Origin of the sequence: Paenibacillus sp. LjRoot56 (genome assembly GCF_964253335.1) — a bacterium.
GTDB lineage: Bacteria > Bacillota > Bacilli > Paenibacillales > NBRC-103111 > Paenibacillus_E > Paenibacillus_E allorhizoplanae.
On sequence record NZ_CAXURV020000001.1, the window covers coordinates 2,110,347 to 2,168,017 of the forward strand.

Genomic DNA, 57,671 nt, shown 5'->3' on the forward strand with positions numbered 1-57,671 from the left:
GAATTTAGCTGCTGGGCAATCGCTTATGCTAGGTACTGTCCTATCTGTTCTTATTGTTTCGATTGGCGTCACCTTTGCGGAGAGTCTGCTTCAACTGATGGGCGCTAGTGATGAGGTCGTTCAGGTTGGACTAACCTATGCGAAAATCATGTTTTTCTCAATCGGTTTTTCCTCGATTTCATCTGCTTTATCTGCTATTCTGCGAGGCTCGGGCGACACCCGAACACCGATGATAATCAATGTGCTGGCAGGCTGCATGAATGTGACCCTCGGGTTCTTGTTGATTTATGGTCATCTGGATTTTCCGCAAATGGGCATTACGGGTGCGGCAATTGCTACGTTGGTGGTTCAGTTCGGAGCGATGATTTGCTTTATCGTTGTCATGTTCAGCGGGAGGTTTACAGTTCGTATCGGATGGTCAGAAATCAGCCGTTTGGATCGAGTCATGATCAGCCGAATGTTGAGGATTGGCATACCAAGTAGTCTAGAGCAGTTGATCATGCGATTAGGGATTATGACTTTTGTGAAAATTTGTGCGGGATTGGGGACTGTTGCCATCGCGGCATCGCAAATTGTAACGAGCATCATTGGCATCTCGTTTATGCCAGGTGCTGCATTCGCGATAGCAGCTTCAACGTTAGTTGGGCAAACCCTAGGAGTAAGCAAACCTGATCTTGCCGAACGATACGTGTGGCAGGTCCGAAAGTACGGCATGATGGTGGCTGGCTTTATGGGGGCGCTTTTTATTTTGTTCGCACCGCATATCCTTAGGCTGTATACAAATGACGAGACGATTATTCGTGAAGGGGCCTGGGCTCTTCGAATCGTAGGTTTTATTCAAGTATCACAAATATCGCAATTTGTTCTTGGCGGCGCGCTGCGAGGGGCGGGCGATACCCGTTATCCGTTATATTCGACGTTCATTGGTGTGTGGGGAATTAGGGTGGTACTGAGCTACTTGTTCGTGTACGTCTTCCATTGGGGCATGATCGGATTATGGACAGCGGTGGCAAGTGATCAATTTCTTAGATCTAATCTAATTTATATGAGGTTCAAACGCGGGGCTTGGAAGCATCTCAAGATTTAATACGCACAAAGGGGACGCGTCAAAATGGGGATTGTGTACGATTCGAATTCGCAAACCTTCCATCTTCAAGGGAAGTCATCGAGCTATATCATGCAGCTGATCAACTCCACCTATGTAGCCCATGTTCATTGGGGGCGCCAAGTGAGGGGAAGCAATCTGGGAGGATTGCTCGCTAGGAGACGACGCTGCTCTTTCTCTCCATCCACAGATCCGGCTGATCTGACACTGTCGTTGGACACATTGCCGCAGGAATATCCGGGATATGGGGGAAGTGATTATCGAGTTCCGGCCTATCAGGTTCAAATGGAAGACGGCACGACAGTCAGTGAACTGATCTATGAGTCCCACCAGATTTACGCAGGAAAAACACCGTTAGAGGGACTTCCATCGACCTATACGGAGGATGAGAGTGAAGCGGAGAGTATCGATATCGTAATGAGTGATAAGTTGATCGGATTAAAGGTGATACTCACTTATACGGTATTTCGTGATTTGGATGCCATTACCCGGTCTGTTCGATTCGTGAATGAGAGTAAACAGTCCATCAAACTGCTGCGCGCACTGAGCATCGGTATCGATATTTCCCACAGCGATTTCGATATGCTCCATTTATCTGGCACATGGGCGCGCGAGCGTCATATCGAAAGACGTCCTCTTGCCACAGGTGGTTCTGTGATTGAAAGCCGACGCGGGGCTAGCAGTCACTCGCTGAACCCCTTCATGGCGCTGCTCTCAAAGCAAGCGGATGAAGATCACGGAGAAGTTTACGGATTCAGCCTCGTTTACAGCGGGAACTTTGTTGCTCAAGCCGAAGTAGACCCTTATGGTACGACTCGTGTCGTGATGGGCATCAACTCATTTGATTTCTCGTGGCTCTTGGAGCCTGGGGAAGCCTTCCAAACGCCCGAAGCGGTTCTCGTTTATTCTGCCGAAGGTCTCGGCGAGATGTCGCGCACCTATCATAAGCTGTACCGCACACGGTTATGCCGTGGACAATTCCGAGATCGTCACAGGCCGATTCTGATCAACAACTGGGAAGCCACGTATTTTAATTTCAACGCGAATAAAATTGAAGAGCTTGCACGAGTGGGCAAGGAGCTCGGTTTGGAGCTTCTTGTACTGGACGATGGTTGGTTCGGCAAGCGTGACAATGATAAAAGCTCACTCGGCGATTGGTTCGTTGATCGAAACAAGCTCCCACAAGGCATGCCGGAATTGGTGAACCGTGTGAAACAGCAAGGGCTAGAGTTCGGTCTATGGTTTGAGCCAGAAATGGTTTCCCCAGACAGTGAGCTGTATCGGGCTCATCCCGACTGGTGTCTGCATGTGCCAGGCCGGCGAAGGACAGAAGCACGGCAACAGTTGATTCTGAACTATTCGCGTCAAGATGTCAGAGAGTATATCGTGAAAGTCATCACCGATATACTTGCGAGCAGTCCCATCACGTACGTGAAATGGGATATGAACCGCAATATGACGGAAATCGGATCGGCCCAACTCCCGCCAGAGCGGCAGCGGGAAACGGCACACCGTTATATGCTTGGACTTTACGAAGTGATGGAGCGGATAACCTCGGCATTTCCGAATGTATTGTTCGAAAGCTGTTCCGGCGGTGGCGGGCGGTTCGATCCAGGCATGCTCTACTATATGCCACAGACATGGACGAGCGATAATACGGATGCCGTTGAACGGCTGAAAATTCAATATGGCACGAGTATCGTGTATCCAATCAGTTCGATGGGCGCTCATGTATCTGCTGTCCCTAACCATCAAGTGCATCGGACGACGCCGCTTGATATGCGTGGGCATGTGGCGATGTCGGGTAACTTCGGTTACGAGCTTGATTTGACCACTTTCACAGAAGCGGACAAGGAAGCCGTGAAGGGGCAAATCGAGCTATACAAACAATTACGGCCACTGATCCAGTTTGGCGAATTTTATAGACTAATTAACCCTTTTGAACAAGCTAGTGCGGCATGGATGTTCGTTTCCGAGGATAAGAAGGAAGCCTTGGTTGCTTTTTTTCAAGTGCTGTCAGAGCCCAATGCACCTCTCAGGAAATTGCGATTGAAGGGTCTTGCACCAGAAAATAATTATTTGCTAAATGAAGCGGGAGATCTAGATGAGTCTGTGGAAATATTTGGTGGAGATGAACTCATGCACGTAGGTCTTAATTTGCCGATCTGGAAGGGCGATTATCGAAGCCGCCTTTACCGCTTGAAAATGGAGGAATAACAAGATGAAAAAGCTGCGTTTCAGTGATTTGCAGGATAAGAGGAACGGTCACATTTTGCAGGATGTATTACCAGGTGCTTATTTGTCTACAGGCGGTTTGTCTTTCGCGAAACGGGGCGAACGCAGCCATACGAATGATGGTCCTGAAGGAAGAGACTACCATGTTCACGGAGATTGTGAAGCTTTCCTTATTTTGCAGGGAACGGGAACGATGGAGATGAATGGGGAGCATATTCCAGTTACAACGGGAGATATCGTGATTATTGAGCCAGGTGAGGATCATCATCTTAATTCCAGCGAAGACGATCCAATTGTCACTGTGTGGTGTCATGCAGGTCCGAATCGGCATAAGAATCAACACCAGGAGGATGTCGTGTGAACAAAATCATAAGCACGGATATCCATTCCTTCAATTTATCTAGTGAGGATCATGGGTTTACCGTCACGTTGCAAACAACTAAGCTGCAGGATGGCGTCAATCTTATTACACTGCGATTGGAATCAGAGGAGGCGGCAACGCCTCCCGTCTTCACCCTTCGTTGGTCGCATCCCGCCTGTGATATTCAAGGCAGCTGGCATCCGGCCCAGGATCGGAATAAGAGCTTTAAGGCCGACTGGATGCGCACTTTGCGCTCCAATGCTGCTGCGTCGGCTCCTGTTTATGCTTTATTTAATAGCAGGGGTCGCAATAGGATGACATTTGCCTATTCAGATGCCCTGAACACGGTACATTACTCTGGAGGCATCAGTGAGGAAACAGCCGATTTCCATTGCTGTGTTCAGTTGTTTACAGAGACGACGGCACCTTTCCGATCGTATGAAGCGAAGCTCCTCGTAGATACGAGAGATGTTCCTTACTATGAAAGCCTTGATGGCGTTCAAGCGTGGTGGAGCGAGATGCCGGAATATCGTCCGGCGTTCGTTCCTGAGGCTGCTAAGGAACCAATGTATTCGACTTGGTATAGCATGCACCAGAATGTCACGGACACCCATATCGAAGAACAGTGCCGTATCGCCAAAAAGCTGGGGATGGAAGCTGTCATCGTAGATGATGGCTGGCAGACCGCAGATAACCGCAGAGGGTACGCCTATTGCGGAGATTGGGAGACTTATGAGGGCAAATTCCCCGACATGCAGCGGCATGTGGATGCGGTTCATGCATTAGGCATGAAGTTTATCCTCTGGTACTCGGTACCTTTTATTGGCAAATACAGTCAGGCATGGCATCGATTCAAGGATAAAATCCTTCGATTTAATGAAGGACACGGAGCCGCTGTGCTGGATCCGAGATATCCAGATGTCCGGGAATATATCATCAATACGTATGAAAAAGCGGTCAAGGAATGGGGCTTGGACGGCTTTAAGCTTGATTTCATTGATACGTTCTATTCGCCTGAGTTGCAGCTGCCTTCCACAGTGGAAGGTAAGGATTATGAGTCGATACCAGCTGCTGTTGACCGTTTACTGACGGACTCGATTGGTAGATTGAGAGAATTGAACCCTGCTATCATGATCGAGTTCCGTCAAATGTACATTGGTCCTGCGATGCGCAAATACGGCAACATGTTCCGCGCTTCTGATTGTCCGAACGACAGCATCCAGAATCGCGTGCGAACACTGGATCTTAGGCTGATTTGTGGAAATACGGCAGCCCATGCCGATATGATCATGTGGCATCCGGAAGAGCCCGTGGAGAGCGCTGCCTTGCAGTTAATAAACTGTTTGTTCTCGGTGCCGCAGGTATCTGTCCTTTTGGATAAACTGCCTTCTGATCATTTGAAAATGCTAACCTACTGGCTCGCCTTCTGGAAAGAGAATCGCACGCTGTTGCTGGACGGTACTATTGCGCCGATGAATCCGGAATTGTTATATCCGTTAGTCCGTGCGGTTCATGAGGATCGAGGGATTGTCGTCGCTTATCATGAGCAAATTGTGCCTATCGATGCAGCCGTGCCGGTGTCTCAGTGGATCGTTGTGAACGGCAGAAGACAGGACGGACTCTATCTAGAGGTTTCAGGTGAAATCGGGATAGCGCAGGTGACCATTCGCAACTGCTGTGGTGAAATCACGGAGGAACAGTCTGTTGAATTGCGATCAGGTATGCATAAGCTTGCAATTCCGGCGTCAGGTCTTGCAACCATCTCGATTAGATAAGATTAGAAACACGGAAGTATTAATATAGGGGGTCAACGATGCGATGAACTATGCAGCACATGAAGGCAGATATGCGGACATGCCGTACAATCGAAGCGGGAAGAGCGGATTAAAGCTGCCGCCGATTTCGTTTGGATTATGGCACAATTTCGGTGGCGTCGATCATTTCGAGAACAGCAGAGCGCTAGCGCGTCATGCTTTTGATCTGGGGATTACGCATTTCGATCTTGCGAATAATTATGGTCCACCGACGGGCTCAGCAGAAGAAGTGTTTGGGCAAATATTGAAAAAGGATTTGTTGCCGTATCGTGACGAGCTAATTATCGCTACGAAAGCAGGGTACCGCATGTGGGATGGTCCCTATGGGGAACGTGGTTCCCGTAAAAGCATGCTCGCGAGCATTGATCAAAGCTTGAAACGACTAGGCATGGATTATGTGGATATTTATTATTCGCACCGTTTCGATGCAGAGACGCCTCTAGAAGAAACGATGAGCGCTTTGGATCAGGCTGTACGTCAGGGCAAAGCACTGTATGTCGGCGTGTCCAACTATAATGCGGAGCAAACGGAGCAAGCTGCAGCTATTTTGAAAGGTCTTGGCACTCCGTTCATCATCCATCAAGTACACTATTCGATGTTCGAAAGACGGTTGGAGCAGGGACTACAGGATGTTTTGGCAAGTGAAGGTGTAGGGTCCATCGCCTACAGTCCGCTCGCCAGGGGGCTTCTGACGGATCGTTATTTGGAAAACATTCCGTCCGATTCCCGTGCTGCGGGGGGCAGTGTGTTCCTAAGACCTGAGGATATTACGGAGGCCAAGATTGCAAAGTCTCGTCTTTTGAATGCATTAGCTCAGGAGCGGGGGCAAAGTCTTGCCCAGATGGCTTTGGCATGGGTTCTTCGCAAAGGGCTAGTGACTTCTGCTTTAATTGGTGCAAGTAAAGTGAGTCAGCTGGATGATAATGTGGCAGCGTTGAAGCAGCCTCATTTCACGCAGGAAGAATTGGATCTGATCGATCACATATTAAGTAAATGAGCTAAGAGCATCGGGTGGACGTTGTCGTCCATTCGGTGTTTTTTCATTTATCAAACGTTAATGAAAGCAAAAGAGCGAGGTTAGTCGATAAAATCGACTAACTCGGGTGCAAAAGAGGCAATACGTGTGGAGTTAGTCGAAAAAATCGACTAACTCGGGTGCAAATGAGGCAATACGTGTGGAGGAGTCGAAAAAATCGACTAACTCGGGTGCAAAAGAGGCAATACGTGTGGAGTTAGTCGAAAAAATCGACTAACTCGGGTGCAAATGAGGCAATACGCGTGGAGTTAGTCGAAAAAATCGACTATCTCGGGTGCAAGAGAGGTAATATGTGTGGAGTTAGTCGAAAAAATCGACTAACTCGGGTGCAAAAGAGGCAATACGTGTGGAGTTAGTCGAAAAAATCGACTAACTCGGGTGCAGGAGGGGCAATACGTGTGGAGCTAGTCGATAAAATCGACTAACTAGCGTGCAAGAGAGGCAAACCGAGTGGAGTTAGTCGATAAAATCGACTAACTCGGGTGCAGGAGGGGCAATACGTGTGGAGTTAGTCGATAAAATCGACTAACTCGGGTGCAGGAGGGGCAATATGTGTGGAGTTAGTCGAAAAAATCGACTAACTCGGGTGCAAAAGAGGCAATACGTGTGGAGTTAGTCGAAAAAATCGACTAACTCGGGTGCAAATGAGGCAATACGTTTGCAGCCCTTTGCCAAGTATGGCGACGGTGTTTTTTCATTTTCAACGATCATAAAAAATCACAACCCTGTGGAAGTTATCCCATGTAACAGAATGGGCAATCCATGTACCATCAGGACATACGGCATGTAGAAGGAGGAAGAGAAATGAATAAGCAGATGAAGCAGGGGAAGGAAGATTTTGAGGCGCAGATTATGCAGCTGCCCGTTGTGGATACGCACACCCACCTAGTGGGGAATCGACTCTGTGCGAGCGACTTCTGGGAGATTGCCCACTATTTCTGGTTGTTTCGTGAACTGCAGGCTGCTGGTTACCCAGCGAATGCCATGGAGCTACCTGAGGACGAACGGATCGCTGCTTTCTTGGAAGCTTACCATGGATCGAGAAATACGATGATGAATATGGCGATGACACACATTTTTCGAGATTTATACGGCATTGTCATCCGTGACGCGGCCTCGGTAAAGGAAGCTGACGCAGCCGTTAAACAGAGTGCTGGGCGTGTTACGTGGGCGCAAGAGGTGGCAGATCGATTGAACGTGAGTAGATTCGTTGTGAATATTCCCGAACATGCAGATTTCCAAGGCATGCGTGAGAACGCCATCCTGATCCCGCGCATTGATGGTAAATTAGGGGGCTGGGTCAAGGAAATCGAGTCATCGCCTAATCCAGCTGGGGTATTCGCACAAGTGCGTGAGAAACTGACTCAGCTATTAGATACCTATAAAGAAGCGGGTTATCCAGGAGTTATGACCACATTGCCGAGTTATGAAGCCAGCGCAAACCGCAAGGTTGTGGTCGGGCAAGGCAATACCAAGGATGAGATATTATTGATGCTTCTGCACGAATTAGGGGCTGCTGCTGAGCAAAGGGGACTTCTCATACAGTTGTTTCTCGGCGTGGAACGTTCCTGGTGTGGAACAGCTACTCCGGTCAATGACCCCACTCGTATCCTGAAGCTTTCTGCCTTGTTTGAAGCGTATGCCTGCACGTTTGAGCTCGTAGTGGCATCAGAGCTTAACAATTTGGATATTGTGCAAGCGGCATGGAATTTTCCGAATGTTCATGTAGGTGGGCATTGGTGGTTTAACTTCCGAGCGAGTACCTATCGCGATAGTATGCAGTACCGATTAGAGGCGCTGCCGGCGATCAAAAGCTCACTCATTGTATCCGATTCCAGATGTATGGAGTGGAGCTACGGCAAGATTCTGCTTGTAAAACGGATTGTGAGCGATTTCCTATGGGGTCAGATCGAGGCAGGCTGGATTGATTATGACACGGCGATCTATGTGGCTGAGAATTGGCTTTACCACAGTGCAGCGAAACGCTACGGGGTTGCACATTGATCCTGTTGTAATCGTTGCCACCGCTCCTACCCCTATAGTAGTTCTAATCATAAAAAAACACAGTGCGCTATAAGTTTCACCATGTTTACCTTGCAACAACCCTAGTAAGATGAAGAAGTCAAATCGATGCAGCATGCAAGAAGGGGAGGAAAACATGGCCAGCAAAATACAGCCATCCGATCAAACAATATATAATTTCTCATCGCAGAGTCAGAAATGGGCTTTTATGCGAAAACATTGGCCGATTTATGTGATCTCATTACCGGGAATTATTTATTTCTTACTTTTTAAATATATCCCATTATTCGGTTCGGTCATCGCGTTTCAAAACTACAACATTTTCAAAGGGATAAAAGGAAGCGACTGGGTAGGATTAGAGCATTTCCAACGCATGTTTGCTTACACCGATTTCCTGCAAATTTTAAAAAATACGATATTAATCGGTATTTATGATATGTGTTTCGCTTTTCCGATTCCAATCGTCTTGGCTCTTCTCATTAATGAAGTACGCATCATGGCTTATAAACGGATTGTACAAACGGTGGTGTATATGCCGCACTTCCTGTCGTGGGTCATCGTCGGAGGCATAGTTGTTGGGGTTTTGTCCCCTTCCACGGGAATCGTCAATCATTTACTCTCCTTGTTCGGCGTTGAGCCTATCTATTTCTTGGGGGAAAATAGCTACATTCGAACCATTCTCATTAGTTCTGGCGTTTGGAAAGATAGCGGTTGGGGAACGATCATCTATTTGGCAGCGATTGCAGGCATTAATCCTGATCTATATGAAGCCTCACAAATCGATGGAGCCAGTCGCATTCGTCAAGTGTTCTCCATCACGATTCCTAGTATTTTACCAACCATCGTTATTTTATTTTTGCTTCAAATTGGTAATTTCCTCGATTTCGGTTTCGAACGCGTCTTCGTATTTCTTAACCCGCTTAACAACGAGAATGGGGAGATTATTGATACGTTTGTGTATCGAGCAGGGCTTGTTGATCGCCAATACAGCTACACGACGGCTATCGGGTTGTTCAAGTCGGTTGTGGGTCTTCTGTTGATAATGATCAGTAATATGTTTAGTAAAAAAATGACGGGCGAAGGCTTGTACTGATACGGAAGGAGACCGGAGGTGAATCACTATGATTATGACAAGAGGCCATAAAATTTTTAATATATTCAATCTTATATTGTTAGGTGTTCTAGGATTGAGCATGGTACTGCCCCTTATTCACATTATTGCCCAGTCCTTAAGCAATAACACGGCCATTAATGCAGGAGATGTCTCCTTTTGGCCTGTGGGCTTCACATTAGGCAGCTATAAACTTATTTTAGAGGATCCGACCATCTGGATCGGGTTCCGGAATAGTGTCATTATTACGGTATTTGGTACTTTTATTAATTTATTTATGACAACAACGCTTGCGTATCCATTGTCCAGACCTGAATATTTGTATCGTAAATCGATTCTGTTGTTGGTGCTGTTTACTTTAATTTTCAGTGCACCGTTAATACCCAACTATTTGTTGATTAAGCAATTAGGGATGTTGAATACCCTCTGGGCTTTAATGCTTCCGATGGCGATTAGCGCTTTTAATTTATTCGTGATGCGCTCATTCTTCCTGAACCTGCCATCGGAGCTGCTGGATTCAGCGCGAATGGACGGCTGCGGAGAATTCCGGATACTCTGGAATATTGTCTTGCCACTATCTAAGCCTGCGATGGCTACTATGGGCATTATGTATGCAGTCGGTCACTGGAACCGTTATGCGGAGGCCGTCTTCTATATTGATCATCGTCAATGGATACCGCTGCAAGTACGGCTGAGGGAAATTGTATTTACCGATCAGATGGGGCAATCCGACGTATCTTCGGAACTCCTGCAGCTCCTATCTCCAGAAGGAATTAAGATGGCAGTCATTGTCGTCGCAACGATTCCAATCCTGTGTGTATACCCGTTCCTACAAAAGCATTTTATCCAAGGTATGATGGTGGGTTCGGTGAAATCTTAATAAAACTAGTGTGAAATTGGCCGCCCCGTAAGTGTAAATGGGGTGGTTTTTTTTGACCTAACGGATTGCAGCTCATATCGTAAATAAAACAACCCCAATCGTAAATTTTTCCATCTATGGAAATAAGAATGTGATTTACACTTATGCAAGCAGAGGAGGGAGGAGATGATCTTACCATTTATAATGGAAGCGATTGCAATATGAATGAGAACCCCTTGTTTCAAGTAGGTGTAACTGACTCTAAGGAGGCTTTAGAATGTTCAGTAAGAGATTAAAGCAACAAGTACTTAAAAGGGCAGTAAGCATAGTGCTTTCATTGGCACTTGTTCTTACGTTGATTAACATGAATCCAATAGAAACGGTTTATGCAGCTCCGGAAGACAACTTGGGCATTTTGGACATACACGTGAATAAGCCAGTCAGCGCAGAAGTTAATCTTAATAATGCAACAATTGATATATCCTTGCCCTATGGCACTATTTATCAAATGTTAAATGTAACCACAAATGGTGCAAACGCAGTTCTGTACAGAAGTGACGAAACAACGGTGATCCCTTTTGCTACCAGCGGTATTAACAAAGGCGATGCGAAAATGGACCAATTTTCAACTAGTGGAACCACGACGTACTATCTGGTAGTAACCGATATCAATAACAGCAGTAATAGCAAAAAATATACCATAACGGTTTCGGTAGATACGGCAGTGCCCTCTTTAAGTGGCCCAATGGGGCCAAATGATAAATATTTGCCGCTGAATATTCAGGCAGGCGAGTCCGCTTGGGATGTGATGGGTGCCTCCAAAATTGGCAATGGCAGCGGTACGGGTTCCATCGAAGGACCAACCAGTCCCTCCTCCTACAGCGGGAAACCATGGACGGAGTCGGTATATGACCGTTCAGGGGACTACCCTGTGGCTTCAACTGTGAATGAGTCATGGTTGGGAGACAATATGTATTTGCAAACGATCGGACGAAACGATTTGAATGCGCTTACGAAATATGGCATTGCAGGCATACCAGGTACGTCTAAGCTCAACTCGGACATTTTGCGGTTTCACGAATTTAAACCTTTTGTGACGCCTGAAGGTGTAAGTCGGGACGATGGTGATCGTGGAGCTGTAGGCAGTGATCGGCAGAGATTGGAGATTAAGAGCAATACCAGCGCAGCCAACATCGATGCGAATAGCGTAGGCGGCGATATTATGACCCATCACTGGAGGCTCATGCTCCCGTCGGAAACGTTAAGGTTTCAACAAGATGTTGGTGATAAAAAAGCTGGTGACTTTATTGATCCACACCGGTTTTGGCACATCTTCCAACTGAAAGAAGTAGCGGGCAACGCTGCCGGCCAACCGGTGACTACGCTGACTTTAGTTTCCAGCGAAGGCAAAGGGCAGCTTGAATTCAGAAACAATCCAGATGGCAGCTATGCGGATCGCATTAAGCCATTGTTCACGATTCCTTTTGAAAAGGTTGCAGATCGCTGGCTGGATTTTGAAGTAACGATCTTAACAGCAGATAAAGGTTATGTATACGGTAAGCTTGTCGATCTGGAGTCGGGTGATGTGCTGTTCGAAGGTGGGATGACAGCCGAAACCTCAAGACGACCTGAAGTGAGCAATCCGACGACAGGCAGACTTGAAAGAACGGATTTACCCGTTGAAGCGGGTCAACAAAACCGTTCCAAATGGGGGCTTTACCGGGGGTTGTATAACAGTCCGGCTGATGCAGCCTATGCCGATGAATGGCAAGCAGCAACCATGTATCTGTCAGATGTTCACTTAATCAAAAGGGATAAAGACAGTTACATTTTTCCTGACGGCTGGAACCCCAGTGTACAAGCGAAAGATGTTGTTGCATGGGCAAGGCCAGCAGCGATTTCAGCTTCCCAAGGTACGGCATTTGGCAGTTTAACTTTACCCTCGAAGCTTGATGTCACTCTGAGTACGGGGAAAACTGAGCAGGTGAATGTAACATGGAGCTCGTCTGGCTATAACCCTGATCATACGGGGATTAATACGATCTATGGTGAGTTTAATGGCTCAGGTATTACGAACTCAACCGATATTAAACCATTTATTGAAGTTAATCTTTCTAGTTATAAAAACTGGGCGGTTACTCCCGGAGCTACACTTAAGGTTGTGTCTAGCAGCAGCAACAGTAAAAACAACTTTATTGATGATAATGCTACGACGGCTTGGCAGGCCAATAGCTCACTTACCAAAACAGATGGCTACCAATACTGGGCGGCCGTACAACTGGAAAAGAAAATAGATGTCAGTAACATTCAAATTGAGTGGACGAGTAATAGCAAGTTTTTGAAAAATTATCAGGTTTACTACGCGAATGACGCAGCAGCTTTTAATGAACTCAAAGAGGGAAATGCCCTATCAGCGACTTCAGATGCAACGCGTAAACCGCTTGAGACGGCCAATGGTGCCCTATGGCAGCCAATAGTAGGCGTGGGAAAAACGACACAACTAGAAAATAACGAAAAAGCTAATCATACGTTAGCTGTACCGATTGCAGCGCAATATATATTGCTTGTATCCGATGTTACACTCGATAATAGTGCTGGCGGAATCAAAGCGAATGTATTCAATGTTTTCGGTGAACCTTCAGCAATAGATATTCCGGTTATACCGACAGGTTCAGTTAACCTGCTAGATCCATCTCGTTTTACACCGCAGGCTGGCGTCAATCTTAAGGTAAGCTCGGAAGCCAATGATCATCCGGGCGTAGATGCTTTGCGGTCAGGCGGCAGCGGGTATTGGCGGAATGCAAGCCCTGATATCTATAAAGGGGATTATTCGCCATCCTCACTCGCATTAAGTCTTGACTTAGGCGCGCCTAAAACGATTGATAAACTTTATCTTGAAATCCCTAACACCATCGCCAATATTCAAAGTAATGCTACAAGATTTGAGGTCTATTACACCAATGATCCTGCATCATGGTCAAGTGCACCTACGACTTCAAATGGGGCACAGCAGTATGACTGGAAAGCTAACGGCTGGACGCTAGCTGGTGGTACGGAGACCGAAGGTTTGTGGTCCTATGTGACGTATAACGGTCAACAATGGGGCTATGATACGAAGACGTTTCTGTATCCGTTTACAGCGCGTTATGTCATGATAAACACCGTGTTGGTTGGTCCTAGCGATAAGCGTGCGAATGATACCAATTCCATGATGGGTCTATCCGCCTTAGCGATCTATGGCAAAAATCCATATGCGAATACAACAGCATTAGTGCCAGCTAAGGACACCTACAGTACATGGGATCAGGTTGCACCTGTATCGACAACGATTAACCTGGGTGGGAAAGTGCTTACAAGCATTAAGAAGGGTGACAGTACGCTTCTATTAAATACGGATTACACATTCGCTGGCAATAAGGTTACATTCACACCTCCATACCTTGCCAAGTTGCCACTAGGCACGAATGAATTTACGTTTCACTTCAACAGCGGTGCACCTTCGCTATTTGCATTGGATGTCATAGCCCGTGGTTATGGCGCAAATGACAAGACGATCAAAATGAACGCAATCGAAGGCGTATCTCCTTACAATGTGTTAGGCGGGGCTATGGGCACCGACGAACCTGTAGAAGGTGTCACGAAAAGAATAAGAGACGCTTATCACGCATTCTACGGTAATCAGCCTCGGGCGACAGCCGCGGATGATCATATCACGAGTGTTTGGGATAGCACATTGCAAAAAAATGTATTCAAGATCTTTGAATACGGCAGAGGCTTGAATAATGAGTTCTTGGATAAAACTCGTGATGGCGAGTACGGTCACAAAGGTGTATTTGACCCGAGTGTAGGCTATATCGTTGGCGGCGCAGCTACAACGGATCGGCAAAGAGTTGAGATTCGCCCAAGCGAAGATTCGAATAACGATTTTGTCGCGTACGAAGGCGATTTGGTTTCCTATGAGTGGATGTGGAATATTCCAGACGGCATCCAGTGGAACCAATCAAACTTCAGGCATATCTTCCAGTTGAAGGCTACGAATCGCCAAGCCCCTGATACTTTACCAGGCGGCAACAATGGCGGTGAGAACGGCGCCTATATTCTTGCAATGTCCATTTCTGGAACAACGAACCGAGATTTAGTTGTCAATCATAACCGTTATGACGGTGATAAGACACTGATGCGAATTCCATTAAAAGAAATTGATGGACACTGGATTAAAGTTGAGCTCAAAGCTCACATTTCGGACAGCGGCTGGCTTACTATTAAGATTACGGATCAGGTGACGGGTAAGGTCTATACCTTTGACAGTCCCGATGTCTATCAAGTATTCGGTAATCAAGGGACAGGCGACGGGGTCAAGGACCTATGGCGAAGACCCGAGAGAGCAGGCGGCTTTGAGACCGAGTATCCAGCTGCGTTTGATCAATATTTGCGTCCAAAGTGGGGAATTTACCGCAGCTCTGCTAACGGCACCAACTCTGCGTATGACGCTGAGCTCGGACTATCTGACATTACGATAAGCAAGGTTGCATCAGGGTTGTCCTCTGTCAACCTGGCGCTTAATAAGAAGGCGTACAATGTTGGGCCGACAAGTGGTGCTAATCCGATTCAAATGCAATCTGCTACGGCGAATGTATACGGAAATGCTAACAAATTGACCAACGGTGTATTGCAGGACCCAACCAAATGGACGGTAACGAACGTTACCAATTTGGACCAAATCGGCAATTATTCATGGCTGGGTACAGACGGAGAGCGCAAAGGCAGCTTTGTCATCGACCTTGGCCAGGCGATGGATTTTAGCCAGATTAGACTGTTTGCCAAATCCACGAGGTTAAAGGGCGCAACCGTGTTTGTATCCAATGAGATCGGAGATCATTCATCGGCTGCTGAGTTTAACAATATGACCTTTCAACAAGTGGAAAAGCAAACAGCCTTAGGTTATACGTATGAGACAGGCACTAGTAATGGTGGTAGCGATTCAGCAGATAGTTCGCACCCCATTAACCTGGGCAAGACTTACCACGCCAGATATCTTAAAGTAACGGTGGAGAACGCTTCTGGTGGGAATGCAGGCGCAGATCTGACGGGACCTCCACGCTTGACGCAAGTACAAGTGTTCAATGCGCCACTTCCTCCGCAGCATTTGACGATTGAAGCTAGCGGTTCAGGTAACATGCTGAAGTGGGATGCGAATGTTTTAAGCGAAGGTTATACGGTGTACAATGAGACAACAGTACTGGCTGATTTACCAGCAGGTGTAACTACTTATCTGTTACCGAGTAACCTGACGGATTTCTCCAAAGTGACCGTAAGGTCCAAAGGAACAGATCCGTATTCACGCAAGTTTATGATTTCGGCACCGACCTTACTGAACATGTCAACGGACATCGTAGGGATTGCACCAATAAGCATCACAACGAACGTGGGCGTGGCCCCTTTGTTACCGACGGTGGTCACAGCGGTTTACAGTGACAACACAACGGGACAGCGAGCCGTAATCTGGGACGCTATTGACGCATCCCAATATGCTGTAGCAGGTAGCTTTAGCGTGCAAGGAACCGTCACAGGCGTGACGTATAAAGCTTTGGCCAATATTACAGTTACAGCTGTGGATATTCCACTACCTGTTATTGTTAGTTATTCGCCAATCAACATTACGACAACTGCGGGTACAGCACCCGTATTGCCAACGGTTGTCACAGCGGTTTACAACGACAACACGACTAAGCAGCTAAGCGTCGTCTGGAACAATATTGAGGCTTCGCAATACGCCTCGGCAGGTACCTTTAAAGTACTGGGAACTGTTGGAGGAACCTCCTTGAAGGCAGAAGCAACGATCACAGTCACACAGCGTTCGACGGATCCGGGACCAAGTACAGGGACAGGTAGTGGAACTGGCACTAGTTCAAGTTCAAGTTCTAATTCAGGAACTACAGGGATCATCGATCTGGATAAAGATGCCAAAGTGACGAAAGAAACAACGGCGGATGGAAAGACGGTTACGAAAGTTACCGTAGATAAGGATAAACTGGAGAAAGCATCAGCGATTCCAGTTGTCGTGATTGAAGTGAAGGACAGTGCATCCACCGTAAATGTGGAACTGCCAGGCAATGCGTTCCTGAACGCAATCAGTAAGCAAAGCAACTCGGTGATTCAGATTAAAGCGAATGGTGCCACGTATGACCTGCCAGTCCAATTGTTTAAAAATATAGCTAAGGATTCCACCGTAAGCATTGTGATTTCTAAAGTATCCGGCAAAGTCGGAGACGATGTCTATGCAGCGGTGAACAAGTTGAACGCGAAGCAAATCGTTGCGAACCCGATTGATTTTACAATCACAGTCAATGGGAAAGAAATGAATGATTTTGGCGGCGAGTATGTGAACCGCACACTAAGCTTGGGGACATGGACAGGTGACCCTGGTAAGGTAACTGCGGTCTGGATCGATGCAAACAATGGGGTCCATTTCGTACCAGCCCTTATTTCGACGAAGAATGGATCATCTGAAGTTACGATTCGCTCGCCGCACAACAGTACGTACACGGTCATCCAATCCAATCAATCATTTGCAGATTTAGCTGGGCATTGGGCCAAGTCGGATGTTGAGCTGCTAGCCAATAAATGGATTGTTAACGGAATCACGGATAAGCAGTTTGCACCAGAGGCGCAAGTTACGCGCGCTGAGTTTGCGGCGATGTTAGTTCGATCGCTTGGACTCGTAGAGAAGAAAGCGGATGTATTCGGCGATGTAAAGTCGAGCGACTGGTTCGCTGGAGCCGTTAGCACGGCGCATCTAGCCGGGTTGATTAACGGTTATGAGGATGGTACCTTCAAGCCAAATGCCAACATCACTCGCGAACAGATGGTGGCGATGTTGATGCGTGCGATGAAAGTTGGAGGGAAGGAAATCCAAGCCAGTACCACGGCGATTGATCGCTTCTCCGACCGTTCGACGATCGGCGAATGGTCGAAGGCAGCCGTCGCACAGGCACTGACCGCAGGTCTTGTTCAAGGCTTGTCGGACAATATCTTCGCACCGACAGAGCTTGCAACACGCGCACAAGCAGCCACGATTCTGAAGCGCATGCTGCAATCTCTACAATTTATTAACTGATTCACACCCAGACCGCCAAAGTTGTTTGGCGGTCTGGGTTTCACCTTGGGTTTGCGCCATATGGTAACCTTCAACATGCGGTGACTTCCCGAGCTAATTCTAGCTGTCACCCAGTCATCTAAATGGATTTACTCCATCTATTTGTGCCAAATTCCCCGAATATGAGGTATTAGCTGTATTTTCTACAGTTAATTTTCAAGTAGGAGCTCGATAGTTCAAAATACAGATATATTACCTGTAGTTTTTCCAGCTATTCGCGAAAACACAGGAAACTAGTGAATGTTAGCTGTAGTTTCTCCATCTAAATACGGAGAGCTTATTACGTTGGAGACAAACGTGATCGTGATGGCACTTTGGAATCGAAATTCAGGTCTTTCTTCAATCGTATAAAATCACATAGCGTCTTAAATTTATACATTCAGAAATCGGATCGTAATCGTTATGATAATCACAGATCGATGGAATCGCTTACAGTAAATGAAGAAAGAAGGGGCTTTCAATGAAAAAAACAATCAGTCTAAGTCTAGCCGTCATGATGGCAGCTACCGCACTAACCGCGTGTTCCTCAGACGGGAAAGTGGCAGGCACGGCTTCACCACAGCCATCAGGCAACGTAAAAGCAGCACCGGTCAAATTCTCATTACTTTTTCCAACGACAGTCAGCACAGGCTATCACACTCGAATTCCCGATTTAAACAAGGACAAGTGGGTCTTGAAGCTGGAAGAATTAACGAATACGGATTTGGATGTTAGGGTTGTCGAAGATGCCAAGTTCGGGGTGATGTTCGCAAGTAATGATATTCCTGATGTTGTTGGCAGTATCGGTGGTCCTGGCAGTAAGTCGATGTCAGGTTCGGTTGAGAATGGTGTGTTCATGCCGCTGGACGATCTGTTGAAGCAGTATGGACCGAATTTGTTGAAAATGGTACCCAAAGCAGCGTGGGAGAGTGTTTCGTATAACGGAAAGATTTATGGCATTCCCGAATATTTGAGCAATCCTTCCCGTCGTGCCACTTACATTCGTACCGATTTGCTAGCTAAAACGGGACTTCAAGCTCCCAAAACGGTAGATGAGTTTCTGAATGTCCTAAGGGCTTTCAAGAAGCTTGGCGTCGAGAGTCCGTATCAAATGAGAGAAAACTTCAAGTATGCGGACGTTCTTCTAGGAGCTTACGACGTACTGCCGTATAAAGATCAATTTGAACTCGTGGATGGTCAAGTGGTTCCTAAATTTTTCGATTCGGAAAATGTACAGAAAGCACTAACCGCCTATAAAACAATGTACGATGAAGGCTTGATTCCGAAGGAATTCGCTACCATTTCCGCTACGGATTACAACAAAAGCCTAGATGCAGGGAAAGCTGGAATTTGGTCGCAGAATGCTTCCGGCTTACCGGGGTCCAAAACCAAGCTAAGAGCGCTCAACCCGGACTTTAAAGCGGATATCATTGATTCTCCTAAGGGACCAGAAGGTAAAGGTGGTTACTTCCTCTATTCGCCTGTCGTTCGAACGTTCTATATTAATAAAAATGTGAAGCAAGACACAGCTGCCGGAATTATCAAAATGTTCGAGTGGATGATGACTTCCAAGGATGCAGAAACATTCTTTACCTTTGGGATTGAAGGCGATACCTATACGAAGGACAGCAGTGGTGCGATTAACTATAAATTCCCAGTAACGAAGGAAGATATTGATGAAGAAGGGTTCCGCAGTGGAACACTTTGGGCGGTACATGACTCTACCTACAATAAACCAAGAATGCAGCTAAATGATGATGGAAAAACGACCTTGAAAGCATTTGACGATATTCTTTCGAAGGAAGGTTTACCTGGCATTGGATTCTATCCTGATTTGAGCAGCTTCGCTAAATTCCCAGATCTTGCAGCGCCTCAGCCAGACGTAGGTCCGAAAATTATCGTCGATCACATGATCAAAATGATTTATGGCAAAGAGCCGATTTCCGATTGGCCGAAAGTGATCGAAGAGTATAAAGCCAAAGGCGGTACCGAAATTATTAAAGAAGCGACAGATCGTTGGAACAAGAAGCAAGGCGCGATTATGATTGACACGAAATAACGAGCTATGAATAGAGGCATCCCTTTCGCAGTATAATTCGCGGAGGGATGTCTTTATTTATGCGGAAATCGTAAAAAAACACATACTGCCGTAAGTTTATACGTTTTTCTTGGACGGTCAATCTCCTATAATGAAGGCAACTAAAATCTATGGAACTTAGGGGGTAATTCATACATGAAAGCGATATTGGTTGGTTTAGGTTCAGCCGGGTTCAGTTGGTATAAACGTCTAAGAGATCAAGGATTATTAGCAGCTGTTGTTGAGGTTGATCTAGCAATGAAAGAGAAGATGCTGGATGATCCGTTCCCTTTTTACACCTCATTAGAAGAGGCTTTGCAGAACGAACAGGCTGATTTTCTAGTCAATGTAACTTCACCTATGCGGCACACAGCAGTGAACCATGCGGCATTTGACCATAAGTTGGCTGTATTGTGCGAGAAACCGATTTCCTTTGATTATGAGGAATCCATCGAGATCGTAGCTCGAGCTGCCAAGGAGAAGATCCCATTTATGATTGCAGAGAATTACCGCAGGATGCCTTATATTCGTAAAATGAAACAGCTCTTGAACGAAGGGGTCATCGGCCGTATTTCGTCTATGGATATACAGTTCTACAGATACCACCATGTTCAGCGGAGATATACCGTTAGTATTCTGGATGACATCGGGGTGCATCACTTAGATATGATCCGCTATTTCACGGGTAGAGAAGGAAAGTCAGTGCAATCGAAGCTGTACAATCCAATTGGTGCTTGGAAAGAAGAAGGAGCGCTTATTAATGCGTATGCTTTATTTGAATTAGAGGATGGCATTACAGCGACCTACAACGCATCCATCTCGGCCAGAGGAACGGAGACGCCATGGAGCGGCAATTGGCGAATCGAAGGAACGGAGGGCGCTATGGAAGTCGTCGATAAAGAAATTCGTCTCATTCGGGATGGCAAAGTTGAAGTGATTGATGACATGAGTGGTGTCGATGAAACAGATACACTGGCTGAATTTCTGACATCACTCCGTGAAGGACGCGAAGCGGAAACGAGCGGCAGGGATTATTTGAAAACCCAAGCACTCGTTCATTACACGAAGTTGGCTAATGCGTCCGGCAGAACGATGTCCATTGAAGTTCCAACAATATAAAGGATTGGGGAAATGAGTATGCTAGCATCAAATTGGCAACAATCAGCACCAGGGGTATGGCGCCTTATGATTGGAAATCCGCAGGGCATAACACCGCTCTCTTTGATGGAGGTGTTACCGAAAACAGAGGCGCTGCAGCAGCTTCCGCAAGTGAATCCTCCTTTTACAAGAGAAGACATTGAAATCGAGGATCTTGGTGATTATCTTATGTTATCTATACCGCTTAATCGTACGGAGAAGCTGTATGGGACAGGCCTTCAATTATTACGAATGAATCAACGCGGAAGAAACCGTTATTTGCGGGTAAACAGTGATCCTAAACAAGATACAGGGGAGACGCATGCGCCAGTACCCTTCTACATAAGTGATCTCGGGTATGGCGTGTTGGTGGATACTTCGCGAATCGTTACGATGTATTGCGGTTCAACGATGAGACAAGAGGAAACGCTAAGCGAGGATATACGTGATCGCAATACCGATAAGGGATGGAAAGCGACACTAGTGGCATCGCGAGTGGAGATCAAACTACCTAGGGAAGGTGCAAACGTTTATTTGTTTGGCGGACCAACCCTTTCTGATGTCGTAGCAAGATATAATTTGTTTTGCGGTGGAGGCACGCTGCCTCCGAAGTGGGGACTTGGCTTCTGGCATCGGGTTCCGACGCTGTATACGGACGGACAAGTGCTCGAAGAAGCAGAGCAGTTCCGTCAGCATGATATGCCCTGTGATGTCATTGGACTCGAACCTGGTTGGCACAGCCTAAGCTACCCAGTCAGCTATGAATGGGAGAAAAGCCGATTCCCTGAACCTGAACAATTCGTAAAGGAACTGGATCGTAAAGGCTTCCGTGTGAACTTATGGGAGCATCCCTTTGTATCACCGAAGAGTGAGTTGTATGAAGAATTGAAGCCGCTGTCGGGAAGTCACTCGGTATGGGGAGGGCTTGCGCCGGATTATTCGCTGCCTGAAGCTGTGTCGCTTTATAAGAAGCAGCATGAAGAACAACATGTCAATATCGGGGTAGCTGGTTACAAGCTGGATGAATGTGACGGCAGTGATTTGACCAATAACTCCTGGATGTTTCCAGGACACGCTCAGTTTCCATCGGGTCTTGATGGCGAGCAGATGAGACAAATGTACGGGTTAATGTTCCAAAAGATGACGACAGAGCTATTCCGCAGTAAAAACCGGCGAACCTACGGGCTAGTAAGGGCCTCGAATACCGCGGCTTCCTCCATGCCTTATGTCTTGTATTCTGATCTTTACGATCACAAGCAATTCATTCGTGGTGTATGTAACGCCTCTTTCAGCGGGTTGCTGTGGACGCCGGAAGTGCGAAGAGCTAGGAATGCCGAAGACTGGGTCAGACGGATGCAAACGGTCATCTTCTCGCCACTTGCGATGCTCAACGCTTGGGGGGATGGCACGAAACCGTGGTCTTTCCCAGAGGTTGAGGACACGGTTCGCCACTATATCAAGCTGCGGATGAGACTGCTGCCTTATTTGTATACGGCTTTCGCAGCATATCGAGAGAAGGGGATTCCACCTTTCCGTGCTATGCCGTTTGTGATGTCACCAGCAGAAATCGCAGAAGCTGAGGCGATCGAAGCTAAAGCAGCTGAGCAAACCTTGAACACGACAGATGGCGCTTATGGCAAGAAGAAAGTGAGAGAATGGGACGACCAATACATGGTTGGAGATGCCCTATTAGTTGCTCCACTTGTCGAAGGAGAGACTGAGCGAGAAGTTCTGCTCCCCTCGGGAATCTGGTATGGATTAGAGACTGGGGAACGATACGAAGGTGGTTGTATCATTCGGATTCAATGCGGTCTAGAACGAATTCCAGTATTTGTTAGAAATGGATCTGTCATTCCGATGATGCCTGCGCTGTCGCATGTCCCACCGCTAGGAACGCAAGTTCCACTTGAGCTGATTCATTTCGGTGATGCTGTCGGTGAAGGGAATTTATATGACGATGACGGGGAATCGTTTGACTATGAGACAGGTGTATGTGGCTTGTGGAAAGCAACAGTCACCCAAGAGGCAGATGGTTCCTATGAAGGGCGACTTACTGGACCGACGGAAATACCGCAAGCATACAGCACTGTCACGTGGCGCTTCGCACAAATTCGTTTGTAGCACCTTCCGTTGAAGAAGCGATCACGGTGAGTTATCATAATTGGGTATTGATTCTGAGCGATGCTAGGGAGGTCTGGACATGCATGTATTGATCGTAGATGATGAACCTGTCATACGCAGAGGAATCGTGAAGATGGCGGAAATGTACCAACCTGCTTTCTCGCGAATTCAGACAGCTGAGAATGGCGTGGAAGCGTTGGAGCGAATTCGAGCCTGCGAGCCTGATCTTGTGCTAGTAGACGTTCGTATGCCGAAAATGGACGGATTAGAGCTCTGCAGAATCATTCATGAAGATTTCCCGCAAATCAAAACAGTTGTGATATCCGGGTATAGTGATTTTGAATATGCGCAAAAAAGTATGAATTATGGTGTACGTCATTATATGTTGAAACCAGTTACGACAGCGGATGTCCATGACATGTTGAATCAGTTAATTAAAGAGCCTTCACGCGGCTACATGCCGCCTTCCCGTTATATTGAGTGGATTGATCAGATGGAGCAGCAAATATGGGCTTTGCAAATGGAGGAGCTTGGCAGCCTAATCGACCGTTGGCGTGACTATTGTCTCTCTGTGCAACTATCATTGGCTGGACTTAAAGAACTATTGGATGATTGTCATACCTTGTTAGTCAAGCGCTTCCAAGCCCGTAACTACTCACCTTCCATCGCGCAAGCCTATTTGCAGGCAGATAGTGTGAAGGAAGCTGTAGACACATTTAATAAAGGTTTAATTCAAATGGCCAAGGGCTTGCAAGCCGTTCGAAGTGGAAGCTTTAAAGATCCGATGGAAGAGGCCAAAAGCTATATTGACAGCAGGCTATCGGAGGACATCACGTTGGATCAAGTTGCGGCCATGGTCGGATTGACACCGACGTATTTCAGCTCGCTTTTTAAAAAAGTCACACATGAGACCTTTGTTCAGTACCGGATTAATAAAAGAATGATGAAAGCGAAGGAAATGTTGGCCATTCCCTATGTCCGAATCGTGGATGTAGCCACAGATGTTGGGTACGACGATTACCCGCATTTTACAAAAACCTTCAAGAAAATTGTCGGTGTATCGCCTTCTGAATATCGTGCAGGATTGGGTATCAAATGAAAATTAGAGGGTTAACGAAGAAAATATTCGTTTATTTCTTGATTGTTATCATTCTTTCGCTTAGCAGTGTCGGCTTCTTCTCCTACATGACTTCTTCCGGCGAATTAGCGGAGATGGTGGAGAACCAAATGAACCAAATCGTCGGAAATGCGGTTCATCACACGGATTTGTATTTGAAGGATTATGAGCGGTCGATTGTCTCCCTTTTGACAAACAGACAGGTTATGGAGTTTGTAGATTTGAAGGCAGATCGGGAGGAATATGACTATTATATTGCTCGGAAAACGATACGTGAACTGAGTGTTGATCCGTTATTCATCCGTAATCCGAAGTTGTCATCCGTATATGTGCTTAGCGATAAACTGAATGCCATCTATTACTATAACGGTGTAGGTGAGCAATCTTTTAATGCCGAGGATAAGCGGAAACAGCGCGAATATTTTCTCGCCAATACAACGGCTGACGGTAAGTTAAGTATTTTGAACCATACCATCATTGAAGGTCAAGAGAATCAAATGCTTACGTTAGTTCGTCGTTTTCGAGGATTTACCTCGCCTGAACTGAGTGGCATACTCGCTATTGAGATGCGATCGGCTGATCTGTCAGCTCTATGGAAAGGGATTGATTTAGGTAAATATGGGTACTTATTTATCATTGATAATAAAGGCCGATATATCTATCATCCAGATGGGGAAAAAGTCGGGTCCGATGTCCCAAAAGCGTTTGTAGAAAAGATGGAAAAGGCAGGCACGTCTTCCTTCATTGACAGCAGTGAGGGGGATGAACGCATGTATGTGAGCCGGAAGTCCGATTATTCGGATTGGCAGCTTGTCGTCTCCATGCCGCTGCGTGAACTGCGTAAGCCATTAACGAACATTCGTTCAACAACTTTGATTGTCGGATTATTTACATTGGTGTTGGCGATTTTACTTGCGTACAGATTCGGTAAATCAATTACGAAGCCGATTCAAGTACTGAAAAGCGGGATGAGAGAGACGGAGAAAGGAAACTGGGCTACGATTCCACTCCCCCCTCACAAGGATGAGATTGTTGAGTTGATGGTGCGCTACAATTTGATGGTTAAGCGGCTATCCGAAGCCGTTGACCGCGTGGTTCAGGTTGAAATCAGCAACTCTGAGATTCGGATGGAACGCCAGAAAGCGGAGTATCAATCTCTGCAGCTGCAGATCAATCCTCATTTTATGTACAACACACTTGAGACCATTGTTTGCTATGCCACGATTCAAGAATCAGAAGAAATATCTGAAATCGTGAAGGCATTGGCGTACATGCTGCGTTACTCGGTTCAAACTAATCTCGAGGAGATTACCGTTGCTAACGAATTGAAGCATGTCTTGTATTATATTGTCGTTCTGAAGCACAGAATCGGCCGCGATTTCGAGATTGATGTTGCCATAAAACCGGAGTATCTGCTTCATGTCATGGTTCGTTTGACCCTCCAGCCTTTAGTCGAAAATGTGTTCCAGCATGCCTTTCCTGACGGGTTGGAAGATTACCACTTCGTTCGCATTGACGGAGGCGTTGTTGACGGGATTTTCTGGATCAGTGTTGAGGATAATGGTTCAGGGATGACGGAGGCCAAATTAACGCAGCTCCAAGCGAAATTGAATGCAAATCGGTTGGCGGATACGGAAACAGATGAAGCAGGCAAAAAGGGTGGCATAGGTGTGCTGAACGTCCATCGCCGTATTCAAATGGTCTATGGGGAGAGCTATGGACTCAGGATTGAAAGCGTGGCAGAGCAGGGGACCAAAATGATCATGGTGATGCCTGCATCGCCTAAACAGAGTGATAAGCCAAATGTTGGATAGGGGGCGTATTCTTGAACAATCGTGAGAAACTGTGGTATTTGCAGCCTGCTAAGTTGTGGGTGGAGGCGCTTCCGATCGGAAACGGTCGGTTAGGCGGGATGATCTTCGGTCACGTACAGGAGGAACGCATTCAGTTAAATGAAGATTCCATCTGGTACGGAGGTCCTAAGGATGGGATTAACCCCGATGGTTCCCGTCACTTGGAGGGAATTCGGGAGATGCTTTTTGAAGGGAAGGTGGAGGAGGCCACGCGATTAACGCGAATGGCTCTTTTCTCCACGCCAAAATATTATAATCCGTATCAACCTTTGGGTGACCTGAGGCTTTATTTTCATGGTCAAAAGGGTGAAGTTGAAGGGTATCGCAGAGAATTGGATATCAAAAATGCCGTTGCTCGTACGAGCTATAAGGTGGGCGGAGTTACCTACCATCGAACGATGTATGCCAGTTATCCCGATCAAGTGATTGTCATCCAACTGGCATGTGATCAACCTGGGCAGCTGAACTTCTCGGCGAATCTGAATCGCAGACCCTACGAGGGAGAATCAGGCAGGATATCAGCTGACAGCATCTGGATGAGCGGCGAATGTGGGAAGCACGGTGTCGAGTATGCCTGTGTACTGAAGGCAAAAGCTGAGGGAGGCTCTGTCTCTGTCATTGGTGATTTCTTGTCTGTGGAAGGGGCTAGTTCCGTGACGTTGCTGCTTGCTGCAGCGAGTACCTTTCGAGAGTCGGATCCATTAGCTGCCTGTCAGCTGCATATCGCGGCTGCAGAGCTGTTTAATACGGAAGAACTAGAGCGCCGGCATATTCAGGATTATCAGACGTTGTTCAATCGGGTGAATCTGCGACTGACGGAGCATGATCCGTTAGATGACTTGGCAACGGATGAGCGATTGAAGCTGCTGCAAGAGTCACATTCGCATACGGACGTTGGATTGATGGAGCTTTACTTTCACTATGGACGGTATTTGCTGATCGCCAGCTCCCGGCCGGGATGCTTACCTGCCAATCTTCAGGGCATATGGAATGACAGCTTCACACCGCCTTGGGAGTCCAAATACACGATTAATATCAATACGCAAATGAACTATTGGCCAGCTGAGGTATGCGGACTATCCGAATGTCATGAGCCTTTGTTTGATCATATTGAACGCATGCAAGTAAGCGGTCGGCAAACCGCTAGGGAGCTGTATGGATGCTCAGGCTTTGTCGCTCACCACAACACGAACCTTTGGGGAGAAACAAGGCCAGAAGGCTTGTTTCCAACTTGTGTGATTTGGCCAATGGGAGCGGCATGGTTGAGCTTGCATCTGTGGGAGCAATTTCTATTTACGGCAGATAAGGATTTTTTACGGGGGAGAGCCTATCCGATCTTGAAGGAAGCCGCGGCTTTCTTCGTAGATTATTTGGTGGAAGCACCGAATGGGCAGCTTGTGACGGGTCCATCTGTCTCACCCGAAAACGTGTACGTATTGGAAGATGGAACCAGAGGGGCATTGACCATGGGACCCGCTATGGATTCGCAGATCATTCATGCGTTGTTCACGGCATGTATTCAGAGCAGTGATCAGCTGCAAGTGGATGGGGAACTGCGGGAACAGCTCACGGAGCTGCTAGCGCGGCTGCCTAAGCCACAGATTGGCAGACACGGTCAAATCATGGAATGGTTGGAGGACTACGCGGAGGAGGATCCTGGTCATCGTCATATTTCACAATTGTTTGCCTTGCATCCTGGAACGCAAATAAGCCCGCACCGAACGCCAGAATTAGCTGAGGCTGCAGCAGCAACCCTTCAGCGCAGATTAGCAAACGGAGGCGGGCATACGGGCTGGAGCAGCGCGTGGATCGTTAATATGTTTGCGAGACTCGAGGATGGCGAACAGTCGCATGCGCATTTGAGCCACATGTTGCGGAAATCAACGTATCCCAACCTGTTTGATGCGCATCCTCCTTTCCAGATTGACGGCAATTTTGGGGCTACTGCTGGTATCGTTGAGATGCTCCTGCAGTCACATGCGGATGAGTTATCCTTGCTGCCGGCTCTGCCTTCTGCGTGGCCTCAGGGGGCTGTGAGCGGCTTGCGAGGGCGCAATGGATATGTGATTGATCTTACATGGTCCGATGGCAAATTATCAGAAGCGGTTATCCATGCAACGGTCTCTGGTCTATGCAGAGTGCGCACAAGTGAAGCTGTTCTGGTGCGTTGTGGAGGAGAAGACATGCAAGTCGACAGGGATCATATGGTTATCGAATTTCGAGTTGACGCGGGTTGTAAGTATGAGATTTTCAGAAAATAGGGAAGATGGTCTTGGATTCCTAGTCATTTCCATTTTCATAAATCGGGAAGAGAGAAATCCGTTACATTTTAAAATTTCGGGCAAGTTATCCTTCTTGGGTGCATAGGATTGTAGTACACAATTCACCATCACGAGCTGACCTATTGCCATTAAAGGCAGCAGTGAAAGGAGGTACCCATGGACATATTCAAAAGAATTTCAGAGCATCGTACGGAGAAGGATTCATTGAGCTGGACCGGTACGTTCGCGGAGTACATAGAATTGCTTCGCAGTAATCCTGGACTCGCGAGAACTGCGCATTCTAGGGTCTATGACATGATTGCTTCGCAAGGTATCAACGATCAAGTTGGCCACAAATCCTACAAATTTTTCAATCAAGAGATTTTCGGTCTGGATCGTGCCGTTGAGAAGCTAGTGGAAGAATATTTCCACTCCGCTGCCCGTCGATTAGATGTTCGCAAACGTATTTTGTTGCTAATGGGTCCTGTAAGCGGTGGGAAATCCACAATTGTGACCATGCTGAAACGCGGATTAGAGCAGTTCGCCAAAACGGATTTAGGGGCAGTCTATGCGATCAAAGGGTGTCCGATGCACGAAGAGCCGCTTCATTTGATTCCGATGGAGCTGCGACCAGAGATTGAGCGCGAGTTGAATGTGAAAATCGAAGGCAGCTTATGCCCATCGTGCCAAATGCGTTTGAAAACGGAATACAACGGTTGTATTGAAGATGTGCATGTGGAGCGGGTTTTTGTCTCCGAAGAAGGCCGGGTAGGGATTGGTACTTTCAGTCCTTCAGATCCCAAATCGCAGGATATCGCCGACTTAACGGGAAGCATTGACTTTTCAACGATTACAGAGTTTGGTTCTGAGTCGGATCCACGGGCGTATCGTTTCGATGGCGAGCTGAATAAGGCAAACAGGGGAATCATGGAGTTCCAGGAAATGCTGAAATGTGATGAGAAATTCCTCTGGAATCTACTCTCACTGACGCAAGAGGGGAATTTCAAAGCAGGTCGCTTTGCCTTGATCAGTGCAGATGAGTTGATCATTGCGCACACGAATGAAACGGAGTATAAGTCTTTTATCGCGAATAAGAAAAATGAGGCCTTGCAGTCTCGTATGATTGTTATGCCGATCCCTTATAATTTGCGTGTATCAGATGAAGAAAAAATCTACTACAAGCTCATCGGACAGAGTGATATGTCACACATCCATATTGCACCGCACGCGCTTCGTGTGGCCGCGATCTTCTCGATTCTTACGCGTTTGAAGGAAACGAAGAAGCAAGGGATGGATTTGATCAAGAAAATGCGTATGTACGACGGTGAAGTTGTCGAGGGTTACAAAGAGGCTGATCTGAAGGAAATGCAAAATGAATATCAAGAAGAAGGCATGAGCGGAATTGATCCACGGTATGTTATTAACCGAATTTCCAGTGCCTTGATCCGCCAGGATCTACAATGTATTAACGCCTTAGATGTGCTGCGAGCTCTGAAAGACGGTCTGGATCAACATCCATCGATTACCAAGGATGAGCGGGAGCGCTTCCTGAATTTCATCTCTGTAGCTCGTAAGGAATACGACGATATTGCCAAGAAAGAAGTGCAGAAAGCGTTCGTGTACTCCTTCGAGGAGTCGGCTAGAACTATTTTCGACAACTACTTGGATAATATTGAGGCCTATTGCAACTGGGGCAAGATTAAGGATCCGTTGACCGGCGAAGAGATGGATCCAGATGAGCGCCTCATGCGTTCCATTGAAGAGCAAATTGGTATTTCGGAAAATGCGAAAAAAGCCTTCCGCGAAGAAATATTAATCCGCATCTCCTCGTACTCACGCAAAGGCAGAAGGTTCGACTATAGCAGTCACGAGCGACTGCGTGAGGCGATTGAGAAGAAGCTATTCGCAGATCTGAAGGACATCGTGAAGATTACGACCTCAACGAAAACGCCGGATGAGAAGCAGTTGAAGAAAATTAATGATGTGACGAAGCAGCTCATCGACGAGCATGGATATTGCCCGGTATGTGCCAATGAATTGCTGCGCTATGTAGGAAGCTTATTGAATAGATAGGCTGACGTGCTTGAAGCGAAAGACCTGAGCGGGTGACGACCCCTTAGGTCTTTTTCACTGTGCAGAGGATGCCGATTGTTGCCTAACACGAAATCTATTAATCTCTCATATACTACTTTAGCTTCATATAAGGGAGGTGTAAAAGATTATGGCAGGGAACTCAATGAAAATAACAGGCGCTTATATTTTAATCGCAGTATGCTTTCTAGCTATCATCTTGACCTGGGAGCCATCGCTATTGTCACCGTTGGGGGGGATTTTCATTGCAGGTGTAAGCTTCATAGGGGCCATTCTAATGTGGCAGGATGCCGTCGAGTCATTGCAGGGAGTTGGCAAGGAGAATGTCAACCGAGCCAAAACCGATCGCTGATAAACAAGAGGATAAAGACAATACCCCCCAGAAGTCGAAGTCTGAATCCGGGAAGTGGAACGATTTATTTGGATTCGGCAAAATGATGGACAAACTCCCACTTCATAAACTCTCAGCAAGGATGGCTTATTGCATGTTTTTCGATTTGCTTTTATTGTTTTTTGTTCTTATTCTCCGTGCGACAGATACCAAAATGAATGAGTTTCCGAATGCTTGGGATTTCAGACTAATCGTATTCACAACCATCGTTGTATTCTTCGTAGGGCTGTGTGATTTGATGAAATTTAAGAAATAATCAGGATGAAATCCATGTTAAACGCCTCTTTTGTAAAAAAAATGGGAAGAGGCTTATTTTTTATCAGGATCATCTCGCGAAAATGTAAACTATAGTTTACAGAAAATTCAACCTTTTAATCTATGAAGAATAATGTCGAATAATAAAGGTAGTTTGTAGAACTTTGTCGAATCAAATGGGAAAATAGGATATTTTAGTCTTTTCTAGCAGTTCGTAAGAGAATCCGCATAAATTGCACATAAAATTCGGAACTATTACAAAGGTGAAAATTTGATTAATATTCCATAAAATTCACGAGTTTGCTACTTGTTTCCTAGTCCTTAAGGTAGGCAACACATCGTATATATGTTACACTTTCAGTAAGAGATTTAGGAGAAAAATGGTTTAAATCCTGATTTTTTGTCGAAATTATATCGTTTGTTTACGTGATTGGGGTCTCCTATGATTGATATACATAGTCATATACTACCAGGTTTAGATGACGGGGCATCTGATCTGGAGCAAGCTGTTCACATGGCAAGGGCAGCCGTGGAACAAGGAATACATACAGTAATTGCAACCCCCCATCATGAAAATGGTAGATTCACGAACGATACAACTTTAGTTGTAGAGCAAGTGAAATTGTTTCAAGAGGAGCTTAATAACAGGAATATTCCTCTTCATATCCATACGGGTCAAGAGATTCGCGTATATCGGGGATTAATTGACGATCTTGAAGCTGGGCGAACTGCTACGTTAGATGGCTCACGCTACTTGCTTATGGAATTCCCATCAGATCGAATACCTGCGGGAATAGATGAAGTCATGCACGAGCTTGCGCTACTGGATATCGTGCCAATTATCGCACATCCAGAGCGTAATCGTGAGATTGCCCAGGATCCTACGAAGCTTCTTGAATTAGTGCAGCTAGGTGCTTTGAGTCAAGTAACGGCTCATTCCCTGCTCGGTCACTTCGGTAAGTCCATTGAATCACTGTCATTTGATTTATGCAGGAATCACTTAGCACATTTTATTTCGTCAGACGCACACAACACGGCACATCGTGGGTTTGCACTGGCCGAAGGCTATGAAGCTTTGCGTTCAGAACTAGGGCAAGGAATTGTGAGTTCTTTTCAAAACAATGCCAACAGGATCATACATAACCTTTCTATTGAGACACAATCGCCTGTTTGGTCGAAGCCGAAATGGTTTCAGTTTTGGAAATCCAAATAAATGCAAGACAACTAATTTAAAGAGGTGAATTTTAGCATGACGATGAAAAAGAAATTAACGGTTACAACTTTGGCAGCAAGCATCATGTTTGCATCCATTGCTGGACTTCCACTAAGTGAGCAAGGTCTGGCTAATAAACTGGGTATTACGGCGGGGGTTGCTTCTGCTGATACGCTTTCCTTACAAGATAAACTGGAAGGTTTGCGTCTTGAGCTAGCTAAAGATGATGATGGACTTACAGCAGTAAAGGCGACGAGAGTTCTTGTTGCTGGTGCAGTTGCTAATAATGAAATAACAACGGATGATATGAAAGTTTTACTTGGAAATGTCTGGTCAAAATTTAGCGATGTAGATGTAGATGTAGATGTTAAAGCAATATTTGCGCTTATTAATGGCTTGGATTTATTCTACGATGAGTCTGGCGAAGCAATCAATACATTGCTGAACGATTCGCATGTTAAACCAGCAATTGACGCTATTTTTACGAAGGTACCTGGTGGGAAGACTTTAACTAAAGCTGATGTGATAGCTTTCCAAGATGCTGCACTTCAAGCGATGGCTTCGGAAGAAAACCAAAACGAGCTACTTGAAAGTGTAGGGAAAGTTTTCTTGCTAGGTGGTTCCTCACAAGATATCAAAGACACGTTGAGTACAATTGTTGACAACGACATTTTGACACAAGATTTACTAATTAGTAACTTTCTGAAATATTACGAAATTTCACTTGGCGATCTTAATGCAGTTCAGAACCGAGTTGCGAATAAGTTTGGCCCAACAGCCATTGCAGCAAGAACAGCAATCGAATCTGCTGGTATCCGATACCTATTGGCACCGGATTTCAAACTTACTGATTTGGATTCGAGTTCTGAAGTATACGAACCAAATCTTACAGTATTTGACTTGGTATCATTAAATCCTTATTTAAATTGGGAATTGGTAAGCGGGAGTGGCGTGAAATTTGAAGGTGGCAAACTTCTACTTGACGGTGCTGAAACAGGAAAAGGTGTTTTCCAAGCACATGATAAAAAATTTGGTCTTCTGCTGTATATTTCACCTGAGAAAACATTAAATAAAACTGACGACGGAGATGGCGATGGTGGAAACACCGGAGGTAATACTGGTGGTAACACTGGAGGTGTTCTTCCAGTTAATCCTGATCCATCAGTAGAATTGGGCAATCTTTCCAAAGAACTTGTAGGTGCATCTGAAGAAAAGAAACAAGAAATTTTCCAAAAAGCACAAGAAGCAGTCGCTAATGCCATTCGTGAACTAGCGACATTAGATCTTAGTGCACTGATTAAAGTTGAAGGCGACACAGCTAAACCGACTCTTAATGTAACTGAGCTTGCAGGCAAGATGAAAGAAATTGCTGCGAAAGCGAAAACACTTAACGATCAATTGAAACAATTGAATCCAAATGCAATTGCAGAGAAGATTCAACTTAAGCTTGATTTCGGTTCCATCACTGCCAAAACAACAGAAATTCCTTTAGATAAATCTTTGCTGGATGCAGCAATTGCGAATGGTGTAGATACAGTAGCCATTTCCATGAATGGCCTTACATTAGGCGTGAGTCCAACTGAATTTAGAGCAGATACGACGCTTAAAGTGACGAATCAAGATACCAAAGTAGCAACAAGTGCAACACAATTGCCTGTAGCAGCTGGGGTATACGAATTTGAATTTACATCTGGTGGAACGAATATCAGTAACTTCAATACACCAGTTGAGGTGACGATTCCAGTTCCAAACGGCAGCAAGTTCGATACAGAGTTATTATCCCTAGCCAAAATCGTAGATGGCAAATTAGAATTCTACGGCGGTAGCTATGAGAATGGCGTTCTGAATGCACTGCGTACTGGATTCTCTACGTATACAGTTGTTGAGAATAAAGTTGAATTCGGCGACACAGCTTCAGTTAAAGCGTGGGCTGGCAGACAAATTCAAGTTGCTGCTTCCAAAGGCATCCTAGAAGGTCGCGCTGATCAATCTTTCGTACCGAACGGTCTAGTAACACGTGCAGAATTTGCGAAAATGATCGTAAAAACATTCTCCTTGGAAAGTGCAACAGCAACGGAAAACTTTACCGATGTGAATGATTCGGACTGGTTCAAAGTCTACGTGGCTTCCGCTGTTAAGAATGGCATTGTCAACGGTAAAGAAGCAGGGAAGTTTGATCCGAATGGTAATATTACACGCGCTGAAATGGCAGTCATGTCATCCAGAGCGCTCGCACTTAAAGGGATTTCTTTGAGCCCAGCTAAGGTAGACGATGCACTCAAAGGATTCACAGATGTGACTGCGATTAACACATCTCTGAAATCGGGTGTTGCACTTGCAGCAAGTGAAGGTATTGTTATTGGCGAGGAAGGCAATGTGTTTAATCCCAATGCTAACTCTACTCGTGCTCAAGCCGCGGTTGTAATCTATCGTTTGTTGAATAAATAGAAACCGTATATTTTAGGAGGAATCCTCAACTCTACCAGATAGAGGGGGATTCCTTATCTTTTCTAATAAAAATAAGATGAGACCAACGACCAAGGCGAGACATGACATCATGTAGACGGAGGGAATGGCATGGAACTGGATTTAAAAGATTACTTGAAGATTATTAAGAAAAGGGTGTGGATGATACTTTCAATTGTTGTGCTGGCCACAGTAGCAACGGGGATTATCAGCTATTTCTTTATGCAACCCATTTATCAGGCTTCAACTAAATTAATTGTAAATAAATCAAGCGATCAAGTAGGTTTATCTCAAGTTGACATCAATACAGTTAATTTAAATATCAGACTCATTGACACGTATAAAGAAATTATTCGTACACCAAGAATCATGGATAAAGTCGTTGCCGAATACCCACATTTGAAAATGACTGCTGAGCAGCTCGTAAATACGGTCAAAGTGAGCTCAGTTAACAATACACAAGTTATGACGCTAATTGTACAAGATCCTTCGTACGCTCGTGCAGCAAGCATTGCCAATGCCGTATCGATCGTATTCCAAGATGAAATTCCTAAGATTATGAAAGTCGATAATATTTCGTTACTGAATGAAGCCAAAGATATTGAGAATCCGGTGCCAGTGAAGCCAAATAAGAAGTTAAACGTAGCTATCGCTTTCGTAGTGTCATTAATGATTGCGCTAGGAGTTGCCTTCCTATTGGAATACTTGAACGATCAACTAACGACTGAAGAAGAAGTTGAACAATATTTAGGGCTGCCAACCCTAGCCATGATAACCAAGATGAGACCAGAAGATTTACAGAACAATCATAGCAAACAGTCGAGTGAACAAAGAGTGGGAGGACGTTCGGATGTCAAACTCAACCAATAAAAGACCGATTATCACACATCAGAATCCCAAATCTCCCATTTCGGAAGCGTACAGAGCCCTTCGTACTAACATCCAATTCTCATCTATCGATGAGGAGTTAAGGGTTATTATGGTAACTTCTGCTGGTCCCGGTGAAGGGAAATCAACAACTTTAATCAATCTAGCTGTAGCCTACGCACAAACAGATAAGAAAGTATTAATCATTGATGGTGATCTCAGAAAACCAACCATGCACCATACCTTGCGTGTATCGAATCGTTGGGGACTCACGAACCTGTTAACAAATCAACTAACCATCCGGGAAGTACTTCAAGATACATTTATACCTAACTTGCAGATTATTACTTCGGGACCTATCCCGCCTAACCCATCTGAGATCCTCGCTTCTAAGAAGATGATAAGCACGATTGATGAGTTGAAACAGTCTTTTGATGTTATTCTGATTGATGCTCCACCTGCGATCGCAGTAACCGATTCACAGATCATTGCTTCTCGTACGGATGGTGTAATCTTGGTAGTTAATTCGGATCGAACGAAGAGAGAAGCTGTACTCAAAGCAAAGCAAAACTTAGATAATGTGCGAGCAAGAATTCTTGGCGTTGTGCTGAACAATGTGGATCGCAAAAATAAAGATGCTTACTATTACTATTACTATGGTGAAAGTCAATAAGATCATTTACGAGTGAGGGATTTCCGTGAAGTTTGGCAGCAAAAAGACAATACTCGTTTTGCTCGATATGGTTCTGATTTGGATAAGCGTTTTGATTGCCTATTTGTTAAGGTTTGAATTGCATATTCCTGAAGCCTATATGAGACAGTGGATTGAATATTCAGCGATATCCATGATTGTTGGATCTGCTTGTTTAATCTACTTCAAGATGTATAGACGCGTATGGGAGTATGCGAGTATAGGCGAAGTCATATCGATCTTCAAAGCAGTCGTAGCTACCTGTACACTGTCTTATTTCATTATGATTTTGTTACATGAGCCCAGGGTTCCCTTCGCTGTCTACGTTAGAGTTATGGAGAATATGATCCTCATTATTGGGGCAAGTCGATTTATTTGGAGAGTAGTTAGAGATAAGTATAATAAGAAGCAATCTAACCAACGAAAAGCGTTGATCATTGGGGCTGGAGACTGTGGGATCTTAATTGCGAAAGAATTGAAATATAATTCGAATTCTCCTGTATACCCTGTTGCCTTTGTTGATGATGATCCTTCTAAGTATAAGCACTTCATTATGGGAGTCCCTGTTCTAGGCGACCGCAATGAGATTATTCGAATCGTGGAAACCAATGATATTGACGAAATTATTATTGCAATGCCATCTGTTTCCAAGCTAGAAGTATCCGAAATTATTACGATCTGTAAACATACCAAAGCCAAAATGAAAATCATTCCTAGAATTAATGATTTGATTGAAGGTAAAGTCACGATAAATGCGATTCGCGATGTGCAAGTAGAAGATCTGCTTGGCCGTGATCCTATTAACATTGATCTAGATGGCATTGCCAATTATGTACAAGGTAAAGTCGTACTAATTACAGGTGCCGGCGGCTCCATTGGTTCCGAATTGTGCAGACAAATTGCACCTTTTCATCCCAAAAAGTTAATTCTGTTGGGCCATGGCGAGAACAGTATTTACATCATTGAGAAAGAAATACATAGACTTTTTCCAACTTTAAACATAGAACCAGTAATCGCAGACGTTCAGGATTTGGAACGGATCAAGGATGTTTTTCAAACTTTTCAGCCAAAGGTTATTTTTCATGCAGCTGCTCATAAACACGTTCCCCTCATGGAACGCAATCCAGCAGAAGCTATTAAGAATAACGTTTTCGGGACTAGAAATGTTGCAGAATGTGCCCATCAATTTAACGCGGAGAGATTTGTTCTTATCTCTACAGATAAAGCCGTTAATCCGACAAGTATCATGGGAGCTACCAAACGAATAGCTGAACAAATTATTCAAAGCATGGACCTTGTAAGTCAAACCAAATTCGTAGCCGTGCGCTTTGGCAATGTACTCGGTAGTCGCGGTAGTGTGATCCCGCATTTCAAAGAACAGATCGCCTTAGGCGGACCTGTGACTGTTACGCATCCTGAGATGGTGCGCTATTTCATGACCATTCCAGAAGCTGTTCAGCTCGTTATCCAAGCAGGTGCTTTCGCGAAAGGCGGCGAGATCTTCGTGTTAGATATGGGAGAACCGGTCAAAATCGTTGATCTAGCCACCGACCTCATTCGTCTCTCCGGTTTCGAACCAGGAGTCGACATGGAGATTCAATTCTCAGGCATTCGTCCAGGGGAGAAGCTATATGAAGAGCTGCTTCTAAGCGAAGAAGGGCTTGGGAATACCACGCATGATCGGATCTTTGTGGGGAGTCCTCTGAAAATTAGCCAGAATGAATTAGCACTGAAGATCTTAAGACTAGAAAAAGTAATTGCTGATAAACATGGAACGGTCTATGAGGCTGTGAAGCATTTGGTGCCGAGTTTTAGTAATGTGGGTTAGAGGATATCGGTAGTAAGTTTGATATTACACACAGTGAATTCAATTTTTATGAATCTCTTCTCACTTCGAATTATTTTAGCAAAATGAAATGGAGCATTAGAAAATGGGAGATAGAATTTACCTATCATCACCCCATATGAGTGATGAAGGCTACGAGATGACATATATAAAGGAAGCATTTGATACAAATTGGATAGCACCCTTAGGTGAAAATGTTAATCAATTTGAACGAGAGCTGGCAGTCAAGGTGGGTTCTAAAGCTGCAGCGGCACTTTCTTCTGGTACAGCAGCTATACATCTAGCACTTAAAGCCGCAGGTGTAACTGAAGGTGATATTGTATTCTGTCAAAGTCTTACCTTCTCTGCTACTGCCAACCCGATTATTTATCAGAATGCTATTCCTGTTTTTATTGATAGTGATTTACTTTCTTGGAATATGTGTCCTAGAGCTCTGGAAGAGGCTTTTGAGAAATATCCAGAAGTAAAGGCAGTTATTGTAGTACATCTATATGGATTATCTGCAGATATGGATAAAATAGTAGAACTTTGTAACGAGCATAATGTTGTACTGATAGAAGACGCGGCTGAGAGTTTAGGGACATTTTATAAAGGAAAGCACACAGGGATATTTGGTGATTTTGGGATTTATTCTTTTAATGGAAATAAAATTATTACTACCTCAGGCGGGGGAATGCTTGTTTCGAATAATGAAGAAAAAATTGAAAAGGCACGCTTCTGGTCAACGCAATCAAGGGATCAGGCAAAGCATTTTGAGCATAGCGAATTAGGATTTAATTATCGAATGAGCAATATTGTTGCTGGTATTGGTAGAGGGCAACTTAAGGTTTTAGATCAGAGAGTCGAGAAGAAGAAGTATATATTTGAGTTTTATATTAAGGAGTTAGGTTCGCTAGAAGGTATTGAATTCATGCCAAGAAATGAATGGAATGAGCCGAATTTTTGGTTGAGCTCTATGATCTTGAATGGTAAAGTGAGGCCATTTGATGTAATGGAAGCTTTAGAAAAAGAAAACATCGAATCTAGGCCGATCTGGAAGCCGATGCATATGCAACCTTTTTTCGAAAAATACGATTTTATTGGAACGGGAGTATCGGGGAAATTGTTTGAGAATGGTGTTTGTTTACCTTCAGATACGAAGATGACAGAAAAGGATTTGGAGAGAGTAGTACAGATAATTAAGAAATTGTGGTGCGAATGAATGAAACATTCTAATGGTGGCATTTATAGTAGATATATAAAAAGACCTATGGATATATTGTTGTCATTGGTAGCAATTATAGTGGTTAGTCCAGTTCTTTTAGTAGTGGCTTTATTAGTAAGAGTTAAGTTAGGGAGTCCAGTGCTCTTTAAGCAGAAAAGACCAGGACTGAATGAGAAAACTTTTATGATGTATAAGTATAGAACGATGACAGATAGTAGAAATGAGAATGGGGAATTACTTCCTGATAATGTTAGGTTGACAAAGTTTGGAAGGTTCTTACGTTCTACGTCTCTTGATGAGCTTCCAGAGCTTATTAATATCTTAAAGGGGGATATGTCCATTATAGGTCCCAGACCATTATTGGTACAATATCTGCCTCTTTATAATGATCATCAAAAAAGAAGGCATGAAATAAGACCGGGTTTGTCAGGTTTGGCACAGGTTAGCGGTAGGAATGTTATTAGCTGGGAAGATAAGTTTGATCTTGATGTTGAGTATATAGACACTGTAAGCTTCATTAATGATTGGAAGATTATTTTTCTAACTATTAAAAAGGTTTTTATCAGAGAAGGAATAAATTCAGAAACTGCTGCAACAATGGAGTTTTTTAATGGAACCCAAAAGGAAAGAATGGATTTATGAGAAACAAACTTCTTATTATAGGTGCCAGTGGCCAAGGGAAAGTTGTTGCTGATGTTGCATTAAAAATGAATAAATGGAAGAGCATTGGTTTTTTAGATGATGATGAAAATGTTGAATCGTCTATGGGAATAGAAGTAGTCGGTAAATCATGTGATACATTTAAATATTTTCAGGATTGCGATATATTTGTCGGTATTGGTAACAATGCAGTAAGAAAATTGATTCAGGAGAAACTTGAAGCTGAAGGTGCAAATATACCTATATTAATACATCCTTCTGCTGTTATAGGTGAAAAGGTTGAGCTGTCACCAGGAACAGTCCTCATGGCTGGGGTAGTTATTAACTGCTGCACAACTATAGGAAGAGGTTGCATTATTAATACAGGTGCTACGATAGATCATGACAATATAATCGAAGATTATGTTCACATATCTCCAGGGGTTAATTTAGCAGGTACTGTGAGAATCGGTCAAGGCACATGGTTAGGAATTGGTAGTACAGTAAGTAATAACTTGAATATTACTTGTGAATGCAAAATTGGCGCAGGTGCTGTTGTAGTTAGGGATATTACTGAACCTGGAACGTATGTTGGAGTTCCGGCTAGGAGAGTTTAGAGAATGAAGGTTCTTGTGTTAGCTAATTTCGGTATGGGGTTGTATAAATTTAGAAAAGAATTGTTGCAAGAACTACTTCGTCGAAATAATGAAGTGTATATTTCACTGCCTAATGATGAATATGTATCGAAGTTAGAAAATTTGGGATGTAAATTTGTTGAGGCTCGTCTTGATAGACGTGGAACAAATCCAGTTACGGATTTGAAGCTATTATTTCATTATCTAAACATAATTAAAAGGATTAAGCCTGATGTGATTTTAACCTATACTATTAAACCAAACGTTTATGGTGGTATCGCCTGTAGAATTACTAAAACGCCTTTCTTAGCAAATATTACAGGACTCGGAACATCACTAGAGAATGAAGGGTTAATTCAGAAAATCACACGTTTACTCTATAACACAGGATTAAAAAGTGCATCGTGTGTGTTTTTTCAAAACAGAACTAATAGAGAGTTTTTTATTAATAAAAATATTGTAAGTTCAGGTATTACCAGATTAATTCCTGGATCAGGTGTTAACCTTGAAATGTATAATTTTGAAGAATACCCCGAGGATGACGAGACTATTAGGTTCCTATTTATCGGGCGTATAATGAAAGCAAAAGGAATAGAGGAATTGCTTCAAGCGGCTAAAATGGTGAAAAAGCAATATCCAAACGTACAATTTGATGTAATTGGCGTTGATGAAGAAGAAAAATATTATCAACAAATAGATGAATTAAATGAATCAGGGATTATAAAATATCATGGGCAACAGGAAGATGTACATTCGTTTATTAAAAAATCTCATGCAACAATACTTCCATCCTATCATGAAGGAACAGCTAATGTTTTGCTTGAATCTGCATCAACGGGGCGACCTGTATTGGCATCAAGAGTCTCTGGTTGCATAGAAACATTTACTGATAACGTGAGCGGTATTGGTTTTGATGTTCGAAGTGTAGAGAGTTTAATAAAAGGAATCATTAAATTTATAGAATTGCCCTATGAACAAAAAAAAGAAATGGGAATAGCTGCGCGGAAGAAGATGGAAGATGAGTTTGATCGTAAAATTGTGATAAACGCTTATATGAATGAGATAAAATTGTTACAAAATAAAGGGGAAGCGTTATGAACCTATATGATAAGATCGTGTGTAATGAAGAGAAGATATCTTTAGTTGGTTTAGGTTATGTCGGTATGCCAATTGCTGTAGCTTTTGCTAAAAAAGTTAGTGTGATTGGCTTTGATGTTAATAAAGAAAAGATTAAGCAGTATCAGAATGGTATTGATCCTACAAAAGAAGTAGGAAATGAAGTCATAAAGAACACAACGGTTGATTTTACTTCAGATGAAGCAAGACTCAGAGAGGCTAAATTTCATATTGTAGCCGTTCCTACACCTGTAAAAGATGATAGAACACCAGATCTAACTCCAGTTGAATCAGCTAGTAAAACGCTTGGTAGAAACTTAACTAAAGGATCAATAGTTGTCTTTGAATCCACAGTTTATCCAGGTGTAACAGAAGATATCTGCGTTCCGATCTTGGAACAAGAATCGGGATTAAAGTGTGGAGTAGATTTTAAAGTTGGATACTCTCCCGAAAGAATTAATCCAGGTGATCATGAACATAGATTAGAAACTATCATTAAAGTTGTCTCGGGTATGGATAAAGAAACACTTGATATTGTTGCGAAAGTATATGAGCTAGTTGTGAATGTGGGAATCTATAAAGCAGAAAGTATAAAGGTTGCTGAGGCTGCAAAGGTTATTGAGAATTCTCAGCGTGATATAAATATTGCATTTATGAATGAGCTATCCATTATTTTCAATAAGATGGGTATAGATACAAAAGCAGTCCTAGATGCGGCAGGAACGAAATGGAACTTCTTGAAATTCTCTCCTGGGCTTGTAGGTGGACATTGTATAGGAGTCGATCCATATTATTTGACTTACAAAGCAGAGCAAATGGGGTATTATTCTCAGATTATTCTCTCAGGAAGAAAAATAAATGATGATATGGGTAAGTATGTGGCAGAAAGCACGGTTAAGAAAATGATTAAGGCAAATAAACAAATAAATGGGGCCAAAGTAGCTATTTTTGGAGTTACTTTTAAAGAAAACTGTCCAGATGTTAGAAATACAAAAGTTGTAGACGTAATTAAAGAGCTAGAAGAGTACGGGATTGAAGTTAAGATTGTTGATCCAGTGGCAGATAAAGAAGATCTATGGCATGAATATAAGATAATCCCTTGTGATTTTGATCAAATAAAAGAAATGGATGCAGTTGTATTTGCAGTTCCTCATAAAGAGTTCAGTACTATAAATTTGAAAGATGTTAAGAGTATGTACAGGGAAGTAGGATTCGATCAATTAAGTGTTATGAATGAAGTTGCGGTAGGGTCTGAGTTCGAAGTTGCCATTGAAAATAATGATTGTGTATTAATAGACATAAAGGGAATGTTTAATCGAAAAGAAGCAGAAAAAATGGGATTTTCATATTGGAGGCTTTAATATGGGTTATGAGAATATAAGATTTCCGCAAGGAGCAACATTTTTAGTTACGGGGTCAGCTGGTTTTATTGGATCCAATTTAGTAGAAGCAATAATTAAATTAGGTTATCAAGTTAGAGGGCTTGATAACTTTTCAAACGGAAAAAAGAGAAATGTTGAAGAGTTTACTAATAATCCCAATTATGAATTTATTGAAGGAGACATCTGCGATCTAAATACTTGTTTAAAAGCTTGCGAAGGCATTGATTTTGTTTTGCATCAAGCTGCTTGGGGGAGTGTTCCAAGAAGTATTGAAATGCCTTTGATATATGAAGAAATCAACATTAAAGGTACTTTAAATATGATGGAGGCAGCTAAACAAAACGGAGTGAAGAAATTTGTTTATGCTTCAAGTTCATCTGTTTACGGAGATGAGCCTAATCTTCCAAAAAAGGAAGGAAGAGAAGGAAACGTATTATCACCCTATTCTCTTACCAAAAAAGTCAATGAGGAATACGGAAGACTTTACACCAAACTATATGGTTTAGATACATATGGGTTAAGATATTTTAATGTATTTGGTAGAAGACAAAATCCAGATGGTGCTTATGCAGCTGTAATTCCTAAATTTATTAAGCAACTTCTAAATGAAGAGAGTCCTACTATTAATGGAGATGGAAAACAGAGTCGGGACTTTACGTATATCGAGAATGTTATTGAGGCAAATCTAAAGGCATGTAATGCTACTCATGAGGCAGCAGGACAAGCATATAATATTGCATTTGGTGGTAGAGAGTTTTTAATCGACATTTATTTTGGACTATTGAAAGCATTGGAGAAAGATATTAGCCCTACTTTTGGACCAGATCGCAAAGGTGATATTAAGCATAGTAATGCTGATATAAGTAGGGCAAAGGAGTTATTAGGTTATGAACCTGATTGGAGCTTTGAAAGAGGTATAATGGAAGCTATTGAATGGTATAAGGAGAATTTATAGAACAGTAGAGGGTTTCAGGATGAAAAGAGTTATTCATATTATTACTGGTTTGGGTAGTGGAGGAGCAGAAAATATGCTCTATAAGCTACTGAAGTATTCAGATAAACAAAGATACTATCACGAAGTGATATCATTAATGGATGAAGGGGTGATGGGAGAAAAAATAGAGAAATTGGGAATTAAAATTCATACTTTAAATTTAAGTCGAAAAAATATCTTTAAATCAATATTAAAAGCTAAAAGTATATGTAAAGATTTTGATTATGTTAACTCATGGTTATATCATGCTGATTTATTTGGATTCATTACAGCCAAATTATTTTCTAATAAAAAACTCATTTGGAATATTAGACATAGTAATTTAGATAAAGAAGTAAATAAAGCACGAACACTAAAAATTGTAAAACTGAACTCATTGTTATCTAATTTTGTAGATCGCATAACTTATAATTCAAATAAAGCTTTTGAAAATCATAGAGAATTTGGCTACACAGATAAAGGGTCAATTACCATCCCAAATGGTTTTGAGTTGGATACGTTTAAGTTTAATCCAATAGACAGGATAAATATTCGTAATGGTTTATCTTTGAAGGAACACGAGAAAGTTATTATTACTGTAGGTAGATGGAACATACAAAAAGATTATTATACCTTGCTCTTGGCGTTAAATGAACTAAGGATGAAAAATGTTCAATTCAAAATGGTAATGGTTGGAACCAATCTAGACTATTCAAATAAAGAATTAGTAGATCTAGTAAATCGATATGACTTAAAGGGAAATTTAATTCTGTTAGGAAGAAGAGCTGATATCCCAGCAATCTTGTCCGCAGCAGACATTTATGTTTCGTCATCGCTAGGAGAGAGTTTTTCAAATGCAATAGGTGAGGCAATGGCTTGTGAATTACCATGTGTTGTTACGGATGTAGGCGACTCTAAATTAATAGTTGGCGATACTGGATTAGTGGTAAATGCTAAAGATCATTTGGACTTAGCAAAAAAACTGCTGACAATGATAATGAATGTGAATAATAGAGAGAGTGGGAAAAAGGCGCGTTTACGTGTGGTTCAATATTATGATATTAGGAAGATTGTTGAATCATACGAAAAAACTTTATTTGGTAGTTAAGTTGTTGAGGTGATTATATAATTGAGCTTGTTAATCTATAGTTTACTTGTAATTGTTGTTGTATTATTTGCATATATAAAAGAAAATTTACCTAGGACAAGAAGAGCCTATAAAAAATTTTCCACTATTGGGGATCCCATAATCATACAAGAGAGTAGAGCACCTATATTTAATATACTTATATTAACAATTATACTTAGTTTATACTCTGCATACCTAGCAACTTCTGGAAAATTAGTGGATACTTTACGATATGCATGGAGTTTTTTATATAGGTATCCGGCATATTATGGTTCATTTGAAAGCCTTCTTAGTGCAAAAACTGAAGTTGGTTATCTACTAATAAATATGTTGATAGGAAAGATCACTGATGAACCATTTTGGCTTTTTTTGTTTGTTTCTTTTATTACTACATTCGTCAATTTATTTGTTGCATCAAAAATAAGTAAGAAGTATACTGTCATAATTTTTTTATATCTAATTAGTTTATATTTCTTTCAGACTACTTATACTTTACGTCAAGCTTTAGCTGTTTCATTTGCAAATTTTGCGTTTTTATCATATTTAAAAGATTTTAAATTAAGATATTTTCTTTTTACTATACTCGCAATATTATTTCATAATACTGCATTTATATTATTTTTTGCTTTTTTTATTTTTAAGATTAAAAATTCCAAAAAAACATACTTTTATATTGCAATAATGTTTTTTATTGGATTCTTTCTTTTTGATACATTACTTCCTAAAATTCCTTTTATTGAAAAAATTATTAATACTGATGAAGAGGGGCTGTCGATTGCAAGGGGATCCTTTAATGCAATTTTCAAAGGAATACCTTTTTATTTCATTTCAGTATTAGCATTAGTAAAGAGAAATAGTTTAAAACAAATAATATATAAGGCAGATTTTTTTATAATATGTTCTGTATTTTATTCAACTAGTTGGCTGCTAACATATCAAACATATTGGTTTTTTAGGATGGGTTGGTATTTTCTCTTGCCTACATTGGCTTTGGTTCCTAGTTTATTTGGTACGATTAAGAATCCTAAGGAAAGGGTCCTTTTTTATTTAATCTTTATTTTTGCTTTGATTTTCATCACTTATAGACAGATATTTATTACATTTAGATAAAAAGGACATTAACTACTGGTACCCAATAGTTCATTTTAAGAGAATGAAGGTGAAAAGTATGTTTCTAACGATTTTAACACCATCATATAATAGGGCACATACATTAATTAAACTATATCAAAGCCTTGAGAAACAAAGTAATAAGTGGTTCGAGTGGCTGATTGTTGATGATGGAAGTGATGATGGTACTAATGAGTATATAAACGAAATTAAGGAAAATGCTTCAATTGAGATTAGGTACATTTATAAACCTAATGGAGGTAAGCATACGGCTATTAATGAGGGAATTAATCATATTGATACACCTCTTACGTTTATTGTAGATAGTGACGATTTTTTAACAGATGATGCAATAGAAACTATTTTTAACACCTGGGAGATATATAAAAATAAAACCGAGATAGGCTCGATTTGGTTCTTACAAAGTGATTCTAATGGCAAAATAATTGGAGATTATTTTCCAGATAACGATTTTATTTCATCATATATAGATGTGATAATTAACAAAGAAATTAAAGGAGATAAAAGAGCGGTTTATTTAACAAAAGCTCGTAAAGAATTTCTATTCCCAACTTATAAAGGGGAAAAATTTATAGGAGAATCAATTGTTCATAAAAGAATTGGGGATAAGTATAAAGGTGTATTCATTAATAAGGTAATATATAAAGGAGAGTATCTTGAAGAAGGATTGTCTAAATCTGGAAAACGCATGAGAATTAGAAACCCATTAGGTGGGATGGATCTTTCTAAAGAATTTTTAACGAGAGATGTTTGTTTTAAAGTTAAATCTAAAAAGATGATATTATATTTAACTTACGGTTTTTTCGCAAGCAAAAAAATTAAGTTTATGTTAGAAGGACTAGGTACGTCGCGGACAAAAAATAATGATTTAATCTTACAGATGGGATTATTTTTTCTTGCTTTGCCATTCGCATGGTGTTTACATAAATATTGGGGAAACAAATATCAATAGTACGACAATAACCATACTATCAAAATATTATGTTGATTCGTAGTAAATTGTGTAATGAATAAAGGGAGTTTGGTATGAATAAAAAAATTTATTTTAAAGGTTACTATGGTTTTAAAAATTTAGGTGATGATATATTCTGTGTTACTGCTGATTGGGTCTGCAATAATTTGTGGGAAAATGTTACTCCCATATTTATTGGAAATAATTTACCTCTCGTTTCGAAACAAGCTAAGAAGTATCAGACTAATAACTCATTTTTGAAGAAAATGTATGAGTTAGTAACATGTTTTAAAGTGAACTATATTATATACCTAGGTGGGTCTGTATTATCTAAGATATCTGGCATTAAAGATATTAAGTATCATTTGAGTAAATATAACTTTTTTAATTCTAAGTTAGGTACAATTGGGACTTCAATTGGACCATTCAAAAACGAAAATGATTACCATGCGATAAAAAAGCTTCTGAAAAAATTTAAGTTTATAACAGTTAGGGATTATTCATCACTTTCAATTATGGAAGGAATGGAATTAGAAACGAGGCCAACTTTTTCTTTTGATACTGCTATCTTAATTGATGAAGTTTTTCCATCTTTGAAAACTAAGAAAAAAAAAGCTAGTAATAATATTAAGATTGCTGTTAGCCTCTGCCATTATGAAAGGTATAAAGGTAAGGACATTACAGCTGAATTCGAGAGGGAAAATGCGATCATGAATTTTCTCGATGGTGTTATTGAAAAATATGATAATATTGGGGAAATCATTTTTTTTCAGTTTAATGGAAATGAAACTAATGGAGATCTCGAGATTACTGAAGAGTTTCACAATCGAATTAAAGATAAAGTAGCGTCGAGGATTGTCAAATACAGCACTGAAACAGAGAAGTTTTGTAAAGAGTTAAACGAAAGTGATTTCTTGATTGGTATCAGGCTTCATTCGGGAATATTGGCCTATGCATTAAATATACCATTTATACTTGCAGAATATCATCCGAAATGTACGGAATTTTTAAATACAATAAATAATAATTATAGATTTGACACCAAGAATGATCAAAAAAACTTGGAGCTTTTTGAAAGCATAATTAATAAAGGTTGTTTATCAAACATTAAAGCCCCAGATTATTTCAAAAATATTTTGTTAGAGGAATTAAAGAGTATAGGTGAAATTTTATAATGGAGAGATAGCATGAAAAAAGTTACCATAATCATAGTATTACTCTCTCTCTTATCGAAAATTATTGGGTTTGGAAGAGAAATTACATTGTCTTACTTTTATGGAGCATCACATATTAGTGATGCTTATTTAATATCCCTTACGATTCCAGGCACTATATTTACATTTGTCGGGGTAGGGATAACAACCAGTTTTATACCAATGTATAGCAGTATATCGAAACGTAGTAATAAAGAGGCAGATAACTACACAAGTAATTTAATTAATCTGACTTTAATTATAAGTATTCTCATTTGTGTATTGGTATTGTTATTTACAGTGCCAATAGTGAAACTCTTTGCTTCAGGATTCGATAATGAAACTTTGAATTTAGCAGTTTATTTTACCAGAATCAGTGTGATAGGAATACTTTTTTCTGGTGCTACATATATTCTCACCGGATATCTGAATATGAAGAGAAGCCTTCTTATGCCAATACTAACTGGAGTACCTTTCAATTTAATCATTATAGCTTCAATAGCTCTAAGTTCTAAATTTGATATTGCAATTCTTTCTATTGGTATGGTCACAGCTATGGGTTTTCAACTGATAATATTGTTACCTTTGGTCTATAAAAAAGGATATAAGTACAAGCACATGCTTGATTTGAAAGATGAGAATGTAAAACAAATGAGTTTATTAGCATTACCAGTAATTTTCGGAACATCTGTTGATCAAATTAATAAATTGATAAATAGAACAATTGCATCTCATATCGAGGTTGGGGGGATTTCAGCTCTAAATTACGGCAATAGGTTGGTCTCTTTCGTACAGGGGATATTCGTAACATCTATTGTTAGTGTGATGTATCCTGCAATCTCAAAATTGTCTGCTGAAAATAATATGAATGGACTTAAGAAATCATTGTCTGACGCGATAAGTTCAGTGAATCTTCTTGTTGTCCCCTCAACGGTGTTTAGTATTATTTTCGCTGAGCCTATAATTAGAATACTATTTGGAAGAGGGCAATTCGGACCAGATGCAGTATCCATGACCTCGAATGTGCTCTTATTTTATAGTATAGGATTAATTGGCGTTGCATTAAGAGAAGTGATTTCTAAAGTATTCTACGCTATGCATGATACTAGGACTCCTATGATTAATGCAGCTGTTTCTGTAGCTATAGATATAGGATTGAATTTGATTTTATCCCGTTATATGGGTATCGCTGGTCTTGCACTATCAACCAGTATTTCGGCAATTTTTTGTACTATGCTTTTATTTATAAGTCTGAGTAAAAAAATTGGAGCATTTGGGTTAAAAGGGCTTTTTATTTCCTTTGGTAAAATTGTTATCGCATCTATGTCTATGGGAATCTTATCAAGATTGGTATTTAGTTTTCTTACAAATATAATAAATTTGAATATAAGTTTGTTAATCTCAGCAGGAGTTGCTGCAATAGTATACTTAATTTTAATTTATATGCTAAAGGTAGAAGATGCCTTTAATGTTGTAAATACTATCAAAAATAAGTGGTTGAAAAATGGTAAAGCAGTATAATGTAGAGCTCCATTCTTGATTTTATTCTTTCCATTATTTGCTCATAGCATAATTTGAAAATGGAAGAAAGCTTATGCACTTAGAGGTCATTACCTCCCCCTGTGTTGTAACTAGTTTGGAATTGAAGTGAAAGATAAGTATACAATTTGATTTTCATATAAACCAAGAATTAGATATAAATGCATTTGTAAATTAGCGTTTTAATATGAATAAATTCTCGACAAAAAAAATTTGAATTAACAGAAATATAGACATACTTTGCAACTGTCGTTCTTTATAATGAACAGTGTGGAGGTGAAGTAGATGTCAGAGATTTATCTGAATAATTCTTTTGCTTTAAGAGAATGCCTGTATATCGCCTTAGAGGTGTGCGGCAAACATCTAGAAAATGACATTATAGAAAGAGTACATCTTTTCGCGGCTGAACTAAAATTCGGTATTGAGACAAAAACTGTAATCATAACAGCACAAATTGCATCAGACTTAAATAGACTTATCCTTGATTTCAGGAATAGTCATACAGCAAGATGGATTAGAGATGATTTTCATGTTGCTATCAACGAACTGGAAATTAAAATTAGTAGAGTGGCATAGATCGAAGACACCCTATGGTGTCTTTTTGATGTGCAGCTAACTTTAAGTTAATTATGTATAGAGCCATTCGGAAAAAATAGGTCTACAAACAATATTTTTGAGTCCTGTATAAAATGGATTCTTGTAAGAGTCTTATTTAATATCAGTGTGTTTCCTGTAGCATCATATTTTACGATATTATAAGTTTTTGTCACTTGTTCTGAAATTAATGATTGTAAGTGTAACAACCTAGTACTTCCGCCCCTCCCTACCTCCAAATAATCACGACGAATTGACCATTGCTGCAAACTATGGATTTGCTACAATAGATATATAAGTCAATCACATAAATCGGACGATAATGGCAAAGCTGATGAAAATCAGTGACGCAAAGCTATAGGGACTAAGGTGGTTTATGCCATTATGTCAGCCAGCTTCCGAATCATCGTGCCTCCCAGTGATTTATGTGAAATCGAGGAGGGAATTATATGGATAAGTTTTGGCATTCTTTTTGGTTGAGATTTAATGAGGTTATCCTGGATAGCTGCATCTGTGATGTTGAGCGAACGAAGATTTTTAATAAAATTAGCTATCATCGTACGAAATTGTATACATAGTGAAAGCACCCCAAAGGGTGCTTTTTTCGTTCACTGTCTTTTTGACGCCGCGGGTATTGTTTTAAGCTAGAAATAGGACTATGGACTATGACTTTGGTCCCTCTTCAAATGTCGAATCCTCAAGTATAATGAAATTATTCGCAGCTTGTACCAAACAGTTATTTGGGACTGTCGGTGAAGCGTCTGCGTTTAAAGCCCCAGTATTTGATCCAAATGGCGCCTTCATCATCTTTGAAAAGCTTGATACCTAGTAGTTTCAATGGGGTCCATACTTCCGTAAAATAGTAATTAGGCAAGCGCATCGTCTCCCGTGTATGATGTATATTACTCTCTAATATAACCGCTCCCAATTGAAAAGTATGTCGAAATTTGTCATATGGTTTGTGTGGTGATTATTTTTGCGTTCCAATGCACTTCGAGGTGCATTTTTTTTGCGTTTTCTGCGACAATATGTGACTTCTGGGCTCATAGAGTTTATAATAAACATATCCATTATGTGACTTGGCTGGTGAAGATATGAAGAAAAAGAAGTGGACGAAGCGACTAGTATGGGTAGGAAGTAGTGCTGCTATGCTACTTGTAATTGGGTATTTTGGCATGAATATAGCTATGTCTTATTTCCTGGATTCGATGATTCCCTCCATGCCTTTGGAGATCAGTCAAGAGGTTGATGAAGAGACTAGTTTAATAGTTTCTGATGTTAGTGATGTTAATAGTAAAACAAACGAAACAACAGTAACTAAGGAGTCTACTAATTCCACTGTGAATAAGCTAGATGATGCGACGGCTACGCTTAAACCGCAAGGGACGACGATTCCGATAGATACGTCAACTGAGAAACAAGCTTCTAGTACAGCTTCTGAGAAGACGAATGATTCTAAGAGTGTTGATCAGATTTCTACACCATCTCCAGCAGCGTCGAAGAATGGGACAGGCTATGAGGCTCAAATTACGACGGAGAAAGCAAAAGAGGTCCAGGATGCGATCACGCTCAAGGAGAAGGCTTCGGTGACTTCGGTGCTTTTGAAGAAATTAAGTGCGTCGGATCTCCAACTGTTTGCGAAGATGGCTGGTAATGGTTTATCTGTTGATGAAAAGAAGAAAGCCAAGGATATTATTCTGCAGAAGCTATCGGAAGACGAGTATAACCAATTGATTGGAATTGCAGCGAAGTATGGCTTAAGTCAAGGGAAGAAATATGCAGAAACGCAGCCGAAGACAACAAAGTAATGTAATCACAGATGCAAACTACAGTAGGGGGTTGAGATGAGAAAAAGGCTCATACTGACAATCATTGTGCTAGGTATGCTAGGAGTTGGCGGTTATGCGGCGTATAGTTATGCGATGAATGTGATTGCTAACAAAATAGCCAATCAACTCGTTGTGGATGGTGGGGCAGGCCAGGAATGGTTGGCGTCAATGGATTTGTCGGCTATTGCAGATACGATTGAAATTCCTCCTGCTGTTACACCGAGTGCTGAGAATCCGAAGTCTGTTAGCGAAGATAATTCGAATGGGAAAGTGATCTCTAAGAACTCGGATGAACAGGTCAACGCTACCAATACTGTGAAGGGGCAAGATCCGACAACAGGTAAAGAACAGCAGAAGTCGACTGCAACGGAGAAGAAGGAAGCTGTTCAATTTGATAATAAGCAGGAGGCTGTAAAGTTCGTGATGAGCCGTTTCTCGGCATCAGAGCTCAACAGGCTTAGGCAAATGGCCAGCGGTGGACTAACACCTGAGAAGAAGGCGGAACTGAAGAAGATCGCGTATACGAAGTTTACATCGGCAGAAATCGCAGCAGTACAGAGAGTGGTTTCTTCCCAATAATACATAGAAGAGGTGTTCAGGAAGTGAAAGCAAGTCAACGATTGAAAGTAATTACAGGTTTATCCATAGCCGTGATGATGGGGATTTCTGCGCAAGCATCAGCAGCACAAGCACCATTGGATGTGGATGTGTATCAGGTTCCGATGCATTTTACGTTTGACGGAAAGGAATATGCACCGCCAGAGGGTCAGCAGGGTTTTATTTATGAAGGCACGACTTATGTTCCGATTCGATTCATCTCTTACTCGCTAGATAAAGCGGTCAACTGGGATCCGAATACGTACACGGTAACGATTGCAGAGCCTAAGACGACAGAAAAAATTAATATTAGTGAATATAAATTAAATACGCAGGTTTATTCGAAAAGTACGGAGAAGTTCGATAAATCGAAGTTGGCTCCAAGTAATTTGAAGGTATATAAAGAGAAAATTAATTATGTTTTTGATGGTGTTAAGAAGAGCCCGTCTGATGAATTGCCAGGGTATATTGTTGATGGTAGTTTGTTTGTTCCGATTCGCTTTTTCTCGGAGTCTGTTGGCAAAACGATTAACTGGGATTCGGAAACGTACACAGTGTCCGCGGTCACGAAGGAAGAGAAGAAGCCTGAGGTGAAATTGCCTGAAGTGAAACCAGAGACGAAGCCTGTGACACCTGGTCCTGTTGGCGGTGGTGGTGGAGGTGGAGCTCCGAGCACCAAACCATCTGAAGCTTCGATTAAGGCGGATGCTGAGGCTAAGTTGACTCAACTTAAAGAATCTGCAAGTTCTAAACTACAAGCTCTATATGATCAGTATAAGGAAAATCCAAGTTCGAGTTTAATTGCCAATGGCAAAGCGATTCTTGATCAAATTGAAAGTCAATTTAATCAAATCATAAGCGAGACTACAGATAAGTTGAATACAAATGGTTACGACACGTCTATTATAAATTCTTATGAAGATCAATATAATCAAATCAAGGATGATGCCTTAGCTTCAATCCTTAAATAATGCGCCCATTTTTGGGCTTTCGTTCACCGAGTAGGCAATCGCACACATACAGTATAGTAGTAAATCAAACTATACAGAGAATGTGAGTGATTCCGATATGACGAAGCGTGAAGATCAAGAATTTCGTCCACCGCTCGGAGGGCATGGTGGCGGTATAGGAGGCGGTATAGGACATGGACCCGGCGGCATTGGCCACGGCCCAGGGGGTATTGGAGGCATTGGAGGTCCAGGCCACTTCCCAGGCGGCCCAGGTCACTTCCCTGGTGGACCCGGCCATTTCCCAGGAGGTCCTGGACATTTTCCCGGTGGCCCAGGCCACTTCCATGGCGGAGGTTTTAACAATATACTACCTTGGGTAGTGGCTCCATTACTATATGGTGCGGCGACACAACCATACTACCCACCATATTATCCGTACCCATATCCATATCCTTATCCCTACCCACCATACTATCAGCAATATCCACCATACCCGACGTACCCTGTGATCAGGGAAGAGGATGATTTGTAGTTTCCATAGCATTTAAAATCAAAGCTGCCTAACGAGTAGGAACCCCCTGCTTGCTAGGCAGCTTTTTTTTTTTTTTCTATTAATTAGAATTATTATAAATAAGGTTGACTTTATTTTTATTTTATTTATAATAATTATTATCTGATATCAATTATTAATGAAATGAAAGAGGCCGTATGGAAGGAGTGTATCACCAATGTATGATGTCATTATTGTTGGAGCTGGTCCCGCTGGAGCTTCTGCGGCGATTTATACAGCAAGAGGGAATTTGAAAACATTAGTTATTGATAAAGCACCGAATACAGGAGCATTAGCCATCACGCACAAAATTGCGAATTATCCCGGTGTCATTGGCGAATTGTCAGGTAAGGATCTGCTGGATACGATGCGCGACCAAGCCAAAGGCTTCGGAGCTGAGTTCATCCAAACGACGATTACGGATGTGGATGTCGAAGGCGATACGAAGTATGTGTTTACCGCTGATGGGATGTTTGAAGGCAAGGCGATCATCATTGCAACGGGTTCTAAGGGACGTAACCGCATGCTGCCTGGTGAGGAGAATCTGATGGGGCGCGGCGTGAGTACGTGTGCGACGTGTGATGGTGCATTTTTCGAAGGGAAAACGGTCGCAGTGATCGGGGATTCGGAAGAAGCGCTGGAAGAAGCCCAGGCGCTCAGCAAGTTCACGAAATCCATTCATTTCGTTGTGCCTCGACCTGAGCTGCAAGGAGTTCACCACGTTCCAGATTTGAAAGGCACCAACATTCTTTACAAGACGAAGCCCCTCGAAGTTCTTGGCGATAAGCAAGTGCAAGGTCTCAAAATTCGTACAAGCTCTGGTGGCGAGGAAGTGCTGGATGTGGATGGTGTCTTCGTTTTCCTATCTGGCAGCAAGCCAGGTACGGATTTCTTACAGGATCAAGTTCCTCTGGATGAGGATGGTTTTATGATCTTGGACAGCTCGATGCAGTCGCCGGTTGCGGGTGTTTTCGGTGCAGGAGAAGTTAGACGTACCCCAGTGAAACAAGCGGTTGTTGCCGCTGCAGATGGTGCGATTGCCGCCATGGCGGTCGATAAATTCATTAATAAACGGGCTCAACTGATCCCGCAATACAAATAATTTAACCTTTTAGGAGATGACCAACTATGTCTAATGTAATCGTATATTCCAGTACGAACTGCCCTTATTGTGTCCAACTGAAAAAATATTTAACAGATCAGCAAGTCGGTTTTGAAGAAAGAAACATCGATTTGAATGATCAATTCGGACAAGAACTGCATAATATGGGCCTCATGTCATTGCCTGTGACTGTCATCGGTGAGCACAAAATTCTTGGTCTTAACGTGACCAAACTTAAAAAAGCACTGGCTGAAATCGCTAGCTAATTCAATCCATAAACCCAAAGGAGATAACATCATGACACAACAACTAACCGTTCAATCACCTGCTACTTTTGCTAAAATAGGGCTGCCAGCCCCGAGCTTCAACCTGCTCTCCACGAAAAATATGGAAACACTTGAGGAAAAAATCTCTCTCGAGGACTACCGTGGCAGGTGGCTCGTATTCTTCTTCTGGCCCTTCGACTTCACGTTCGTGTGTCCGACGGAAATCACGGCGTTCAGCGACTATTACGAGCAGTTCCTTGATCTCGATTGTGACATCGTCGGAGCCTCCGTAGACAGTGTCTACACGCATCGTGCATGGACACAAACACCGCGCGATCAAAGCGGCATTGGCCCTGTGAAGTTCCCATTGGTCAGTGACTTCTCCAAAGAAACAGCACGTGCCTATGGCGTCCTAGATGATGAGACAGGTGCTGCTCACCGTGGCTTGTTTATTATTGATCCGGATGGCGTACTACGCTATCAAGTGGTCACAGACATGAATGTTGGCCGCTCGGTTGACGAGACGCTTCGTGTACTTCAAGCACTGCAAGCAGGCGGTCTGTGCCCAGCGAACTGGAAGCCAGGCGATCGCACGTTGTAAGTCAAGGAGCCCTAATCGACATGTTGTCGGTTAGGGCTTTTTCTTTATTCGTATCGTGCTCTCATTTGAAGTATAATGAGTAAACTACAGGTAGATAGTGAGGTCGAATGCAGCATGGCGTCCATTGCGGACAAGGTATTTATGGGTTCTTTAATTTTGATGATGGTAGCTGTTGTCGTTAGCGGGATTGGCTTTCAATTCGTGAATTGGAAATCGCAGGTGACCAATGAACTTGAGGGAGAAACGCAGACGAGCAGCAGTCGAAAGAAATCCGTTATGGATCGACAAGATAAAAGTCTGAAACGCATAGGGCGCTCTTATTTATTTTGGATTGCGCTTGCGGGTATGCTGATCTCTATTGGTTTAAGTTATTTATCAAAATAAGTAGTTGGAAAAAGCGTACAGCTGCTCATGTTCATGATGAGTGTGCTGTACGCTTTTTTTGTCGTCCCAGGGGATGACAAAAATCTACATGAAATGATCTACAAGATTCTCCAACATTTTCATTGATTGTGCGTTATAAAGAATATATGTATTCTTTATAAAGGAAGGAAATGTTGAATGATGAAAACTTACTCTCAATTGAAAACTGAAATTCAAACGATATCGGATGAAATATCTTTGTTATATAAGATACAAGATGAGCTAAACAAGCACTTACAGGAAGTTTGTCTCCACGAGAACAAAGTTACCCTCGACAATGTTGAATATTCAGGAATGCTACAAAGCATTGATTACTGTATGGATTGCAGAAAAGCTTTGCCCCTTGCTAGCTTCGCATCAAGTGTTTAAATAAACTCAAATAGTTATATTTTTCGTTATAAAGAACAGTGAATAAGCACGCCTTATTAGGCGTGCTTATTCACTGTTCTTTAATTAGCCAGAATCCCGCGCAATAAAACGCGCAGATAACACCACTTTCTCCACCTGTCTCCCCTGATGCTGCAGTCGGTACAGCAGTGTTTCTACAGCTCGAATACCTAGAGCTTCTTTCCCGAGCTCAATTGTACTTAGCGCAGGAGTCGCATAAGCGGCTGCTTCAATATTGTCCAGCCCGATGACTTTAACTTGACTAGGCACATCAAGGCCATGACGCTTCAGGATCGGCAACAACGCTAGCGCGAGGTGATCATTGGCGCAAACAAACCCATCGGGCATGGTTTCCGGCGTCAATGCCGCCACTTTGCGCTCCAATTGGTGAAGCATATGAGGACCGGAATAGGCG

Annotated in this window: 46 protein-coding genes and 1 riboswitch (2 of these 47 cut by a window edge); of the genes, 44 read left to right on the forward strand and 2 right to left on the reverse strand. The window is 42.5% G+C overall.

Translation table 11 applies throughout. From position 1 onward, the window contains the following. The 36 genes from ACSQ8O_RS09460 to ACSQ8O_RS09635 all read left to right on the forward strand — a co-directional run. Positions 1–1,087, forward strand: partial view of an MATE family efflux transporter gene (locus ACSQ8O_RS09460; protein WP_436241347.1) — the 3' portion only. Its footprint begins 296 nt before the window's first position; only the last 1,087 of its 1,383 coding nucleotides appear in the window; its start codon lies beyond the left edge, outside the window; the stop codon is at positions 1,085–1,087. A 24-nt stretch (positions 1,088–1,111) separates the two neighbouring features. Continuing rightward, positions 1,112–3,322: an alpha-galactosidase gene (locus tag ACSQ8O_RS09465; RefSeq protein WP_436241348.1), complete on the forward strand. Its 2,211-nt coding sequence runs from the start codon at positions 1,112–1,114 to the stop codon at positions 3,320–3,322. A 4-nt stretch (positions 3,323–3,326) separates the two neighbouring features. Next, complete coding sequence (locus tag ACSQ8O_RS09470; protein ID WP_436241349.1) at positions 3,327–3,701, forward strand: cupin domain-containing protein; 375 nt, start codon at positions 3,327–3,329, stop codon at positions 3,699–3,701. Then, positions 3,698–5,476: a glycoside hydrolase family 36 protein gene (locus tag ACSQ8O_RS09475; RefSeq protein WP_436241350.1), complete on the forward strand. Its 1,779-nt coding sequence runs from the start codon at positions 3,698–3,700 to the stop codon at positions 5,474–5,476. The genes ACSQ8O_RS09470 and ACSQ8O_RS09475 overlap by 4 nt, the downstream gene beginning before the upstream one ends. Positions 5,477–5,519: 43 nt before the next feature. Then, on the forward strand, positions 5,520–6,512 hold the full coding sequence (locus ACSQ8O_RS09480) for an aldo/keto reductase (RefSeq protein ID WP_436241351.1): 993 nt from the start codon (positions 5,520–5,522) through the stop codon (positions 6,510–6,512). Between the two features lie 843 nt (positions 6,513–7,355). Further along, positions 7,356–8,555 carry a glucuronate isomerase gene (locus ACSQ8O_RS09485; RefSeq protein ID WP_436241352.1) on the forward strand — a complete coding sequence of 400 codons (1,200 nt, stop codon included), beginning with the start codon at positions 7,356–7,358 and terminating at the stop codon, positions 8,553–8,555. A 154-nt stretch (positions 8,556–8,709) separates the two neighbouring features. Further along, complete coding sequence (locus ACSQ8O_RS09490; RefSeq protein WP_056624619.1) at positions 8,710–9,666, forward strand: ABC transporter permease; 957 nt, start codon at positions 8,710–8,712, stop codon at positions 9,664–9,666. Positions 9,667–9,694: 28 nt separating this feature from the next. After that, entirely contained in the window at positions 9,695–10,564 is an 870-nt protein-coding gene (locus tag ACSQ8O_RS09495) for a carbohydrate ABC transporter permease (protein ID WP_056624616.1), read from the forward strand. A 256-nt stretch (positions 10,565–10,820) separates the two neighbouring features. Then, positions 10,821–17,660, forward strand: coding sequence for an Ig-like domain-containing protein (locus tag ACSQ8O_RS09500; RefSeq protein WP_436241353.1), 6,840 nt, complete (start codon positions 10,821–10,823; stop codon positions 17,658–17,660). A 499-nt stretch (positions 17,661–18,159) separates the two neighbouring features. Then, on the forward strand, positions 18,160–19,737 hold the full coding sequence (locus ACSQ8O_RS09505; protein ID WP_436241354.1) for an extracellular solute-binding protein: 1,578 nt from the start codon (positions 18,160–18,162) through the stop codon (positions 19,735–19,737). A 174-nt stretch (positions 19,738–19,911) separates the two neighbouring features. Then, positions 19,912–20,874, forward strand: a complete 963-nt coding sequence (locus ACSQ8O_RS09510) for a Gfo/Idh/MocA family protein (protein ID WP_436241355.1) — start codon at positions 19,912–19,914, stop codon at positions 20,872–20,874. An 18-nt stretch (positions 20,875–20,892) separates the two neighbouring features. Continuing rightward, the gene (locus tag ACSQ8O_RS09515; RefSeq protein WP_436241356.1) at positions 20,893–23,013 is read left to right on the forward strand and encodes a TIM-barrel domain-containing protein; all 2,121 of its coding nucleotides are present in this window, start codon (positions 20,893–20,895) and stop codon (positions 23,011–23,013) included. Positions 23,014–23,092: 79 nt separating this feature from the next. Continuing rightward, a complete protein-coding gene (locus ACSQ8O_RS09520; RefSeq protein WP_436241357.1) occupies positions 23,093–24,112 on the forward strand; it encodes a response regulator transcription factor in 1,020 nt (339 codons plus the stop codon). Continuing rightward, entirely contained in the window at positions 24,109–25,944 is a 1,836-nt protein-coding gene (locus ACSQ8O_RS09525; RefSeq protein WP_436241358.1) for a cache domain-containing sensor histidine kinase, read from the forward strand. The genes ACSQ8O_RS09520 and ACSQ8O_RS09525 overlap by 4 nt, the downstream gene beginning before the upstream one ends. A gap of 11 nt (positions 25,945–25,955) precedes the next feature. Continuing rightward, positions 25,956–28,244 (forward strand): glycoside hydrolase family 95 protein, encoded by a 2,289-nt coding sequence (locus ACSQ8O_RS09530; protein WP_436241359.1) that lies wholly within the window; start codon positions 25,956–25,958, stop codon positions 28,242–28,244. Positions 28,245–28,421: 177 nt separating this feature from the next. Beyond that, on the forward strand, positions 28,422–30,317 hold the full coding sequence (locus tag ACSQ8O_RS09535; RefSeq protein ID WP_056624593.1) for a PrkA family serine protein kinase: 1,896 nt from the start codon (positions 28,422–28,424) through the stop codon (positions 30,315–30,317). Between the two features lie 148 nt (positions 30,318–30,465). Beyond that, entirely contained in the window at positions 30,466–30,687 is a 222-nt protein-coding gene (locus ACSQ8O_RS09540) for a hypothetical protein (protein WP_436241360.1), read from the forward strand. After that, the gene (locus ACSQ8O_RS09545) at positions 30,659–30,982 is read left to right on the forward strand and encodes a hypothetical protein (protein WP_236289440.1); all 324 of its coding nucleotides are present in this window, start codon (positions 30,659–30,661) and stop codon (positions 30,980–30,982) included. Before ACSQ8O_RS09540 ends, ACSQ8O_RS09545 begins: the two co-directional genes overlap by 29 nt. 441 nt (positions 30,983–31,423) lie before the next feature. Then, complete coding sequence (locus ACSQ8O_RS09550) at positions 31,424–32,194, forward strand: tyrosine-protein phosphatase (protein ID WP_436241361.1); 771 nt, start codon at positions 31,424–31,426, stop codon at positions 32,192–32,194. Positions 32,195–32,230: 36 nt separating this feature from the next. Further along, positions 32,231–34,642 (forward strand): S-layer homology domain-containing protein, encoded by a 2,412-nt coding sequence (locus tag ACSQ8O_RS09555; RefSeq protein ID WP_436241362.1) that lies wholly within the window; start codon positions 32,231–32,233, stop codon positions 34,640–34,642. 129 nt (positions 34,643–34,771) lie between these two features. Next, positions 34,772–35,530 (forward strand): YveK family protein, encoded by a 759-nt coding sequence (locus ACSQ8O_RS09560; protein WP_436241363.1) that lies wholly within the window; start codon positions 34,772–34,774, stop codon positions 35,528–35,530. Then, positions 35,511–36,200 carry a CpsD/CapB family tyrosine-protein kinase gene (locus ACSQ8O_RS09565; RefSeq protein WP_056624574.1) on the forward strand — a complete coding sequence of 230 codons (690 nt, stop codon included), beginning with the start codon at positions 35,511–35,513 and terminating at the stop codon, positions 36,198–36,200. Before ACSQ8O_RS09560 ends, ACSQ8O_RS09565 begins: the two co-directional genes overlap by 20 nt. A gap of 25 nt (positions 36,201–36,225) precedes the next feature. Continuing rightward, positions 36,226–38,046 carry a polysaccharide biosynthesis protein gene (locus ACSQ8O_RS09570; RefSeq protein ID WP_436241364.1) on the forward strand — a complete coding sequence of 607 codons (1,821 nt, stop codon included), beginning with the start codon at positions 36,226–36,228 and terminating at the stop codon, positions 38,044–38,046. 103 nt (positions 38,047–38,149) lie between these two features. Continuing rightward, positions 38,150–39,265 carry a DegT/DnrJ/EryC1/StrS family aminotransferase gene (locus tag ACSQ8O_RS09575; protein WP_436241365.1) on the forward strand — a complete coding sequence of 372 codons (1,116 nt, stop codon included), beginning with the start codon at positions 38,150–38,152 and terminating at the stop codon, positions 39,263–39,265. Then, entirely contained in the window at positions 39,266–39,910 is a 645-nt protein-coding gene (locus ACSQ8O_RS09580) for a sugar transferase (protein ID WP_436241366.1), read from the forward strand. It begins immediately after the preceding gene. Further along, a complete protein-coding gene (locus ACSQ8O_RS09585; RefSeq protein WP_436241367.1) occupies positions 39,907–40,524 on the forward strand; it encodes an acetyltransferase in 618 nt (205 codons plus the stop codon). Before ACSQ8O_RS09580 ends, ACSQ8O_RS09585 begins: the two co-directional genes overlap by 4 nt. Before the next feature lie 3 nt (positions 40,525–40,527). Further along, positions 40,528–41,640, forward strand: coding sequence for a glycosyltransferase family 4 protein (locus ACSQ8O_RS09590; protein WP_436241368.1), 1,113 nt, complete (start codon positions 40,528–40,530; stop codon positions 41,638–41,640). Then, positions 41,637–43,019 (forward strand): nucleotide sugar dehydrogenase, encoded by a 1,383-nt coding sequence (locus ACSQ8O_RS09595; protein ID WP_436241369.1) that lies wholly within the window; start codon positions 41,637–41,639, stop codon positions 43,017–43,019. The genes ACSQ8O_RS09590 and ACSQ8O_RS09595 overlap by 4 nt, the downstream gene beginning before the upstream one ends. A gap of 1 nt (position 43,020) precedes the next feature. Further along, complete coding sequence (locus tag ACSQ8O_RS09600) at positions 43,021–43,995, forward strand: SDR family oxidoreductase (protein WP_436241370.1); 975 nt, start codon at positions 43,021–43,023, stop codon at positions 43,993–43,995. Positions 43,996–44,014: 19 nt separating this feature from the next. Continuing rightward, positions 44,015–45,121: a glycosyltransferase gene (locus tag ACSQ8O_RS09605; protein ID WP_436241371.1), complete on the forward strand. Its 1,107-nt coding sequence runs from the start codon at positions 44,015–44,017 to the stop codon at positions 45,119–45,121. Between the two features lie 21 nt (positions 45,122–45,142). After that, positions 45,143–46,252, forward strand: a complete 1,110-nt coding sequence (locus tag ACSQ8O_RS09610; RefSeq protein ID WP_436241372.1) for an EpsG family protein — start codon at positions 45,143–45,145, stop codon at positions 46,250–46,252. Positions 46,253–46,310: 58 nt separating this feature from the next. Then, complete coding sequence (locus ACSQ8O_RS09615; RefSeq protein WP_436241373.1) at positions 46,311–47,225, forward strand: glycosyltransferase family A protein; 915 nt, start codon at positions 46,311–46,313, stop codon at positions 47,223–47,225. A gap of 74 nt (positions 47,226–47,299) precedes the next feature. Continuing rightward, positions 47,300–48,400 (forward strand): polysaccharide pyruvyl transferase family protein, encoded by a 1,101-nt coding sequence (locus ACSQ8O_RS09620; RefSeq protein ID WP_436241374.1) that lies wholly within the window; start codon positions 47,300–47,302, stop codon positions 48,398–48,400. Between the two features lie 12 nt (positions 48,401–48,412). After that, positions 48,413–49,939, forward strand: coding sequence for a murein biosynthesis integral membrane protein MurJ (gene murJ, locus ACSQ8O_RS09625; protein ID WP_436241375.1), 1,527 nt, complete (start codon positions 48,413–48,415; stop codon positions 49,937–49,939). Between the two features lie 303 nt (positions 49,940–50,242). Continuing rightward, complete coding sequence (locus ACSQ8O_RS09630; protein ID WP_436241376.1) at positions 50,243–50,533, forward strand: hypothetical protein; 291 nt, start codon at positions 50,243–50,245, stop codon at positions 50,531–50,533. Between the two features lie 332 nt (positions 50,534–50,865). Continuing rightward, positions 50,866–50,954, forward strand: a riboswitch (cyclic di-GMP riboswitch). A gap of 46 nt (positions 50,955–51,000) precedes the next feature. Then, on the forward strand, positions 51,001–51,129 hold the full coding sequence (locus ACSQ8O_RS09635) for a hypothetical protein (RefSeq protein ID WP_268796258.1): 129 nt from the start codon (positions 51,001–51,003) through the stop codon (positions 51,127–51,129). Positions 51,130–51,287: 158 nt separating this feature from the next. Here ACSQ8O_RS09635 and ACSQ8O_RS09640 read toward each other — a convergent pair whose 3' ends face one another. Further along, a complete protein-coding gene (locus ACSQ8O_RS09640) occupies positions 51,288–51,425 on the reverse strand; it encodes a hypothetical protein (protein ID WP_436241377.1) in 138 nt (45 codons plus the stop codon). A gap of 220 nt (positions 51,426–51,645) precedes the next feature. Between ACSQ8O_RS09640 and ACSQ8O_RS09645 the strand changes: the two genes are divergently transcribed. The 8 genes from ACSQ8O_RS09645 to ACSQ8O_RS09680 all read left to right on the forward strand — a co-directional run bounded on the left by ACSQ8O_RS09645 (position 51,646) and on the right by ACSQ8O_RS09680 (position 56,830). Further along, positions 51,646–52,359, forward strand: a complete 714-nt coding sequence (locus tag ACSQ8O_RS09645; RefSeq protein ID WP_436241378.1) for a hypothetical protein — start codon at positions 51,646–51,648, stop codon at positions 52,357–52,359. 36 nt (positions 52,360–52,395) lie between these two features. Next, positions 52,396–52,959, forward strand: a complete 564-nt coding sequence (locus ACSQ8O_RS09650) for a hypothetical protein (RefSeq protein WP_436241379.1) — start codon at positions 52,396–52,398, stop codon at positions 52,957–52,959. A 23-nt stretch (positions 52,960–52,982) separates the two neighbouring features. Next, positions 52,983–53,948, forward strand: coding sequence for a copper amine oxidase N-terminal domain-containing protein (locus tag ACSQ8O_RS09655; protein ID WP_436241380.1), 966 nt, complete (start codon positions 52,983–52,985; stop codon positions 53,946–53,948). Positions 53,949–54,045: 97 nt separating this feature from the next. Next, entirely contained in the window at positions 54,046–54,459 is a 414-nt protein-coding gene (locus tag ACSQ8O_RS09660; RefSeq protein ID WP_436241381.1) for a hypothetical protein, read from the forward strand. Positions 54,460–54,655: 196 nt separating this feature from the next. Next, on the forward strand, positions 54,656–55,579 hold the full coding sequence (locus ACSQ8O_RS09665) for an NAD(P)/FAD-dependent oxidoreductase (RefSeq protein ID WP_436241382.1): 924 nt from the start codon (positions 54,656–54,658) through the stop codon (positions 55,577–55,579). A gap of 26 nt (positions 55,580–55,605) precedes the next feature. Further along, a complete protein-coding gene (locus ACSQ8O_RS09670) occupies positions 55,606–55,845 on the forward strand; it encodes a glutaredoxin family protein (protein WP_436241383.1) in 240 nt (79 codons plus the stop codon). A gap of 31 nt (positions 55,846–55,876) precedes the next feature. Then, positions 55,877–56,446 (forward strand): peroxiredoxin, encoded by a 570-nt coding sequence (locus ACSQ8O_RS09675; protein WP_436241384.1) that lies wholly within the window; start codon positions 55,877–55,879, stop codon positions 56,444–56,446. Positions 56,447–56,521: 75 nt separating this feature from the next. Beyond that, positions 56,522–56,830: a hypothetical protein gene (locus tag ACSQ8O_RS09680; RefSeq protein ID WP_436241385.1), complete on the forward strand. Its 309-nt coding sequence runs from the start codon at positions 56,522–56,524 to the stop codon at positions 56,828–56,830. 492 nt (positions 56,831–57,322) lie between these two features. Here ACSQ8O_RS09680 and ACSQ8O_RS09685 read toward each other — a convergent pair whose 3' ends face one another. Then, positions 57,323–57,671, reverse strand: partial view of a LacI family DNA-binding transcriptional regulator gene (locus tag ACSQ8O_RS09685; protein ID WP_436241386.1) — the 3' portion only. The gene runs 722 nt beyond the window's last position; only the last 349 of its 1,071 coding nucleotides appear in the window; the start codon falls outside the window, past its right edge — the gene reads right to left on this strand; the stop codon is at positions 57,323–57,325.

Excerpts from the sequence above, each read along its gene's own strand:
- ACSQ8O_RS09595 (WP_436241369.1), top strand. The coding sequence starts at position 41,637 with ATGAACCTATATGATAAGATCGTGTGTAATGAAGAGAAGATATCTTTA.
- ACSQ8O_RS09645 (WP_436241378.1), top strand. The coding sequence starts at position 51,646 with ATGAAGAAAAAGAAGTGGACGAAGCGACTAGTATGGGTAGGAAGTAGT.
- ACSQ8O_RS09650 (WP_436241379.1), top strand. The coding sequence starts at position 52,396 with ATGAGAAAAAGGCTCATACTGACAATCATTGTGCTAGGTATGCTAGGA.
- ACSQ8O_RS09480 (WP_436241351.1), top strand. The coding sequence starts at position 5,520 with ATGAACTATGCAGCACATGAAGGCAGATATGCGGACATGCCGTACAAT.
- ACSQ8O_RS09465 (WP_436241348.1), top strand. The coding sequence starts at position 1,112 with ATGGGGATTGTGTACGATTCGAATTCGCAAACCTTCCATCTTCAAGGG.
- ACSQ8O_RS09615 (WP_436241373.1), top strand. The coding sequence starts at position 46,311 with ATGTTTCTAACGATTTTAACACCATCATATAATAGGGCACATACATTA.
- ACSQ8O_RS09665 (WP_436241382.1), top strand. The coding sequence starts at position 54,656 with ATGTATGATGTCATTATTGTTGGAGCTGGTCCCGCTGGAGCTTCTGCG.
- ACSQ8O_RS09675 (WP_436241384.1), top strand. The coding sequence starts at position 55,877 with ATGACACAACAACTAACCGTTCAATCACCTGCTACTTTTGCTAAAATA.
- ACSQ8O_RS09540 (WP_436241360.1), top strand. The coding sequence starts at position 30,466 with ATGGCAGGGAACTCAATGAAAATAACAGGCGCTTATATTTTAATCGCA.
- ACSQ8O_RS09525 (WP_436241358.1), top strand. The coding sequence starts at position 24,109 with ATGAAAATTAGAGGGTTAACGAAGAAAATATTCGTTTATTTCTTGATT.
- ACSQ8O_RS09575 (WP_436241365.1), top strand. The coding sequence starts at position 38,150 with ATGGGAGATAGAATTTACCTATCATCACCCCATATGAGTGATGAAGGC.
- ACSQ8O_RS09680 (WP_436241385.1), top strand. The coding sequence starts at position 56,522 with ATGAGTAAACTACAGGTAGATAGTGAGGTCGAATGCAGCATGGCGTCC.
- ACSQ8O_RS09510 (WP_436241355.1), top strand. The coding sequence starts at position 19,912 with ATGAAAGCGATATTGGTTGGTTTAGGTTCAGCCGGGTTCAGTTGGTAT.
- ACSQ8O_RS09600 (WP_436241370.1), top strand. The coding sequence starts at position 43,021 with ATGGGTTATGAGAATATAAGATTTCCGCAAGGAGCAACATTTTTAGTT.
- ACSQ8O_RS09470 (WP_436241349.1), top strand. The coding sequence starts at position 3,327 with ATGAAAAAGCTGCGTTTCAGTGATTTGCAGGATAAGAGGAACGGTCAC.
- ACSQ8O_RS09580 (WP_436241366.1), top strand. The coding sequence starts at position 39,266 with ATGAAACATTCTAATGGTGGCATTTATAGTAGATATATAAAAAGACCT.
- ACSQ8O_RS09505 (WP_436241354.1), top strand. The coding sequence starts at position 18,160 with ATGAAAAAAACAATCAGTCTAAGTCTAGCCGTCATGATGGCAGCTACC.
- ACSQ8O_RS09585 (WP_436241367.1), top strand. The coding sequence starts at position 39,907 with ATGAGAAACAAACTTCTTATTATAGGTGCCAGTGGCCAAGGGAAAGTT.
- murJ (WP_436241375.1), top strand. The coding sequence starts at position 48,413 with ATGAAAAAAGTTACCATAATCATAGTATTACTCTCTCTCTTATCGAAA.
- ACSQ8O_RS09590 (WP_436241368.1), top strand. The coding sequence starts at position 40,528 with ATGAAGGTTCTTGTGTTAGCTAATTTCGGTATGGGGTTGTATAAATTT.
- ACSQ8O_RS09545 (WP_236289440.1), top strand. The coding sequence starts at position 30,659 with ATGTCAACCGAGCCAAAACCGATCGCTGATAAACAAGAGGATAAAGAC.
- ACSQ8O_RS09495 (WP_056624616.1), top strand. The coding sequence starts at position 9,695 with ATGATTATGACAAGAGGCCATAAAATTTTTAATATATTCAATCTTATA.
- ACSQ8O_RS09550 (WP_436241361.1), top strand. The coding sequence starts at position 31,424 with ATGATTGATATACATAGTCATATACTACCAGGTTTAGATGACGGGGCA.
- ACSQ8O_RS09515 (WP_436241356.1), top strand. The coding sequence starts at position 20,893 with ATGCTAGCATCAAATTGGCAACAATCAGCACCAGGGGTATGGCGCCTT.
- ACSQ8O_RS09500 (WP_436241353.1), top strand. The coding sequence starts at position 10,821 with ATGTTCAGTAAGAGATTAAAGCAACAAGTACTTAAAAGGGCAGTAAGC.
- ACSQ8O_RS09520 (WP_436241357.1), top strand. The coding sequence starts at position 23,093 with ATGCATGTATTGATCGTAGATGATGAACCTGTCATACGCAGAGGAATC.
- ACSQ8O_RS09635 (WP_268796258.1), top strand. The coding sequence starts at position 51,001 with ATGGATAAGTTTTGGCATTCTTTTTGGTTGAGATTTAATGAGGTTATC.
- ACSQ8O_RS09535 (WP_056624593.1), top strand. The coding sequence starts at position 28,422 with ATGGACATATTCAAAAGAATTTCAGAGCATCGTACGGAGAAGGATTCA.
- ACSQ8O_RS09670 (WP_436241383.1), top strand. The coding sequence starts at position 55,606 with ATGTCTAATGTAATCGTATATTCCAGTACGAACTGCCCTTATTGTGTC.
- ACSQ8O_RS09660 (WP_436241381.1), top strand. The coding sequence starts at position 54,046 with ATGACGAAGCGTGAAGATCAAGAATTTCGTCCACCGCTCGGAGGGCAT.
- ACSQ8O_RS09630 (WP_436241376.1), top strand. The coding sequence starts at position 50,243 with ATGTCAGAGATTTATCTGAATAATTCTTTTGCTTTAAGAGAATGCCTG.
- ACSQ8O_RS09620 (WP_436241374.1), top strand. The coding sequence starts at position 47,300 with ATGAATAAAAAAATTTATTTTAAAGGTTACTATGGTTTTAAAAATTTA.
- ACSQ8O_RS09565 (WP_056624574.1), top strand. The coding sequence starts at position 35,511 with ATGTCAAACTCAACCAATAAAAGACCGATTATCACACATCAGAATCCC.
- ACSQ8O_RS09485 (WP_436241352.1), top strand. The coding sequence starts at position 7,356 with ATGAATAAGCAGATGAAGCAGGGGAAGGAAGATTTTGAGGCGCAGATT.
- ACSQ8O_RS09560 (WP_436241363.1), top strand. The coding sequence starts at position 34,772 with ATGGAACTGGATTTAAAAGATTACTTGAAGATTATTAAGAAAAGGGTG.
- ACSQ8O_RS09490 (WP_056624619.1), top strand. The coding sequence starts at position 8,710 with ATGGCCAGCAAAATACAGCCATCCGATCAAACAATATATAATTTCTCA.
- ACSQ8O_RS09605 (WP_436241371.1), top strand. The coding sequence starts at position 44,015 with ATGAAAAGAGTTATTCATATTATTACTGGTTTGGGTAGTGGAGGAGCA.
- ACSQ8O_RS09555 (WP_436241362.1), top strand. The coding sequence starts at position 32,231 with ATGACGATGAAAAAGAAATTAACGGTTACAACTTTGGCAGCAAGCATC.